The 57,671-nt window shown below is 58.3% G+C and carries 45 protein-coding genes, 1 pseudogene and 1 riboswitch (2 of these 47 cut by a window edge); of the genes and pseudogenes, 28 read left to right on the plus strand and 18 right to left on the minus strand.

Annotation, left to right across the window (positions count from 1 at the left end; genetic code table 11):
- A protein-coding gene (lptD, locus tag MFP24_RS16290; protein WP_249231290.1) for an LPS assembly protein LptD crosses the window boundary here: on the minus strand, positions 1–1,963 show its 5' portion. The gene continues 431 nt to the left of window position 1, outside the view; the window shows 1,963 of its 2,394 coding nt (coding positions 1–1,963); it begins with the start codon at positions 1,961–1,963; the stop codon falls past the left edge of the window.
- Positions 1,964–2,113: 150 nt separating this feature from the next.
- Here lptD and djlA point away from each other — a divergent pair, with 150 nt between their 5' ends.
- Complete coding sequence (gene djlA, locus MFP24_RS16295) at positions 2,114–2,983, plus strand: co-chaperone DjlA (RefSeq protein WP_249231289.1); 870 nt, start codon at positions 2,114–2,116, stop codon at positions 2,981–2,983.
- 54 nt (positions 2,984–3,037) lie between these two features.
- On the opposite strand, the gene rluA is transcribed toward djlA, so the two are convergent.
- From rluA to MFP24_RS16315, 4 genes are all read right to left on the minus strand, one after another.
- Positions 3,038–3,691 carry a bifunctional tRNA pseudouridine(32) synthase/23S rRNA pseudouridine(746) synthase RluA gene (rluA, locus tag MFP24_RS16300; RefSeq protein WP_249231288.1) on the minus strand — a complete coding sequence of 218 codons (654 nt, stop codon included), beginning with the start codon at positions 3,689–3,691 and terminating at the stop codon, positions 3,038–3,040.
- Between the two features lie 20 nt (positions 3,692–3,711).
- On the minus strand, positions 3,712–6,615 hold the full coding sequence (gene rapA, locus MFP24_RS16305; protein ID WP_249231287.1) for an RNA polymerase-associated protein RapA: 2,904 nt from the start codon (positions 6,613–6,615) through the stop codon (positions 3,712–3,714).
- A 174-nt stretch (positions 6,616–6,789) separates the two neighbouring features.
- Positions 6,790–9,156 (minus strand): DNA polymerase II, encoded by a 2,367-nt coding sequence (locus MFP24_RS16310; RefSeq protein ID WP_249231286.1) that lies wholly within the window; start codon positions 9,154–9,156, stop codon positions 6,790–6,792.
- Between the two features lie 133 nt (positions 9,157–9,289).
- Complete coding sequence (locus MFP24_RS16315; RefSeq protein WP_407062015.1) at positions 9,290–10,867, minus strand: sensor domain-containing diguanylate cyclase; 1,578 nt, start codon at positions 10,865–10,867, stop codon at positions 9,290–9,292.
- A 585-nt stretch (positions 10,868–11,452) separates the two neighbouring features.
- Between MFP24_RS16315 and MFP24_RS16320 the strand changes: the two genes are divergently transcribed.
- The 6 genes from MFP24_RS16320 to MFP24_RS16345 all read left to right on the plus strand — a co-directional run bounded on the left by MFP24_RS16320 (position 11,453) and on the right by MFP24_RS16345 (position 16,982).
- A complete protein-coding gene (locus MFP24_RS16320) occupies positions 11,453–12,589 on the plus strand; it encodes an ABC transporter substrate-binding protein (RefSeq protein ID WP_249231283.1) in 1,137 nt (378 codons plus the stop codon).
- Between the two features lie 128 nt (positions 12,590–12,717).
- Positions 12,718–13,617 carry a branched-chain amino acid ABC transporter permease gene (locus MFP24_RS16325; RefSeq protein WP_249231282.1) on the plus strand — a complete coding sequence of 300 codons (900 nt, stop codon included), beginning with the start codon at positions 12,718–12,720 and terminating at the stop codon, positions 13,615–13,617.
- Positions 13,618–13,676: 59 nt separating this feature from the next.
- A complete protein-coding gene (locus MFP24_RS16330) occupies positions 13,677–14,660 on the plus strand; it encodes a branched-chain amino acid ABC transporter permease (RefSeq protein WP_249231467.1) in 984 nt (327 codons plus the stop codon).
- A complete protein-coding gene (locus tag MFP24_RS16335) occupies positions 14,650–15,429 on the plus strand; it encodes an ABC transporter ATP-binding protein (protein WP_249231281.1) in 780 nt (259 codons plus the stop codon). Before MFP24_RS16330 ends, MFP24_RS16335 begins: the two co-directional genes overlap by 11 nt.
- The gene (locus MFP24_RS16340) at positions 15,422–16,117 is read left to right on the plus strand and encodes an ABC transporter ATP-binding protein (RefSeq protein WP_249231280.1); all 696 of its coding nucleotides are present in this window, start codon (positions 15,422–15,424) and stop codon (positions 16,115–16,117) included. The genes MFP24_RS16335 and MFP24_RS16340 overlap by 8 nt, the downstream gene beginning before the upstream one ends.
- A gap of 94 nt (positions 16,118–16,211) precedes the next feature.
- A complete protein-coding gene (locus MFP24_RS16345) occupies positions 16,212–16,982 on the plus strand; it encodes a DedA family protein (protein ID WP_249231279.1) in 771 nt (256 codons plus the stop codon).
- 63 nt (positions 16,983–17,045) lie between these two features.
- On the opposite strand, the gene ilvN (MFP24_RS16350) is transcribed toward MFP24_RS16345, so the two are convergent.
- The 8 genes and pseudogenes from ilvN (MFP24_RS16350) to sgrR all read right to left on the minus strand — a co-directional run bounded on the left by ilvN (MFP24_RS16350) (position 17,046) and on the right by sgrR (position 28,195).
- Positions 17,046–17,339, minus strand: coding sequence for an acetolactate synthase small subunit (gene ilvN / locus MFP24_RS16350; RefSeq protein ID WP_249231278.1), 294 nt, complete (start codon positions 17,337–17,339; stop codon positions 17,046–17,048).
- A 4-nt stretch (positions 17,340–17,343) separates the two neighbouring features.
- Positions 17,344–19,008 carry an acetolactate synthase large subunit gene (gene ilvB / locus MFP24_RS16355; RefSeq protein ID WP_249231276.1) on the minus strand — a complete coding sequence of 555 codons (1,665 nt, stop codon included), beginning with the start codon at positions 19,006–19,008 and terminating at the stop codon, positions 17,344–17,346.
- A 114-nt stretch (positions 19,009–19,122) separates the two neighbouring features.
- Entirely contained in the window at positions 19,123–19,224 is a 102-nt protein-coding gene (gene ivbL, locus MFP24_RS16360) for an ilvB operon leader peptide IvbL (protein WP_249231274.1), read from the minus strand.
- A gap of 286 nt (positions 19,225–19,510) precedes the next feature.
- Positions 19,511–22,112, minus strand: a pseudogene (gene adhE / locus MFP24_RS16365) (bifunctional acetaldehyde-CoA/alcohol dehydrogenase); the annotation flags it as partial.
- A gap of 929 nt (positions 22,113–23,041) precedes the next feature.
- Positions 23,042–23,689, minus strand: coding sequence for a thiamine ABC transporter ATP-binding protein ThiQ (gene thiQ, locus MFP24_RS16370; RefSeq protein ID WP_249231272.1), 648 nt, complete (start codon positions 23,687–23,689; stop codon positions 23,042–23,044).
- Positions 23,673–25,283, minus strand: coding sequence for a thiamine/thiamine pyrophosphate ABC transporter permease ThiP (thiP, locus tag MFP24_RS16375; RefSeq protein WP_249231270.1), 1,611 nt, complete (start codon positions 25,281–25,283; stop codon positions 23,673–23,675). Before thiP ends, thiQ begins: the two co-directional genes overlap by 17 nt.
- Positions 25,259–26,212 carry a thiamine ABC transporter substrate binding subunit gene (thiB, locus tag MFP24_RS16380; RefSeq protein WP_407062018.1) on the minus strand — a complete coding sequence of 318 codons (954 nt, stop codon included), beginning with the start codon at positions 26,210–26,212 and terminating at the stop codon, positions 25,259–25,261. The genes thiP and thiB overlap by 25 nt, the downstream gene beginning before the upstream one ends.
- A 142-nt stretch (positions 26,213–26,354) precedes the next feature.
- A riboswitch (TPP riboswitch) is annotated at positions 26,355–26,495 on the minus strand.
- Positions 26,496–26,536: 41 nt separating this feature from the next.
- Positions 26,537–28,195, minus strand: coding sequence for an HTH-type transcriptional regulator SgrR (gene sgrR / locus MFP24_RS16385; protein WP_249231269.1), 1,659 nt, complete (start codon positions 28,193–28,195; stop codon positions 26,537–26,539).
- A 90-nt stretch (positions 28,196–28,285) separates the two neighbouring features.
- Here sgrR and sgrT point away from each other — a divergent pair, with 90 nt between their 5' ends.
- A complete protein-coding gene (gene sgrT / locus MFP24_RS16390; RefSeq protein ID WP_249231268.1) occupies positions 28,286–28,450 on the plus strand; it encodes a glucose uptake inhibitor SgrT in 165 nt (54 codons plus the stop codon).
- Between the two features lie 196 nt (positions 28,451–28,646).
- On the opposite strand, the gene leuD is transcribed toward sgrT, so the two are convergent.
- The 4 genes from leuD to leuA are packed head-to-tail and all read right to left on the minus strand — an operon-like array spanning position 28,647 to position 33,337.
- Positions 28,647–29,249 (minus strand): 3-isopropylmalate dehydratase small subunit, encoded by a 603-nt coding sequence (gene leuD, locus MFP24_RS16395; protein WP_136166091.1) that lies wholly within the window; start codon positions 29,247–29,249, stop codon positions 28,647–28,649.
- A 13-nt stretch (positions 29,250–29,262) separates the two neighbouring features.
- The gene (leuC, locus tag MFP24_RS16400; protein WP_249231267.1) at positions 29,263–30,663 is read right to left on the minus strand and encodes a 3-isopropylmalate dehydratase large subunit; all 1,401 of its coding nucleotides are present in this window, start codon (positions 30,661–30,663) and stop codon (positions 29,263–29,265) included.
- A gap of 2 nt (positions 30,664–30,665) precedes the next feature.
- Positions 30,666–31,757, minus strand: coding sequence for a 3-isopropylmalate dehydrogenase (leuB, locus tag MFP24_RS16405; protein ID WP_249231266.1), 1,092 nt, complete (start codon positions 31,755–31,757; stop codon positions 30,666–30,668).
- Complete coding sequence (gene leuA / locus MFP24_RS16410) at positions 31,757–33,337, minus strand: 2-isopropylmalate synthase (protein ID WP_249231265.1); 1,581 nt, start codon at positions 33,335–33,337, stop codon at positions 31,757–31,759. Before leuA ends, leuB begins: the two co-directional genes overlap by 1 nt.
- Before the next feature lie 556 nt (positions 33,338–33,893).
- Here leuA and MFP24_RS16415 point away from each other — a divergent pair.
- From MFP24_RS16415 to def, 6 genes are all read left to right on the plus strand, one after another.
- Positions 33,894–35,699, plus strand: a complete 1,806-nt coding sequence (locus MFP24_RS16415; RefSeq protein ID WP_249231264.1) for an AMP-dependent synthetase/ligase — start codon at positions 33,894–33,896, stop codon at positions 35,697–35,699.
- A 79-nt stretch (positions 35,700–35,778) separates the two neighbouring features.
- Positions 35,779–37,497, plus strand: a complete 1,719-nt coding sequence (gene ilvI / locus MFP24_RS16420) for an acetolactate synthase 3 large subunit (protein ID WP_249231263.1) — start codon at positions 35,779–35,781, stop codon at positions 37,495–37,497.
- Positions 37,498–37,499: 2 nt separating this feature from the next.
- Entirely contained in the window at positions 37,500–37,991 is a 492-nt protein-coding gene (gene ilvN / locus MFP24_RS16425; protein ID WP_249231465.1) for an acetolactate synthase small subunit, read from the plus strand.
- Positions 37,992–38,185: 194 nt separating this feature from the next.
- Positions 38,186–39,190 carry a catabolite repressor/activator gene (gene cra, locus MFP24_RS16430; protein ID WP_249231261.1) on the plus strand — a complete coding sequence of 335 codons (1,005 nt, stop codon included), beginning with the start codon at positions 38,186–38,188 and terminating at the stop codon, positions 39,188–39,190.
- Between the two features lie 97 nt (positions 39,191–39,287).
- Positions 39,288–40,493 carry a DUF2075 domain-containing protein gene (locus tag MFP24_RS16435; protein WP_249231260.1) on the plus strand — a complete coding sequence of 402 codons (1,206 nt, stop codon included), beginning with the start codon at positions 39,288–39,290 and terminating at the stop codon, positions 40,491–40,493.
- A 21-nt stretch (positions 40,494–40,514) separates the two neighbouring features.
- Positions 40,515–41,036 carry a peptide deformylase gene (gene def, locus MFP24_RS16440; RefSeq protein WP_249231258.1) on the plus strand — a complete coding sequence of 174 codons (522 nt, stop codon included), beginning with the start codon at positions 40,515–40,517 and terminating at the stop codon, positions 41,034–41,036.
- Positions 41,037–41,057: 21 nt separating this feature from the next.
- Here def and MFP24_RS16445 read toward each other — a convergent pair whose 3' ends face one another.
- On the minus strand, positions 41,058–41,501 hold the full coding sequence (locus MFP24_RS16445) for an L-alanine exporter AlaE (RefSeq protein WP_136166099.1): 444 nt from the start codon (positions 41,499–41,501) through the stop codon (positions 41,058–41,060).
- 885 nt (positions 41,502–42,386) lie between these two features.
- Here MFP24_RS16445 and mraZ point away from each other — a divergent pair.
- The 14 genes from mraZ to ftsA all read left to right on the plus strand — a co-directional run.
- On the plus strand, positions 42,387–42,845 hold the full coding sequence (mraZ, locus tag MFP24_RS16450) for a division/cell wall cluster transcriptional repressor MraZ (protein ID WP_249231257.1): 459 nt from the start codon (positions 42,387–42,389) through the stop codon (positions 42,843–42,845).
- Between the two features lie 2 nt (positions 42,846–42,847).
- A complete protein-coding gene (rsmH, locus tag MFP24_RS16455) occupies positions 42,848–43,789 on the plus strand; it encodes a 16S rRNA (cytosine(1402)-N(4))-methyltransferase RsmH (protein ID WP_249231256.1) in 942 nt (313 codons plus the stop codon).
- On the plus strand, positions 43,786–44,106 hold the full coding sequence (gene ftsL, locus MFP24_RS16460) for a cell division protein FtsL (protein ID WP_009111436.1): 321 nt from the start codon (positions 43,786–43,788) through the stop codon (positions 44,104–44,106). Before rsmH ends, ftsL begins: the two co-directional genes overlap by 4 nt.
- 23 nt (positions 44,107–44,129) lie before the next feature.
- Complete coding sequence (locus MFP24_RS16465; protein WP_407062014.1) at positions 44,130–45,893, plus strand: peptidoglycan glycosyltransferase FtsI; 1,764 nt, start codon at positions 44,130–44,132, stop codon at positions 45,891–45,893.
- A complete protein-coding gene (gene murE / locus MFP24_RS16470) occupies positions 45,880–47,367 on the plus strand; it encodes a UDP-N-acetylmuramoyl-L-alanyl-D-glutamate--2,6-diaminopimelate ligase (RefSeq protein ID WP_249231255.1) in 1,488 nt (495 codons plus the stop codon). The genes MFP24_RS16465 and murE overlap by 14 nt, the downstream gene beginning before the upstream one ends.
- The gene (gene murF / locus MFP24_RS16475; RefSeq protein WP_249231254.1) at positions 47,364–48,725 is read left to right on the plus strand and encodes a UDP-N-acetylmuramoyl-tripeptide--D-alanyl-D-alanine ligase; all 1,362 of its coding nucleotides are present in this window, start codon (positions 47,364–47,366) and stop codon (positions 48,723–48,725) included. The genes murE and murF overlap by 4 nt, the downstream gene beginning before the upstream one ends.
- Positions 48,719–49,801, plus strand: coding sequence for a phospho-N-acetylmuramoyl-pentapeptide-transferase (gene mraY / locus MFP24_RS16480; RefSeq protein ID WP_249231253.1), 1,083 nt, complete (start codon positions 48,719–48,721; stop codon positions 49,799–49,801). The genes murF and mraY overlap by 7 nt, the downstream gene beginning before the upstream one ends.
- Before the next feature lie 3 nt (positions 49,802–49,804).
- Positions 49,805–51,121: a UDP-N-acetylmuramoyl-L-alanine--D-glutamate ligase gene (gene murD, locus MFP24_RS16485; RefSeq protein ID WP_249231251.1), complete on the plus strand. Its 1,317-nt coding sequence runs from the start codon at positions 49,805–49,807 to the stop codon at positions 51,119–51,121.
- Entirely contained in the window at positions 51,121–52,323 is a 1,203-nt protein-coding gene (gene ftsW, locus MFP24_RS16490) for a cell division protein FtsW (protein ID WP_249231250.1), read from the plus strand. The genes murD and ftsW overlap by 1 nt, the downstream gene beginning before the upstream one ends.
- Positions 52,320–53,399: an undecaprenyldiphospho-muramoylpentapeptide beta-N-acetylglucosaminyltransferase gene (murG, locus tag MFP24_RS16495; RefSeq protein WP_249231249.1), complete on the plus strand. Its 1,080-nt coding sequence runs from the start codon at positions 52,320–52,322 to the stop codon at positions 53,397–53,399. The genes ftsW and murG overlap by 4 nt, the downstream gene beginning before the upstream one ends.
- A gap of 66 nt (positions 53,400–53,465) precedes the next feature.
- On the plus strand, positions 53,466–54,926 hold the full coding sequence (gene murC, locus MFP24_RS16500; RefSeq protein ID WP_249231248.1) for a UDP-N-acetylmuramate--L-alanine ligase: 1,461 nt from the start codon (positions 53,466–53,468) through the stop codon (positions 54,924–54,926).
- 8 nt (positions 54,927–54,934) lie between these two features.
- On the plus strand, positions 54,935–55,855 hold the full coding sequence (locus MFP24_RS16505) for a D-alanine--D-alanine ligase (protein ID WP_249231247.1): 921 nt from the start codon (positions 54,935–54,937) through the stop codon (positions 55,853–55,855).
- A gap of 1 nt (position 55,856) precedes the next feature.
- Positions 55,857–56,723, plus strand: coding sequence for a cell division protein FtsQ (ftsQ, locus tag MFP24_RS16510; protein ID WP_249231246.1), 867 nt, complete (start codon positions 55,857–55,859; stop codon positions 56,721–56,723).
- Positions 56,720–57,671: the 5' portion of a cell division protein FtsA gene (ftsA, locus tag MFP24_RS16515; RefSeq protein ID WP_249231245.1), read on the plus strand. The gene runs 305 nt beyond the window's last position; only the first 952 of its 1,257 coding nucleotides appear in the window; its start codon is at positions 56,720–56,722; its stop codon lies off the right edge, out of view. Before ftsQ ends, ftsA begins: the two co-directional genes overlap by 4 nt.

Raw genomic sequence — 57,671 nt, forward strand, 5'->3', positions numbered from 1 at the left:
CCAGCGCCACTTCGTTGCGGCGGGCGTCGTACTGCAATCCGCCCCGCATGCCCCAGTTGTCGTCAACCTTCAGATAGGCGTCGCCGGCCCATACCATGCTGCCGTTATCATCGCTTTGATCGAGCGACATATTGCTATCGCCGGTGCGCGGACGATCAAAGTAATAGATTTGACCCACGGAGGCATTAAAACGTTCAACCAGTTCGTCATCATAAATACGCGATGTCACCCCGGTCGCCAACTGGTTGGCCGAAGCGATACGGTCCAGGCCGCTGTAGCTGCGGTCGCGGAACAGCCCGGAGTAGTCGGCCTGCAGCAGCGTTGAATCATAGGTATGGATGTCGCTTTGGTCGCGATAAGGCACATACAGGTACTGCGCCCGCGGCTCCAGCGTTTGGGTATACCCCTGCGACCAGTTCATCTCGCGCTCGAAAACCATCTTGCCGTCTATCTTGTACTGCGGCATCACGCGGTTTACCGAGTCTTTCAGATTATACTTTGAACTGTCGCTGACCGTCGGGTCGGCGCGGTAGCGATCGAGATTGTCCTGCTGGTAATGCGTCGCCAGCAGCTTGGCTTCGGTGTTCAGGCTGCCCCAGCGGTTGGTCAGCGGCAGGCTCAGCGCCGGTGCGATATGCAGACGCGTGGCTTCCGGCCGTTTATCGTTCACGTTGGTGAATTTTACCGCCTGACCGTAAAGATGCAGATCGACCGGGCCGATATCATTCTGATAGTAATTGATATCGAGCTGCGGTTCGGCGCGGTAGACGTCCCGGCTGTTGGCGGTGGAAAATACCTGGAACTGTTTGGTGGAGAGCGTGGTATCCCAGTTTTGATTGGCGTAGCCCACGCTGAGTTTTTGTGAGACGTAGCCGTCGGTGGTGGAGCCGTATTCGGAGTCCAGATCGGTGAAATAGCGATCGTCGCTGACTTTGGTATAGTCGGTGTCGAAACGCCAGACCTGATCCATCACGCCGTTGTGCTGCCAGTGAAACAGCCAGCGGGGGTCGTTATCGTCCCGCGGCGCGTCTTTGGCGTATTCGTCGTCGCTGGGCAGCCAGTCGAACTGAATGGTGCCGGCGCCGGGGGCGGTCAGATAACGGAATTCGTTCTGCCACTGCATGCCGCGTTTGGTTTGCAGATGCGGCGTGATGGTAGCGTCAAAATTGGGCGCGATATTCCAGTAATAAGGCGTCAGCAGCTCAAAGCCGTTGCTGCTGCCGAATTTGGCATTGGGGATCAGGAAACCCGAGCGCCGCTTGTCGCCGATGGGCAGTTGCAGGTAAGGGCTGTAGAAAACCGGTACGCCGCCAATCATAAAGCGCGCGTTCCAGATTTCGGCAACCTGCTCTTCGCGGTCCTGAATCACTTCCGAACCGACGACGCTCCAGCTATTATCTCCCGGCAGGCAGGAGGTAAAGGTGCCGTTTTCCAGAATGGTGTAGCGATTACCGTCGCGCACTTTCATTTTGTCGGCGCTGCCGCGTCCCTGACGGCCGACCATCTGATAGTCGCCCTCATACACGTCGGTATCTTTGGTATTGAGGTTCGACCAGGCCTTGGGGCCTTTCAGAACGACCTGGTTATCGTCGTAATGCACGTTGCCGGTGGCGGTAATGGTACGCGTGGGCGCGCCGTCCTGAGCGGCGGATGCTATCTGGTTGAGCTCCACCTGCTCGGCGGTCAGTACGCTGTTGCCCTGCTCGATATTGACGTTGCCGCTGAACAGGGCGCTGTCAGGGTAGTTGGCGGCGGTTTTGTCGGCCTGAATATTTACCGGCAAATCATTGGGATCGCCGGTGACCAGCGGCCTATTGTACGTAGGTACGCCAAGCATGCACTGTTCGGCGAGATCGGCCAGCGTTTGCTGGCTGTATAGCGCCGACCAAATCAGGGTGGCCAGCAGGGTTGGGAAACTTTTTTTCATACGCGGTATCAGGTGTTCCGTCATCAGAGGCATCATGCCGGCAAACGGTCAGAGACTATATCACTCGTCAGCGTTGCGCCAGTGTTAAATCCCCACTGTTTAATACGCGCTGCCGTTAGGTGCAAAGATAAATGACGGGTATGATAAAGCAATTTTTAGCCGGCGGCATGAGGATTTGAGGAGTATATGCGGTATTGGGGAAAGTTGCTGGGGCTTGTGCTGGGAATTATCTCCAGCGGCGGCATCTGGGGAATCATCACGGGACTGCTGATGGGGCACTGGTTTGACCGGGCCCGGGCATCGCGTCGCCGTGACTTTTTCTCCGCCCAGTCCACGCGCCAGTCGCTGTTTTTTCTCACCACCTTCCAGGCGATGGGCCACCTTACCAAATCCAAGGGACGGGTAACGGAAGCGGATATCCAGATCGCCACCAGGGTGATGGATCGCCTTGAGCTGTTCGGCGAGGCGCGCGCCGCGGCGCAGCAGGCTTTTCGCGAAGGCAAGGCCAGCCATTTCCCGCTGCGGCTTAAGCTGCGCAAACTGCGCGATGCCTGCCTGGGGCGTTTTGATCTGATTAAGATGTTTCTGGAAATTCAACTGCAGGTGGCGTTTGCCGATGGCGTGCTGCATCCGAATGAAAGACGTTTGCTGTATGTTATCGCCGATGAACTGGGCGTGACCCGCGAGCAGTTCGACTTTTTTCTGCGCAATATGGAAAGTTCGGCTTACCACGCCAGGCACGGCGACGGCAGACAGAGCGGCAAGTCCCACCAGCGCCGCGGCCAGTCGTCCGGCGGCCATTCTTACGGCGGGCAGCGGCCGCCGGTCTCCCCGCGCGGACCCACGCTGGAAAGCGCCTGCCGTACGCTGGGCGTACGGCGCAACGATGATGCGGCGACGATTAAGCGCGCCTATCGTAAGCTGATGAGCGAGCACCACCCGGATAAATTGGTGGCGAAGGGGCTATCGCCGAGGATGATGGATATGGCCAAGCGCAAGGCGCAGGATATTCAGGCCGCCTATGAACTGCTGAAAAGCGCCGATCAAGTAAAGTAACGCCGTCTCCTTTCCCCCGCCTTTATCGCTCTCTCCTCCTGTCTGCTACCGTCCCTAAAAGTCCGCCTCACAGCGAAAGTGCATCGGCGCGTTGAATTGCGGGTGGGTGATGCACAGCTCCTGGGCGTGAAGCAGCAGACGGGGCGCCAGCGCCTTGGCGGCGGGATGGGCGTAAAAGCCGTCGCCCAGAATCGGGTGGCCCAACGCCAGCAGATGGACGCGCAGCTGGTGAGAGCGCCCGGTGATCGGCATCAGCCTGACGCGGGTGGTGCCGTCGCCGTCGCGCGACAAAACCTGGTATTCGGTTTGCGCGGCTTTTCCCTGCTCAAAACAGACTTTCTGTTTGGGCCGGTTCGGCCAGTCGCAAATCAGCGGCAGGTCGATCAATCCCTCGTCCCGCTCCATTATCCCCCAGACGCGGGCGATATAGGACTTTTTGGGCTCGCGTTCGCGGAACTGGCGCTTTAACTCACGCTCGGCCGCTTTGGTCAGCGCTACAACCATTACCCCGCTGGTGGCCATATCCAGACGATGGACGGACTGGGCGTCGGGGTAGTCGGCCTGAATGCGGCTCATCACGCTGTCCTTGTGTTCCGGCGCGCGGCCGGGAACGGAGAGCAAGCCGCTGGGCTTGTTCACCGCCATGATGTGCCGATCCTGATACAGGATATGCAGCCAGGGATCGGCGGGGGGATTATAGGCTTCCATCGATAACGCCTCTCTCCCGGCTACTGGTGGGTGACCACCACCAGGCGAATGGCGTCCAGACGCCAGTTTGCCTGATGAAGGTTACGCAACACCTGCTCGCGCTGATTTTCCAGCGCGCTCAATTCATCGTCGCGAATATTCGGGTTGACGGCCTTGAGCGCTTCCAGACGTTCCAGCTCGCGGCGCAACTGCAGGTCGGCCTGCTGCTGGGCATCGGCGATCAACCGGCGCGCCTGTTCTTCCACCAGCGCTTCCGCCTGCTTGAGCATGGCGTGCACGTCCGCCTGGACGGCGTTCACCAGCTTGCTCGAGGTATGGCGGTTGACGGCGCTGAGCTGGCGGTTAAAGCTTTCAAACTCCACCTGTCCGGCCAGGTCGGCGCCTTTGCGGTCCATCAGCAGGCGCACCGGCGTCGGCGGCAGGAAGCGCGTCAACTGTAAATGTTTCGGCGCCTGCGCCTCCACCACGTAGACCAGCTCCGCCAGCAGCGTGCCGACCGGCAGCGCCTTGTTCTTCAACAGCGACACGGCGCAGCTGCCGGTATCGCCGGAGAGGATCAAATCAAGCCCGTTGCGGATCAGCGGATGCTCCCAGCTGATAAACTGCGCGTCTTCGCGCGACAGCGCCTGTTCGCGATCGAAGGTGATGGTGCAGCCGTCCTGCGGCAGGCCGGGGAAGTCGGGCACCAGCATATGGTCGGACGGCGTCAGAATAATCAGGTTATCGCTGCGATCTTCCTGATTGATGCCCACGATATCAAACAGATTAAGCGCAAAGGTGACCAGATTAACGTCGTTATCCTGTTCGGCGATGCCCTGCGCCAGCCTCTGCGCCTGTTCGCCGCCGTTGGAGTGCATTTCCAGCAGGCGGTCGCGCCCTTGCTCAAGCTGCTGTTTAAACTGTTCGTGCTGCTGGCGGCAGAGGCGGATAAACTCATCCAGACCCTGCTGTTCGCCCGGCGCGGTCAGTCGTTCAATCAGCTGCGCATAATGGGCGTCATAGATGGTGCGGCCCGTCGGGCAGGTGTGCTCGAAAGCGTCCAGCCCTTCGTGATACCAGCGCACCAGCAGCGCCTGGGCGGTATTTTCCAGATACGGGATCAGGATCTGGATCTGCTGCGTCTGGCCGATGCGATCCAACCGCCCGATGCGCTGTTCCAGCAGATCGGGGTTGAACGGCAGATCGAACATGACCAGCTGGCTGGCGAACTGGAAGTTGCGGCCTTCGGAACCGATCTCCGAGCAGATCAGCACCTGCGCGCCTTCTTCCTCGGAGGCGAAATAGGCGGCCGCCCGGTCGCGCTCAAGAATGGACAGCCCTTCGTGGAAAACGGCGGCGCGAATGGCTTCGCGGGTGCGCAGCACCTGTTCCAGCTGCAGCGCGGTGGCGGCCTGCGCGCAGATCACCAGCACTTTTTCGTGGCGGTTGGCGGTCAGGTAATTGAGCAGCCACTCAACGCGCGGATCGAAATTCCACCAGGTGGCGTCGTTCCCTTCCAACTGCTGATAAATCTGCTCCGGGTAGAGCATATCGCGCGCGCGGGCTTCGGGCGCTTTGTTGGCGCCCATAATGGCGGACACTTTGATCGCCGTCTGATACTGGGCCGGCAGCGGCAGGCGGATTTGATGCAGAATACGCTGCGGGAAGCCTTTCACCCCCTGACGGGTATTACGGAACAGCACGCGGCTGGTGCCGTGGCGATCCATCAGCATGGCGATCAGTTCCTGCCGCGCGCGCGCGTTGTCTTCGCTGTCGCTGTTAATCGCTTTCAGCAGCGGTTCGATATCCTGCTCGCCGAGCAGTTCGCTCAGTACGTTAAGCTCGGGCGTTTTGGCTTTTTCTCCCGCCAGCAGCAGCGTTACCGCATCGGCCACCGGGCGGTATTGCCGCTGTTCGGCGACGAACTCCCGATAGTCGTGGAAGCGATTCGGATCGAGCAGGCGCAGACGGGCGAAATGGCTTTGCTGGCCCAGCTGTTCCGGCGTGGCGGTAAGCAGCAGCACCGCCGGAATATTGGCGGCCAGGCGTTCGACCGCCTGATATTCGGGGCTGGGGGCCTCTTCGCTCCAGGAGAGGTGATGCGCCTCATCCACCACCAGCAGGCCCCAGTCGGCATTGACCAGCTGTTCGAAACGCTGCGCATTGCGCCGCACGAAGTCCAGCGAACAGATGACCAGTTGCTCGGTTTCAAAGGGGTTGCCGCTGTCCAGCTTCGCTTCCGCGTAGCGTTCATCGTCAAATAGCGAGAACAGCAGGTTGAAGCGGCGCAGCATCTCCACCAGCCATTGGTGCTGCAGGGTTTCCGGCACCACGATCAGCACCCGCTCGGCGCGGCCGGCCAGCAGTTGCTGGTGGATGATCATCCCGGCCTCGATGGTTTTCCCCAGGCCGACCTCATCCGCCAGCAGGACGCGCGGCGCGTGGCGCTGGCCGACTTCGTAGGCGATATGCAGCTGATGCGGGATCAGGCTGGCGCGCATGCCGCGCAGGCCGCCCCACTGCTGCAGCGCCTGTTCGTGCTGATGTTTACGCGCGCGGTAGCGCAGGGCGAAGCGATCCATACGGTCGATCTGGCCGGCGAACAGGCGATCCTGCGGTTTGTTGAACGTCAGCTTGCTATCCAGCATGATTTCGCGCAGTTCGGCCGGGGCCTCGTTATCCAGCCGCTGGCCGCGGTACACCAGCAGCCCGTTCTCATCGCCAATGCTGTCTACTTTCAACTGCCAGCCTTCGTGGCTGGTGACGATATCGCCGGGGTTGAACATCACCCGGGTGATGGGCGCATCGCTTCTGGAATAGAGTCGGTTTTCATCGCTGGCAGGGAAAAGCAGGGTGACCATGCGGTTGTCGACCGCAATCACCGTACCCAATCCAAGTTCGCTTTCCGTATCGCTGATCCAGCGCTGACCAAGTGTAAAAGGCATAAATTCTTAGCTCGATTTTTGTCTGTGTCGGTATAGAGTCGGGTTCTATTTCGCCATGCGCATCCGGCACGAAGAAGATAATGGCGTTGTCGATGTCAATTGAGAAAGGGCGTTATGGTAATGGAAGGCGACGCGTTCGTCACCTGCTCAAAAGCCCGCGGCGGACGCCGATGATTAAAATAACCCCATCTGACCGGTAATCAAGGTAGTGAAATCGTCGTGCAGAAAGGGAAGAATGGCATCCGCCACCGGCTGTAGCTGGCGCTCGACGTAGTGCTGATAGTCGAGCGGCGAATGCCGGGTTTCCAGCGGTTCAGGCCCGCTGGTGGTGATGACGTAGCTAATCCAGCCGCCGTTTTGGTATTGCAGCGGCCGCCCCTGCCGGCGATTGTAGTCGTCGGCGATTTTGGCCGCCCGCGCATGGGGCGGCACGTTGCGCTGATAGTCGTCGAGCCGGCGGCGCAGCCGTTTACGGTAAACCAGCTGCGCATCGAATTCGCCGTTCAGGGTTTTCGCCACATAGTCCCGCAGCCATTGCTGATAAGGCCGTTGCTGAAAGATAAGCAGATAAAGCTGCTGTTGAAAATGCTGCGCCAGCGGCGTCCAGTCGGTGCGCACCGTTTCCAGTCCCTTAAAAATCATTTTTTCGCCCTGGGGCGTATCAATCATCCCGGCGTAGCGCTTTTTACTGCCCTGTTCGGCGCCGCGGATGGTGGGCATCAGAAAACGGCGGAAGTGGGTTTCAAACTCCAGCTCCAGCGCGCTGGTCAGCCCGTGGGTTTGCTGCAGATGCGTGCGCCACCACTGGTTGACCTGCCGCACCAGCGTATCGCCGATGCGGGCCGCCTCTTCCTGCGAATGGGCGCGTTTCAGCCAGACAAAAGTTGAGTCGGTATCGCCGTAGATCACCTGATAACCCTGTTGTTCGATCAGTTCGCGCGTTTTGCGCATGATTTCATGGCCGCGCAGGGTGATGGAAGAGGCCAGCCGGGGATCGAAAAAGCGGCAGCCGCTGGCGCCCAGCACGCCGTAGAAGGCGTTCATGATGATCTTCAGCGCCTGCGACAGCGGTTTGTTGCCGGTGCGCTTGGCGGCCTCGCGCCCTTGCCAGATATGCTCGACGATGGCCGGCAGGCAGTGCTGCCGGCGGGAAAACCAGGCGCCGAGAAAACCGGCGACGGCGTGCCGTTCGTCCGGGTGCTGCATTCCCACCGCCAGACCCACCGGGTCGATCAGGAAGGTGCGGATAATCGACGGATACAGGCTTTTGTAATCCAGCACCAGCACCGAATCGTATAAGCCGGGGCGGGAATCCATCACGAATCCGCCGGGGCTGGCTTGCGGCGCGACCTCTCCCAGGTTCGGCGCCGCATAGCCCATGCGATGCATGCGCGGCAGGTAGAGGTGGGTAAAGGCGGCGACGGAGCCGCCGCTGCGATCGGCGGCCAGGCCGGTCACGTTGGCGCGCTCCAGTAGAAAACGCATCAGTTCCGTTTTGGCGAAAATACGGGTGACCAGTTCGCAGTCCTGCAGGTTATAGCGGGCGAGGGCCGGTTTATCTTCGGCGAAGCGGCGGTCGATCTCGTCCATGCGCTGATAGGGGGTATCAATGGCTTTACCCTCGCCCAGCAGCGTCTGCGCGACGAATTCCAGGCTGAAGGAAGCGAAATTCCAGGTGGCGGACTTAAGCGCCTCGATGCCGTCAATAATCAGCCGGCCCGCGGCGCCGGCAAAAAAATGCCCCGGCTTGAAGCCGTGCTCGCGCCATTCCAGTTCACCGCCGTTGCGGCCCAGCAGCAGCGGGATACGGTAGCGCTCGGCGTGTTTTTGCAATACCCGCAGGTCGAACTGCACCAGATTCCAGCCGATAATGGCGTCAGGATCGTGCCGCTGTAGCCACTGGTTCAGCTTTTCCAGCAGCTGCGGGCGGCTGGCGACATATTCCAGCGTAAAATCATCGGCGTCCGCGGCGAGTCCGTTGGCCGGGCCGAGCATATAAACCTGGCGTTGACCGCAGCCTTGCAGGCCGATGCAGTACAGCTCGCCGTGGCGGTTGGTTTCGATATCCAGCGAAACCAGCTTGAGATCGGGGCGGTAATCGGGATTGGGCTTCATCCGCGCCTGGGTCAGCAGGCCGGGCGACGCGCTCTCGCCGCTCAGCCAGACGGAGGCGGTAATAAAGCGCTCCATCAGAAAACGGTCGGGCGGGCGGATATCCGCCTCATAGACCTGAACCCCGTCTTCGCGCAGCAGCCTTTCCAGCCGCAGCACCTGGCGGTATTGCTGGCAATAGAGCCCCAGCAGGGGCTGATGATGGAAATCCTGCAGCGCCAGCGGCCGTAGCTGCCAGCCTCTCTCTTTGGCTAATAGGCGGCCGGCCTGGTCCTGTTGCGCGGCGGGGATAAAAGCGACGGCCTGCTGCGCGGGCAGGCGGGCCAGCAGCGGACCGTCGTCGGTGGCGAGCCAGAACTCCACCTGGGCGCCGGCGGGGGCGTCATGCCAGTGGCGGGTGAGAATAAAGCCCTGACGAGTCTCGGTCACTAAGGCTGCCTTTTCGTTGGTTGCCGGGGGAGAAAGAGGATTAAGTATGGTTATTTATACAGGTGATGTCCAGCGGTTTGCCGACATCGCCCGTTGAACGGCAGGGGGCATTAAAGCCGTCATCCCGGCGGGCTTAGCGGGCGTCCGCGGCGGCGATCACCCGGTTGCGGCCCTGCTGTTTGGCTTTATACAACGCCTCGTCCGCCATTTTAAACGCCCGCTCCATGGTGATGTCCTGATGGTGCGGCACCCACAGCGATACCCCCAGCGAGATGGTGATATGGCCGACCGTCGGAATATCGGCTTGCTGCACCCTGTTGCGCAGGCGTTCCGCAATCTCCAGCGCGATTTTCATCGTGGCTTCCGGCAATAAAATCAGAAACTCCTCTCCTCCGCTGCGGCATAAAATATCGCTGTCGCGCGAACCGTTGCGGATAAGCTGCGCAAGATAGCCGATCACGCTATCGCCGACATCATGGCCATAGGTGTCGTTAACGCGTTTGAAGCTGTCGATATCCAGCGCGATAATGGCGAAGCTTTTCTGGCCGATCTGCCAGTAACGCAGAATGCTTTCCATTCCCCGGCGGTTGAACAGCCCGGTCATGGGGTCGGTTTGCGCTTCATAGCTCAGCTTGCCGATCTTTTTCTGTAGCAGATCGATGCCGATTAGCATCGCCTGTTTGAGCTGCGTGGCCTCAAAATACCAGGAGCGAATTTTCCTGATGTCGTCGGAAACGTTCAGCGCGTCCATTTTATTGGCGCTGCGCGCCAGCAGCCACAGCGGCTGGGCAATAAGCCGGGCCAGCAGCCAAACGCCGAATAGGGTCAGCAAGGCGAATGGCAGAGTATGCCGCAACACATTCATCATCAGGCTATCCAGCGGCTTTAAGGTTTCACTCGTTGGGCGCTGCACCAGCACTTCCCACCGGTTGGCGGGAACCATGGCGTATCCGACCAGCATTTCTTTACCCTGTTTATCCCCCATCTTGCGGCTGCCGTTGCTCTCCCTGTGGCTATCCATTATCGGGCTGGTGTGGACGACGACGCCGATCTGCCGGGGGTCTTTGTGGTACAGAATTTTTCTAAAGTGGTCGGTCACATAGATATAAGAACCGTCCTGATAATAGTGCTGGTCAAGCAATGCGTTGAGAATACTGGGTTTTTCCAGGTGAATGGAGCCGCCGATAAACCCCTGGTAGCGCCCGTCGCGGCTAAATATCGGTGCGGAGACAAGGACGATCAGGTTATTGACCACGGAGTCATAAGGCGAACTGATCAGCTGATCCCTTTCCTGCAGGGCCTGCCTTACGCCGGCCGTAGTGACCTTTTTTCCTATCCATTGAAACGTATCGGGAAAGGCCGCCTTGACCACGCCGTGTTCATCGACAATGGAGACGGTGTTGAAACTGCGACTCTGTAACCCGATACGTCTGGTTTCCCGGTTCAGGCGGTCGCCGTCATCCACGTGGTCCGCTATCTCGCCGGCGCTGTAAGCCAATTGCTGCAGCGATGTTTTGAAGAAAGTATCGGTGGTGGCCGCCAGCTTGGCCGCGTAAACGCGATTGGCTTCCAACGTGTTATCGATCAGCAACTGACGCTGCACCCGGTAACTGGCGTAAAAACTGTTAATCAACATAATCAGCGCACTGGTAACGGCCAGCAGTAAGATTAATCGTCGTAATCCGATGTGATGGAAGCGTTTTAACAACATATTGGGCAGACTGGCGAGGTGGTAAAAATGGACGCTATCATAAGTGCTGGTATATGGCCTGTAAATTCTGGTTAGTATAGTCATCTTGGGCGAAGGAATGATAAATTTTTCGCCAACGCCTGACGCAAAAAACTTTCCTCCCCTGCTGCTGTAGCATAAAAAGTGGGAAATAGCATATTAAAAGGAATAATCACTATGGCATCTGTTTGCCGTCACGCCGGAGCAGAGCATAAATAGTAGATGACAATCATCGGGATACAATATTGCCGACTCGCCCTGAGGAGCTGATTTACATATAGAATCTTGCTGTTAACCACGGCGCACTTTTTAAAAGCAACGACGAAACAAATTGGTGCATTTCCCTTTATGCCTTTTCCGTCCCGCCGTTTTTCCTACCGTAATAAATCCATTTTTTTGTTATTTATTAATATGTTAATTGCTATTTTATCGTTCTGGCACATTTATTGCTGATTTCAGTTCCGCCAGCAGAATATATCCCTGCGGCAATTTTCAGACTCTCACAGTCAGGCGTACGGCTTTATTCCATTACTGGGATGTGCATCTCTCATTATCAAAGAGGCGATCATGAATAATAATTTTGTCAGAATAACGGTAGCAGCCGCATTTGTTTCCTCCGTTCTCTGCGCCAATGGCGCGCTGGCGGCCGAAGTGAAAATCGGCGTGGTCCTGCCTTTAAGCGGACCGCTTAGCGGCTTTGGGCAACCCTCGCAAAAAGGCGTTGAGCTGATTAATAGCCTGGAGCCGACGCTGAAAAACGGCGATACCATTAAACTGGTCATCATTGATGACAAAAGCGACAAGGTGGAAGCGGCCAACGCCATGCAGCGTCTGGTTTCCAGCGATAAAGTCGACGCGGTGATCGGGGAGGTCACCTCGACCAATACGATGGCGATGACCAAAATGGCCGAAGACACCAAAACTCCGCTGGTCTCCCCGACCGCCACCAACGACCGGGTGACCCGCAACCGCCAGTACGTCAGCCGCGTATGTTTTTCCGATAGCTTCCAGGGCGTGGTCGGCGCCAATCTGGCATCGCGCGATTTGGGGGCGAAAACCGCCGCCATCATGTTCGACAGCAGCAACGACTATTCCGTCGGTCTGGCAAAATCCTTCCGCACCCAGTTTCTGAAAAACGGCGGCACCATTCCCGTCGAAGTACAGGTGCCGGGCGGCAGTAAGGACTTCAAAGCCCAGCTCTCCACCATCAAGTCTAAAAACGTCGATATGATCTATATGCCGATCTATTACACCGAAGCGGCGCTGATCGCGGTGCAGGCCAAACAGCTGGGGCTGAAAGCGCCGGTGGTCGGCGGCGACGGTCTGGCGGCTGACCAGATCTTCTTCACTCTGGGGCAGGATGCGGTGGAAGGCTATATGGCCACCGACTACTACTCGCCGGACGCCAAAGAGCAGACGCCGGAAGGGGAGAAATTTATCAAGGCCTGGGAAGCGAAATATAAAGAGCCGACCCATACCTGGGGCGCGATGACCGCAGATGCTTACAAAATGATCGTCAACGGCATGAACCAGTGCAGCGACCCCAAAGACCGGGTTTGCGTCAATGAAAAAATCCGCGCCACCAATAATTTTACCGGCGTGACCGGCACGCTGACGCTGAAAGACGGCGATGCAATCCGTAGCGCCGTCATCAATGAAGTCAAAGACGGAAAAATGGTCTTTAAAACGGTGGTTAATCCTTAATTATCCCTGGCATTTTTTAAGCTGCGGCGACCTCCTTTACGCGACCCCTTTCAGGGGGGCGTAAAGCCGCGTTCCACGCCGCAGCGTGAAGTTTACTGGCTAAATAAAGGCTAATAAGGATTGAATTTATGGATGCGGCCATTTTCTTTCAGCAAGTGGTTAACGGCATGAGCCTGGGCAGTATGTATGCGCTGATTGCTATTGGGTACACCATGGTTTACGGCGTATTACGACTGATCAACTTCGCTCATGCCGATATCATGATGGTGGGGGCATTCCTTGCCCTGTTCGGTTCCACCACCTTTGAGCTGCCTTTCGGGGCCGCTATTTTATTCGCCATTCTCTTTTCGGCCCTGCTGGGGGTGTGCATCGACCAGATCGCCTACCGCCCGCTGCGGCAGGCTTCCAAAATATCCATGCTGATTACCGCCATCGGCGTGAGTTTCTTTTTGGAGAATCTGTTTAATGTGCTGTTCGGCGGCAGTCCGCGCTTCTTCGCCGCGCCGGAATTTTTTAATCGAACCGTTTCCTTCGGCGGCATCATTATCACCAACGTCGCCTGGCTGGTGCCGCTGGTCACGCTGGTATTGTTGGGCTGCATTCTGTTTATCCTCTACCGCACCCGGCAGGGGATGGCGATCCGCGCGGTGGCCTTTGATGTCAATACCGTCCGCCTGATGGGGGTGGACGCCAACCATATCATCGCCTTTGTCTTCGCGTTGGGCAGTTCGCTGGCGGCGCTGGGCGGAATTTTTTACGCCACCAGCTACCCGACCATCGATCCGTTAATGGGGGTATTAATCGGCCTGAAGGCGTTTGCCGCCGCCGTACTGGGCGGGATCGGCAGCGTAACCGGGGCGGTGATCGGCGGCTTTATTCTGGGCTTTACCGAAGTGGTCGCCGTGGCGATATTTCCGGAACTGGGCGGATATAAAGACGCCTTTGCATTTATGTTTTTGATTTTGGTCCTGTTATTCAGACCGGTCGGCATTATGGGTGATGAAAGACTGGAAAGGAGCCGTTTCTGATGAGAATGCCAACCAATTCCTTTTCGCTGTTAAGCGGTTACGCCGGGTTATTTGCGATTATGCTGCTGGCGCTGTTTGCGTTGCAGCATCTGTTTGACGATTACGTGCTGCGCATTGTGTGTAATATTTTTATTTTTATGATCCTGGCGGTGAGCTACAACCTGATTAACGGCGTTACCGGTCAGCTATCCTTGGAGCCCAACGGCTTCGTCGCCGTCGGCGCCTATATTACCGCCATCCTGTTGCTCAGCGCGGAAACCAAGCTGGATATGTATGAGATGGCTTCCCCCAGCGCGCTGGTGCTGGCGTTGCATACCTCCTTTTTGCCCGCGCTGATTATCAGCGGCATCTGCGCCTCGCTGCTGGCGGTATGCCTGGCGTTTCCGGTTTTCCGGGTGCGCGGCGACTATCTGGCGATTGTCACCCTGGGGTTTGGTTTTATCATTAAAATCCTGGCGATTAATAATCCGCAAATCACCAACGGCGCCATAGGTCTGAACGAAATCCCCCAGGCCGGCAATATGCTGTACTGGTGCGGCTTTATCGCCCTGATCGCGGTGCTGCTTATTTTACAGATCGTCTATTCCAAATACGGGCGGGCGATGAAGGCGGTGCGCGACGATGAGGACGCGGCGATCGCCATGGGGATTAATACTTTTAAAATCAAAACCTGCGCCTTTGCCACCAGCGCTTTTCTGGAAGGGATCGGCGGCGGTCTGCTGGCTTCGCTGCTGACGATTATTTCTCCCGATCTGTTTGATTTTATGCTGACCTTCCAACTGCTGATCATCATTGTTCTGGGCGGACTGGGCAGCACCACCGGCGCCATTCTGGGCACCATTGTGGTGGTGGGCAGCGGCGAGTGGCTGCGCTTCCTTGACCAGCCGTTGAACCTGTTCGGCGAAAATCTGGGAACTTATCCCGGTTTGCGGATGGTGGTGTTTTCATTGGTACTGCTGATCATTATGCTTTTCGCCCGCGAAGGGCTGCTGGGTAAGCAGGAAATCTGGGAAGTGAGCAGGAGGCGCCGCCATGGAAAATAAACCCATTCTCAGCGTTGATAACGTCATTATGCAGTTCGGCGGACTACGGGCTATCGATGGCGTCGGCTTTACGCTTAATCCGGCGGAAATCTTTGGCCTGATCGGCCCCAACGGCGCCGGGAAAACCACGCTGTTTAACGTGATCACCGCCAACTATAAACCGACCTCGGGAACGGTGATGCTGGGTAGTGAAAAAATTACCGGCCTGAAACCGAATCAGGTGGTCAATCGCGGCATTGCCCGCACCTTTCAGAATATTCGTTTGTTCAATTCCATGACGGTGCTGGAGAACGTATTAATCGGTTTTGATCGCGCCATTCACTACTCTTTTATTGAGGCGGCGCTGCATATGGGGCGCTTTTTCGCGGCGGAAAAACGGGCCAAAGCGCAGGCGATGGAGATTCTCGACTACATCGGCATCGCGCAGCATGCGAATTCTCTGGCCACCAACCTGAGTTACGGCAATCAGCGTAAGGTGGAGATCGCCAGGGCATTGGCCACGTCGCCCGCGCTACTGCTGCTGGACGAACCGGCGGCCGGCATGAATCCCAGGGAAACCAACGAGCTGGCGCAGCTGATTTTTAAAATGCGCGAGGATTACCAACTAACGGTTTTGCTGATTGAGCACGATATGTCTTTCGTCAACACCCTGTGTGAACGGGTGCTGGTGCTGGACTACGGCAAACCGCTGTTCAGCGGCACCACTCATGAGGCCATTAACAATAAAGAGGTGATAGCTGCGTATCTCGGAGAGGTCGATTATGCTTAAAGCCGCTGATCTACAGGTATTTTATGGGCTGATTCAGGGATTGAAAGGGATCGACATCGAGGTGAACAACAGCGAGATCGTTACCCTGATCGGCAGCAACGGCGCGGGGAAAACCTCCACGCTGAACGGCATTATCAATCTGGTGAAATCGACCGGGCAGGTGAATTTCCTCAATGAGGATATCTCCCACAGCCTGACGCATCAGATTGTGCGCAAAGGGCTGGCGCTGGTGCCGGAAGGGCGCAAGGTGTTCACCAACCTGACCATCGAAGAAAACCTGCGTATGGGGGCGTACAACAATCCGCTTAATTTCAACCATCTGAAAGATAAAATGTACCAGCTGTTCCCGCGGCTGAAAGAGCGCCGCAGCCAGCTGGCCGGCACCATGAGCGGCGGGGAGCAGCAGATGCTGGCGATTGCCAGGGCGCTGATGAGCGAGCCGGTGCTGCTGATGCTGGACGAACCCAGCCTGGGGCTGGCGCCCAAGATAGTGGGCGAAATGTTCGGCATCATCAAGCAGTTGCAGAAGGATAATATCACCATCCTGCTGGTGGAGCAGAACGCCACCGCCGCGCTGAAGATAGCCGATCGCGCCTATGTGCTGGAGAACGGCAAGATCGTGCTGCAAGGCCAGGCGCAGGCGATTCTGGCCAATCCCGACGTGAAAAAGATGTATCTGGGGGGGTAGATTTCCCTCTGGCGTAAATATTGAAAATGACCGGTTGACGGCATCAGCCAAGATCCACACAATCCCTTTTTTATCACCAACGAGTTGGGATTTTATGGAAGCATGGCTGGATCATCTGGTGACGCAGTCATTAGCCTATGTACTGCTCGCCGTCATGCTGGTCGCCTTTCTGGAATCTCTGGCGCTGGTCGGCCTGCTGTTGCCGGGAACGGTGATGATGGCGACGCTGGGAGCGTTGATCGGCAGCGGCAAGGTGGGGCTGTATCCGGCGTGGGGCGCGGGGATTGTCGGCTGCCTGCTGGGCGACTGGATCTCTTATTTTATCGGCCGGGGTTTTAAGGGGTCGCTGCATCGCTGGTCTTTCCTGAAAAAACACCAGACCATGTTGCGCAAAACGGAATATGCGCTGCATCAACATCATATCGCCACCGTGCTGATCGGGCGCTTCGTCGGCCCGACCCGCCCGCTAATCCCGTTGGTCGCCGGGATGCTGGAACTCTCGCCCTATAAATTCGCCTTGCCGAATATTATCGGTTGCCTGTTATGGCCGCCGATCTATTTTTTACCCGGCATATTGGCGGGCGTCGCCATTGATATTCCCGCCGCCGCCAACGGCGCCGGTTTTAAATGGCTGCTGCTGGCGACGGTGTTACTGCTGTGGAGCGCGGCGTGGCTGAGCTGGCGCTGGTGGCGGGGAGATAAACGTAAAAAGCGCGACGGGCTCAGCCAGTGGCTGCCAGTAAACCGTTTACGCTGGGTAACGCCGCTGGCGCTGCTGGCGGCGGGCGCGGTTCTGACGATGCTGCTGCAGCATCCGTTAATGCCCGTCTATCGCCACCTGCTGTGGCAGGTGCTGAATGGGTAAATCGCCGCCTCTCGCGCAATGGGATGCCGGCGGGATAGTCATTGCGCGAGGGCGGTCGGGCGATCAGCGATAAAATTCCGCCACCTGATCAAAGATACGCATTTCATCGCCGTGGCGGCGCACCTGCAGCACGTCCTCCAGCTTTTCCACCTGGCTCACCATCTGTTGCAGCCGCTGGTCGTCCTGCACCAGCAGCCAGATGCGGCTTTCGTCGCCCCCCGCCAGCGGCATACACAAAATCCCTTCGACGTTAAACGCCCGGCGGGCAAACAGGCCGCATACGTGAGACATCACGCCGGGGTGGTTGCGAACCGATAGCTCTAGCGTCACCTGTTTTGAGGCTGATTGAGTTGGCATGGTATTAATCTCCAATCATATCGATGTTGGCGGCGCCCGGCGGCACCATCGGATAAACTTTTTCATTGGCGTCGATCGACACGTGGATCAGGGCCGGTCCCGGCTGGTTCAGCGCCTCGGCCAGAGCGGCGCGGGGATCCGCCGCCGCATTCAGATCGCAGGTGGCGAAACCGAAGCCCGCGGCGATGGCCAGAAAGTTGGTGCGGTAGCGGTAGTCCGCCGCAAAGATACGCTGCTGGAAAAACAGCTCCTGTTGCTGGTGAACCAGGCCAAGGGACTGATTGTTCAGCAGAATGATTTTGACGTTCAGCCCCTCTTCCGCGGCGGTGGCCATTTCCTGAATATTCATCATCAGACTGCCGTCGCCGGAAAAGCACGCCACGGTGCGCCCGGGCTCGGCCAGCGCGGCGCCAATCGCGGCGGGCAGGCCGAAGCCCATGGTCCCCAGCCCGCCGGAAGTCAGCCACTGTCGCGGCCTGCGCAGCGGATAGGACTGGGCGACCCACATCTGATGCTGCCCGACGTCGGTGGTGATAATCGCCTCGTCGCTCAGCGCCTGCGCGGCGGCCCGTATCAGCCCGTAATGGCTCAATGGGTCATCCATTCCCGGCATGTTGACCGGAAACTCGCGTTGCAGCTCGCTGACGGTCGCGCGCCAGACGTCGCGCCGCTGGGGGACGACCAGCGGCAGCAACCGGTCCAGCGCCTGCGCGACATCCGCATGCAGGGCAACGTGCGGCTGTCTGATTTTACCCAGTTCAGCCTCATCGATATCAATGTGAACGATGCCGGCCTGCGGGCAAAACTGTTCCGCCTTGCCGATCGCCCGGTCGTCAAAGCGGGCGCCCAGCACAATCAGCAAATCCGCCTGTTGCAGGATCAGATTGGTTGAGCGCGCGGCGTGCATCCCCAGCATGCCCAGCGACAGCGGATGATCGGCCGGCATGGCGCCCAGCGCCATCAGCGTCATGGTGGTGGGTAAACCGGCGCGTTCCGCCAGTTGCACGGCCTGCCGATGGGCGGACGCGCTGATGATCCCGCCGCCAAGGTAGAGAATCGGGCGCTGGGCGGCGTTAATCAGCGCAGCGGCCTGTTCGATTTTTTGCCCGTCGAGCGCCGGCGGCGCCGGGGGCGGGACTATCGCCGGCAGTTCATCCAGCTCGATTTCCGCGGTTTGCACGTCTTTGGGAACATCAATCCACACCGGACCGGGACGACCGGACTGGGCGATGCGAAAGGCGTCGGGAATGACGCGCGGCAGATCCCGGATATCTCTCACCAGATAGTTATGTTTGGTGACCGGAATGGAGATGCCGTAGGTGTCCACTTCCTGAAAGGCATCGGTGCCGATCATGCCGGAAGGCACCTGTCCGGTGATGCAGACCAGCGGAATCGAATCGAGTTTGGCATCGGCGATGGCGGTCAGCAGATTGGTGGCTCCCGGCCCGCTGGAGGCGAGACAGACGGCGGCCCGCCCGCTGGCCCGCGCCATGCCCTGGGCCATAAAGCCGGCGCCCTGTTCATGGCGCGCCAGCACGTGGCGGATGGTTGTGCTCTGGCCGAGCGCATCGTATAACGGCAGGGCAGCGCCGCCGGGAATGCCTGCCACCGTGGTGATGCCCTGCCGTTCGAGCAGCCGGACAATCAATTGGGCGCCTGTATAACGCATGATCATATCCTTTATCAGGGCCGGCGCGGTGGCGGAGCGGGGAGGGTGGAAACAAGAAACCCCGCTCGGCTTGCGCCGGCGGGGTTTGGGAATCTTGCTTTGATTCGGAACCCGTTACGGCGCGCTGCCGACGACCACCACGACCACGCGCACGACGACGACCGCGTCAACGTGCGCGGTGCTTAGTAGTGCTGAAGTGGAAGAAGCGTGTCTCATGGGATTCCTGTTAATGGTATGCAACCGCTTTATATAAACACGACTGATAAAAAAGACACAATACCCACAGGGGAAAAACATCAAAAATCCGCGAGTGGATCACATTTGGTGGTTTTCGGCCTGATAACTGCCTGTTCTTGCGGGGGGCCGTCAAACAGGGGCTTATGCGCCGTTGCGCATAAGCCCGCAGAGAGGTGGGTAGAGATTAGCTATCAGCCTTTCGCTTTCCCCTTTTTACCGCCGTTGGTGGTCGCTTTGGATTCCGCGGCCTGCCTGGGCGTATCGCTGTAGGCACGACCGTAGTAGGTATCCAGCAGAATCTGCTTCAGTTCGGAGATCAGCGGATAGCGCGGGTTGGCGCCGGTGCACTGGTCGTCGAACGCGTCCTCGGACAGTTTATCCACCTTGGCCAGAAAAGCCTCTTCCTGCACGCCGAAGTCGCGAATGCTGGCCGGAACGTCCAGCGCCGCTTTGGCTTCCTCCAGCCAGGCCAGCAGTTTGTCGATTTTCTGTCCCACATCGTCGCCGGGAGCGCTGAGCGCCAGATGATCGGCGATTTCCGCATAGCGTTTGCGCGCCTGCGGGTAGCCGTATTGGCTGAACGTCGCCTGTTTGGTCGGTTTATCGGTGGCGTTATAGCGAATCACATTGCAGATCAGCATGGCGTTGGCCAGACCGTGCGGAATATGGAATTCGGAACCCAGCTTATGCGCCATGGAATGGCACACGCCGAGGAAGGCGTTGGCAAAGGCGATACCGGCGATGGTCGCCGCGCTGTGTACTTTTTCGCGCGCCACCGGGTTTTTCGCCCCTTCCTGATAGCTGGTAACCAGATTGCCGTGCAGCAGTTTCAGCGCCTGCAGTGCCTGTCCGTCGCTGAATTCATTGGCCAGCACCGACACATAGGCTTCCGTGGCGTGGGTGACCGCATCCAGACCGCCGAAGGCGCACAGCGATTTCGGCATGGTCATCACCAGGTCGGCGTCGACGATCGCCATATCCGGGGTTAACGCATAGTCCGCCAGCGGATATTTCTGGCCCGTCGCATCGTCGGTCACCACGGCGAACGGCGTCACTTCGGACCCGGTGCCGGAGGTGGTGGGCACGCAGATCATCCGCGCCTTCACCCCCATTTTCGGGAAGGTATGGATGCGTTTGCGGATATCCATAAAGCGCAGCGCCAGGTCGTCGAAACGGGTTTCCGGGTGTTCATACATCACCCACATCAGTTTGGCCGCATCCATCGGCGAACCGCCGCCCAGCGCGATGATCACATCCGGCCCGAAGGCGTTCACCTGCTCTGTTCCCTTGCGAACAACGCTCAGCGTCGGGTCGGCCTCCACCTCGAAGAATACTTCGGTCGCGATGCCGTGCTGTTTCAGACGCGATATCACCTGATCGGCATAGCCGTTGTTGAACAGGAAACGGTCGGTGACGATAAATACGCGTTTCGCACCGTCTTGTACGACCTCTGACAGGGCGACGGGAAGCGAACCGCGCCGGAAATAGATGGATTTGGGAAGTTTATGCCACAACATATTTTCCGCTCGCTTGGCTACGGTTTTTATATTGAGAAGGTGTTTGGGACCCACGTTTTCCGAGACGGAGTTGCCGCCCCAGGAGCCGCAGCCCAGCGTCAGCGAAGGCACCAGCTTGAAGTTGTACAGATCGCCGATGCCGCCGTAAGAGGTCGGCGTATTGATCAGCACCCGGGAGGTTTTCATCCTTTCACCGAAATAGAGCACGCGGTGGGCATGGTTATCCTGGTCGGTGTACAGGCAACTGGTGTGGCCGATGCCTTCCATATTGAGCAGTTTTTCCGCGATATCGACCGCTTCGCTGAAATTCTGCGCCCGGTACAGCGCCAGCGTGGGGGAGAGTTTCTCATGGGCGAAAGGTTCGGTCTCATCGGCTTTGCTGACTTCGCCAATCAGCACCTTGGTATCCGGCGGGACGCTGATGCCCGCCATTTCGGCAATTTTTACCGCCGACTGGCCGACGATGGCGGCATTCAGCCCGCCGTTCTTTCTCAGGATTTCGCCTACCGCCGCGAGCTCGCTGCCCTGCAGGATATAGCCGCCCTGGGCGCTAAACGTCGCGCGCACGTCGTCGTAAATGCTCTTGACGACGATGGCGGACTGCTCGGACGAACAGATCATGCCGTTATCGAAGGTTTTCGACATCAGAATGGAGGCGACGAACCGTTTGACGTCGGCGCTTTCATCCACCACCACCGGCGTGTTTCCGGGGCCGACGCCCAGGGCCGGTTTTCCTGAGCTGTAGGCTGCTTTTACCATTCCCGGACCGCCGGTGGCGAGGATCAGATTGATATCCGGGTGATGCATCAACTGGTTGGTCAGGTCAATGGAGGGTTCGGCAATCCAGCCGATGATATCCTCCGGAGCGCCGGCGGCGACCGCGGCCTGCAGCACGATCTCGAGCGCCCTGTTGGTGGAGTTTTTCGCCCGCGGGTGCGGCGAGAAAATAATGCCATTGCGCGTTTTCAGGCTGATCAGCGCCTTGAAAATCGCGGTGGAGGTCGGGTTGGTGGTGGGAACGATACCGCAGATCAGACCGACAGGCGCGGCGATGGTGATGGTGCCGTAGGCGTCATCTTCCGACAGGATGCCGCAGGTCTTCTCATTTTTATAGGCGTTGTAAATGTATTCGGATGCGAAGTGGTTCTTGGTTACTTTATCCTCCACCACGCCCATACCTGATTCCTCCACCGCCATTTTCGCCAGCGGAATGCGATAGGAGGCGGCGACGAGCGCGGCGGCATGGAAGATGTTATCTACCTGTTCCTGCGTATAATCGGCGTAGATGCGTTGGGCCTTTTTTACCCGGGCAACCAAGGAGTCAAGATCATCAATTTGTGTTACGGCCATGGTGGTCTCCAATTGAGCAATATATTTGCCAGGGGCTTTCCCTGAGTAAGACGGCAATAGCCCACGAGGCTGGTAACGACACATCGTGCGCGCTTGCCAGGGCTTTTGCTTCCACCTCCGCGGCATGCGTTACACAAACCGATGCCGAGAGTAAATATATTCCGTATCAAATTGGTGACTTTGATTGAGATTGATAACAAATCCCCGGCGGGGGTTGTTAACGCCTTTCTTTTTATCCTGGGTGGAAATTAATAATAGCCTGCTTATTATTTCACATTTGCATTATTAATCGGTATAACGCCAGGATATAATAATCGGTATAACGCCAGGATATAAAAAATCGGGATATCTTTTATTATCAATCTCGATCAAAGTATTTGTTGTGCTCGTGTTAAATTAGGTTATTTAATTGTTGCTTAATGTCACCTCCTGCCCTTTTCTTTATTAATTGCAGTCTGCAAATTGATCGAGTTCTCTCTTGAAAACATTGGTAAATATGTTGGATGTAATGAATTTTCCCGGAGGCTTTCAGTAATATAAAAATAGTATGAATAATAAAACAGAACAGAAATAATGGGTTGTCTGGTTTATGCGTTTTTAGAAAAAGCCGGTAAAATAACCAACTAAATCAAAAACATTGCTATTTCTACCCATAAGAATGGCGATGTTATTATTATGTTGCGTGGCTGTTGTTATAGAGTGATTGCCACGTTGCTCTATGATTGATATCAAGTAGCATATTTTATTTTTTAGCGCGTTTCACGCATCAGTTTAAAGTTTTTCCCAGAATAACCGGGTAGATCACAATATGGTGTGAAGAAGCGTTCATTTACGTCGGAAAATAGCCATTTTTGTTCCCTTTTATTAACATTTCCTTTTGTGTAATGGCGTTAGTTTTAACCAAAACGGTAAATGACGTTATCGCCGCTTTATTTGAGCTGCCGGTTGTCGATAATGCGCCCTTCAGACACGGTGACTGCCCGACTGGCGATATATTGCGCATCATCCAGATTGTGCGACACCATCAGCAGCGTCAGGCGGCGTTCATCGCAGACCTGTTCCACCAGTTGCAGCATCTCCAGGCGCAATGCGGGATCGAGTGCGGAGAAGGGTTCATCCAGCAGCAAAATAGGCTGATGGCGCACCAGACAGCGGGCCAGCGCCGCACGCTGCCGCTGGCCGCCGGAAACCTGCGAGGGCAGGCGCGGGAATAGCTCGCTTAACCCGACCTGCCGCGCAATATGCCGCAGCGTTTCGCGCTGTTCGGCATTGAGCCGCAAACCGGGATTCAGCCCCAGGGCGATATTTTGCTCGATGGTCAGGTGCGGAAAGAGGTTGTTTTCCTGAAACAGGATGGAGACCGGACGCTTGGCGGGCGGGGTATGGCGATGGTCTTCCCCGTTCAGACGCAGTTCGCCGCCGTCAGCCGGCAGAAAACCGGCGATCAGGTTCAGTAGGGTGCTTTTCCCCGCGCCGCTGGGGCCGAGAACGGCAATGCGTTCTCCCGGCCGCACGTGGAGGTCGAAGCGCATGGGCATCTGTTGGTAGAGATAGGTCAGTTTATCGAGAAAGATCATCGCGATCCGCCAGTTTTTCAATCAGGGTGAACAGCATAAAGCACAGCAGCATCAGCAACAGCGCGGTAACGGCGCCGTCGGCGCTGCGATAGGCTCCAATCTGCTGATAAAGGTAAAAGGGCAGGGTGCGGAACTGCTCATTGCCGAACAGGGCGATAACGCCGAAATCGCCGATCGACAGCACGCTGGCAAACGCCAGCGCCTGAGCCAGCGGCTGTTTCAGCGCCTTCAATTCAATAATTTTCAACCGCCGCCAGCCGCGGATATCCAGCGACAGGCAGAGTTGATTATAGCGTTCGGCGATATCCACCATCGGGTTTTCCAGCACCTTGAGCGCATAGGGGATGGCCATCAGCGCGTTGGTCAGCACCACCAGGCCATAAGGGGATTGCGGCAATCCCAGCGTATTGTTCAGCAGCAGGAAAAAACCGGTCGCCAGCACGATACCGGGCATGGCGAGGATCAGCATGCCGCTCAGATTCATCAACTGGCCGGACAGCGGCCGGCGGCGCAGCTTGAGCTCCCGGCTGCTCCATAGCAGCATCATGGTCAGGATGACGCAGATAACGCCGGCGGCCAGGGCGATACGCAGCGACGTGAACAGCGTTTGCCACAGCGCGGGCTGTTGCAATACGCTGAGCAGGGAGCGGTTGACGCCGTCCACCGCCACCGCCAGCAGCGGCGGCACGATCAACAGCAGCGCCGCGCCGATCAGCAGGCTATCGCATACCCGGCTGAACAGGCTGTCCTGCGGGTTGCGCCACGCCAACTGCCGGGTACTGCCCACCGGCAGCATGCGGCCTAATCGTTGGCTCAGCAGCACCAGCCCAAGGCAGCAGGTCATCTGAATCAGCGCCAGCAGCGCGGCGCGCGACGGATCGTAATCAAAGCTCAGCGCCTGATAAATCGCCAGTTCGATGGTGGTGGCCCGCGGTCCTCCCCCCAGCGACAGCACGGTGGCGAAGCTGGCGAAGCAGAGCATAAAGATAAGCGCGGCGGTGGGCGGGATCTGCCGGCGCAGCCAGGGCCATTCGACAATGCGGAAATGCTGCCAGCCGTTCATGCCCAACTGGGCCGCCAACTGGCGCTGTTCCGTGGCGATGCCCTCCAGCGACTGCAACAGCAGACGGGTCGCCAGCGGCAGGTTGAAGAAAATATGCGCCAGCAGAATGCCTTGCAGTCCGTAAGGGGAGAAACGGTAGGGAAGACCCGCCGCCTCCAGCAGGTGCGCCAGCCAGCCCTGGCGGCCGTAGACGCTCAGCAGGCCGAAAACCGCCACCAGCACCGGCAGCACCAGGGTCATGGCGCACAGCCGCAATAGCCAGCGATGGCCGGGGAAACGCCGGCGATAAAGCGCTCTGGCGAGGAAGATCGCCGGCAGGGTGGAGAGCAGGGCGGATAAAAATGCCTGCCAGAAGGTGAAGCGGATAACATGCCACAGATAGCTGTCGCGCCATAGCGTCCGCCACTGGTTTTCCGGCGCCTGTAGCCACAGCGCGCCGAAAGCCAGCAGCGCCACCGAGATCAGCAGCGTGGCGGCCAGTCCGCCCGGCCACAGGCTGCCCGCGGTCAGCGGCTGACGGCGCGTTGCCATGCCTGGATCCAGTTATTCCGCTGTTCCGCCACCTGCTGCGCGCTGTATTGTAAGGCTTTTTCCGGTACGACAAGGGAGGCGAAGCCGGCGGGCAGCTCGGTGTCGGTCACCGGATACATCCAGTTGGCGGTGGGGATAGCCTGCTGGAATGCCGGCGTCAGGATGAACTGCATAAAACGTTTCGCCAGCGCCGGGTTCTTGCTGGACGCCAGCTGTCCGGCGACTTCGATTTGCAAATAGTGCCCTTCGCTGAAGTTTGCCGCGGCGTAGCTGTCTTTTTTCTCTTCAATGATGTGATAGGCCGGGGAGGTGGTGTAGCTGAGCACCAGATCGGCCTCGCCTTTCAGAAATAGGCCGTAGGCTTCGCTCCAGCCTTTGGTGACGGTAACCGTTTTTTTCGCCAGCTTTTGCCACGCCTGCGGCGCCTGTTCGCCGTACACCTGCTGCATCCATAACAGCAGCCCCAGTCCGGGAGTGCTGGTGCGGGGATCCTGATAAATCACTTTCCACGGCTCGCTGCTGTCGACCAGTTCATGCAGGCTCCTGGGGGGATTTTTCAGCTTATCCTTGTTGTAGACAAAGGCGAAATAGCCGTAGTCATAGGGCACGAAGGTGGCGTTGTTCCAGCCGCCGGGAACCTTTACGGCCGCGGCGGTATCCAGTTGGTGCCGGCTAAATAGCCCGGTCTGTTCCGCCGCCTGCAGCAGGTTATTATCCAGCCCCAGAATGATATCCGCTTTGCTGTTTTTCCCCTCCATGCGCAGGCGGTTCAGCAGCGAGGCGCCATCTTCCAGCGCCACAAAATTCAGTTCGCACTCACACTCTTTTTCAAAGGCGGTTTTGATCACCGGGCCGGGGCCCCATTCGGACGCGAAGGAGTCGTAGGTGTAGACCGTGAGCGCCGGTTTGGCGAACGCCGGCGCCGACATCAGCAGCAGGCAGGGAAGGATTGTTTTCCACAGGGAAAGCGGGCGTTTCAGCGGCCCGGGTTTTAACCCGTTTTGTTTTAATAGCGATGTAATCAACACTTTGCACTCCTGTCGTTATAGGGTGGCAAAGGTCTTTGAGTCAGCGATGAACACTCTCAAATCCCTTCGCCGGTATTAACCGGATCAGGTTCGACGGGTATTTTCTCAGCGAAAAACGCATTAGAGACAGTTGATAAAGCCTGATATCAGGGACAAAGCCGTTTTCGCACCCCGTTGAGAACGGCCTATTGTAAAGGCTTGGCGAGGGCAGGGAAAGCCGGGGCGTCAGTTTTCCGGCGGGGCGAACCAGGCGGATTTGAAATCGAACCACCCCAGGGTATTCATGCGGATGCCGCGCATACTGCGCTGTCCTTGCAGTTGCAGCCAGTTGTGAAACAGCGGATGCAACTGGCCGCTACGCACCAGTTTTTCGCTCCATTCCGCCATCGGCAGCGCTTTGCTGCGCCACAGGACGGCGTCCTGATGCAGATCTTCCTCCAGACAATGCTGCATCAGCGGCTGCTCGTAAAGCATGGCGAACAGCGAGAATTCCAGGGGTAGATAGCAGTTGGCGCTGCACAGCCAGATATCGCTCTGCGCTTCCCCCTGATACCAATCCTCGTAGGTCACCGTATGGATGGTAAGTTTAACGCCGTGTGTTTTAAGCACTTTCTTTATTATTTCACCGATCATCTGATATTCAGGATGATCATGATAGAAGGTCAGGGTGAGCTCTCTCAGTTCCGCCGGTTTTTCCTGCGCTTCGTCATGCTGCCGGTAATGCCAACGGGGCAGCAAGCTATAGGCCGGCGACCAGTCGCGCTGATGCGCGTTATCCGCGTGGCCGAGCAGGGCGATCGGGTTGCATATCTGGCACAGCCAGCGGCGCACCTGCGGCTGGCCGGCGAGCGGCGAACGCTTATCGAACAGCAGGAAATAGCACCCCTCTTCCATACGGCTTTCCAGCTCATCGTGGGATGAATCATCCGATTCCAGGTGCAGGGAGCAGGGATACACCTCGGTGGCGTCGGGCAACACCCAGATATTGACCTCGTCGATCAGCGCCCGATAGCCGAAGTAGTCATCAAACGCTTTTATTTTCAGCTGATTATTATTGTTGCGCGTCACGGAGTAAGGGCCGGTTCCGATAGGCTGTCGAGCAAAATCAGGCAGGGTGCGCCACTCCTCCGGCAGGATCATGGCCGGCACGCTGCCCAGCAGCCAGGGCAGCCAGTCGTCGGGGCTGCTCAGCCGGACGTCAATCACGAACGGCATCGGAGAGGTCACGCTAGCGATATGGGAGAATAAGGGCAGCGTATTGAGCCGGGTGAGCGAGGCGATCACGTCTTGCATGGCGAGCTCCCGCCCGTGATGAAAACGAATCGACGGACGCAGATAAAACCGCCAGTGCTGCGGGGACAACATTTGCCAGTGGTGCGCCAGATCGGGTTTAAGTTCCCCGTTTTCCTCATTTATATTGGTCAGGCCGCTGAAAATCTGCCGGGCGATATGCATTTCCGAGCGCCGCAGGGCGGAACCGGGCAGCAGATTGCGCAGCGGGCGATAGTAAAGAATGCGCAGAATATGTTTGCCCTGGCGGAAACTGCGGCCCAGATGCGCCAGCAGCATTTGCCGCACGGTGTTTTTATCCCCCACCAGCTGCACCAGCTGATCGATGCGGTCCTGCTCCAGCAGGTCCTCGGCCCGCTGCTGTTGCAGCGCCAGCCCGGTGTAGATAAAGGTCAGCTGCGAGCGTTTGCCCCGTCCCGCTTCCGCCTGCCAGATAATCCAGCCCTGTTGCTGCATGGCGCCCAGCAGCGAGCGGATATGGCGGCGTGAACAGCTCAGAACGCTCGCCAGCTCTTGCAGCGTGGTGGCGGTGGTTTGCCCCTGAAAGCGCTGCCACAGGCGCACGAACTGTTGTTGCAGACGGGATGAAGTCATAAAAGGGGAACTCCTGGCCTTAAAGTCATCAATTTATCTTTCCCTATATTACGTTGATACTTTCCCATAATGAAAGCGCGGAGGTGGCTTATGACAATCCCGATGCTGTACCGGTTCTATCAGATCTATCTCACAACGTGCCGGGCGAAATGGCTGTGCTGGCTCTCCGCCCGACAGCGGATAGCGTTATTGCAGCAGGCGACGCAGTGGCAAATAGCGGAAATGTCGGAAGAAGAGTATCGCCACTGGATATAGTCGCAGAGAACGATAAAAGAATAATTCTGAGTAATGGTGCACTTCACCAGCCAGCGAAACCTTCCGCTGGCTTTTTTTATGGTACGCCGTAACTGGCGCACCATAAAAAAGAGGTACCCGACGGAGGAACCTCCTGATGATCATCGATCGTGCGTTATTACCGGCGAACTCGCGCCACCGGTAAGTGCGGACGACATCAATGCAGGAACGACGGCTGCTTCCGCTCGTAGTCGGCGATGGCCGCATCGTGCTGCAATGTCAGCCCGATGCTGTCCAGCCCGTTAAGCATGCAGTGGCGGCGGAAGCCGTCGATTTCGAACGGATAGCTGTTGCCGCCGGCCACTACGGTCTGGTTTTCCAGATCGACGGTAAAGGTAATGCCTTCCTCGCCGTCGACCAGTTTGAACAGCGTGTCCACATCCGCTTCGCTCAGCGTCACCGGCAGCAGCTGGTTGTTGAACGCGTTGCCGTAGAAAATATCGGCGAAGCTCGGGGCGATCACCACTTTGAAGCCGTAGTCGGTCAGCGCCCAGGGCGCATGTTCGCGCGACGAGCCGCAGCCGAAGTTTTCACGGGCCAGCAGGATGCTGGCGCCTTTATAGCGCGGTTTATTCAGCACGAAATCAGGATTGGGCTGCTGGCCGGACTCGTCCAGAAAGCGCCAGTCATTGAACAGGTGCTGACCGAAACCGGTGCGCGTCACCTTTTGCAGAAACTGCTTGGGAATGATTGCGTCGGTATCAACGTTAGCGGCATCCAGAGGAACCACCAGACCGGTATGTTGGGTAAATTTAGTCATGTCGGCGTCTCTCTTAATTCAACTCGCGGATATCGGCGAAGCGGCCGGTGACGGCGGCGGCGGCGGCCATCGCCGGGCTCACCAGGTGCGTGCGTCCGGCGCGTCCCTGACGGCCTTCGAAGTTGCGGTTGCTGGTGGAGGCGCAGCGCTCGCCGGGGTTCAGGCGGTCGTTGTTCATGGCCAGACACATGGAGCAACCGGGCAGGCGCCACTCAAAGCCGGCTTCGATAAACACTTTATCCAGCCCTTCCAGTTCGGCCATGGCTTTCACCGGGCCGGAGCCGGGCACCACGATAGCCTGCACGCCGTTGGCGACCTTGCGCCCTTTGGCGACTTCCGCCGCCGCGCGCAGGTCTTCAATGCGCGAGTTGGTGCAGGAGCCGATAAACACTTTGTCGATCGCCACCTCGGTCAGTTTGATGCCGGGCTGCAAATCCATATAGGCCAGCGCCTTGGCCGCCGACGCGCGCTCCACCGGATCGCTGAAGGATTCCGGCGACGGAATCACCTGATTGACGGCAATCACCTGGCCGGGGTTGGTGCCCCAGGTTACCTGCGGGGCGATGTCGGCGGCATCCAGCGTGACGATGCTGTCGAAGCGGGCGTCGTCGTCGGACTTCAGCGTACTCCAGTAAGCGACGGCGGCGTCCCAGTCGGCGCCTTTCGGCGCGAACTGACGCCCTTTCAGATAGGCGAAAGTGGTTTCGTCCGGCGCCACCAGACCGGCCTTGGCGCCCATCTCGATCGCCATATTGCACAGCGTCATACGGCCTTCCATGCTCAGCGCCCGGATGGCCTTGCCGCAGAATTCCACCACGTGGCCGGTGCCGCCGGCGCTGCCGGTTTTACCGATAATCGCCAGCACGATATCTTTGGCGGTGATGCCGGGCGCGGCATCGCCGGTGACTTCGATCTTCATGGTTTTGGCGCGGCCCTGCTTCAGGGTCTGGGTGGCCAGCACGTGCTCCACTTCCGAGGTGCCGATACCGAAGGCCAGCGAGCCGAACGCGCCGTGCGTCGCGGTGTGGGAGTCGCCGCAGACGATGGTCATGCCCGGCAGCGTCATACCCTGTTCCGGACCGATAACGTGAACGATCCCCTGGTACGGGTGGTTCAGGTCATACAGCTGCACGCCGAATTCGGCGCAGTTCTTGATCAGCTCCTGCATCTGGATACGCGCCATTTCGCCGCTGGCGTTGATATCCTTCGTCTGGGTGGAGACGTTGTGATCCATGGTGGCGAAGGTTTTACCCGGCTGACGAAGCTTGCGTCCTTTGGCGCGCAGACCATCGAAAGCTTGCGGCGAGGTGACTTCGTGCACCAGATGGCGATCGATATACAGCAGGGGCGTTTCATTCGGCGCTTCGCGCACCACGTGCGCATCGAATAATTTCTGATATAACGTCTTGCACATGGTTATGCCCCTTGCGCCACAAACCGGGCAATGGCATCGCCCATCTCACTGGTGCCGACGGCTCTACCGTCGCTGGCCAGATCGGCGGTGCGATAGCCTTCGGCCAGGGCGGTATTCACGGCTTTTTCAATCGCGCCGGCCGCGTCGTCGGCGCCCAGGCTGTAACGCAGCAGCAGCGCCAGCGATAAAATCTGCGCCACCGGGTTGGCGATGTTTTTACCGGCGATATCCGGCGCGGATCCGCCGGCGGGTTCGTACAGGCCGAAACCCTGTTCGTTCAGGCTGGCGGACGGCAGCATGCCCATCGAACCGGTGATCATGGCGCACTCGTCGGACAGGATGTCGCCGAACAGGTTGGAGCACAGCAGCACGTCGAACTGGGAGGGATCTTTAATCAGCTGCATCGTGGCGTTGTCGATATACAGATGGGACAGCTTCACATCCGGATATTCCTTGGCGATTTCAGTGACGATTTCACGCCACAGGATGGAGCTTTGCAGCACGTTGGCCTTATCGATGGAGGTTACCACGCCGCGCCGTTTGCGTGCCGATTGAAAGGCAATATGGGCGATGCGCTCAATCTCGAAACGGTGATACACCTCGGTATCGAAGGCGCGCTCGTACTGGCCGCTGCCTTCGCGGCCTTTCGGCTGGCCGAAATAGATGCCGCCGGTCAGTTCACGCACGCACAGGATATCGAAGCCTTTGGCCGCAATATCGCCGCGCAGCGGGCAGAACGCTTCCAGCCCCTGATACAGACGCGCCGGGCGCAGGTTGCTGAACAGGCGGAAATGCTTGCGCAGCGGCAGCAATGCGCCGCGCTCGGGCTGTTCGGACGGCGGCAGATGCTCCCATTTCGGTCCGCCGACCGAACCGAACAGGATCGCGTCGGCCTGCTCGCAGCCGGCGATGGTCGCCTGCGGCAGCGGCGTACCCTGACGGTCGATGGCGATGCCGCCCACGTCGTATTCGCTGGTGGTGATCCCTATGCCGAAGCGCTGACGCACCGCGTCCAATACTTTGTGCGCCTGCGCCATTACTTCCGGCCCGATGCCGTCTCCGGGTAAGACGGCGATATGGTAACTCTTTGTCATCACACTGTTTCCTGACTATTTTGTTGTTTGCTGTTGTGCTGTTGCAGACGCTGAATTTCTTTTTCTACCTGCTGAGCGCGTTTAATGTTGTTCAGAACGTTAACCATTGCCTGCGCGGAGGATTCAACGATATCCGTCGCCAGACCGACGCCGTGGAAACGGCGTCCCTGATAATCCGCCACGATATCAACCTGACCCAGCGCATCGCGCCCTTGCCCTTTGGCGGTCAGCTGATATTTAACCAGTGAAATCTGGTAGCCGGTAATACGGTTAATCGCCTGATAGACGGCGTCGACCGGGCCGTTGCCGGTGGCGGCCTCGGACTGGGTTTCATCGCCGCAGATCAGTTTGACCGAGGCGGTCGCCATCACGCTGGAGCCCGATTGTACGCTGAAATAGTCCAGACGATAAAACTCGGCCTCTTCCTGCTTATTATTGATAAAGGCCAGCGCTTCCAGATCGTAATCGAATACCTGGCCTTTTTTGTCCGCCAGTTTCAGGAACTCGGCGTACAAATTATCCAGATTATAATCGCTCTCCTGATAACCCATCTCTTCCATGCGGTGCTTGACGGCCGCACGGCCGGAGCGGGAAGTCAGATTCAACTGGACCTCTTTCAGGCCGATGGATTCCGGCGTCATGATTTCATAGTTTTCGCGATTTTTCAGCACGCCGTCCTGGTGAATGCCGGAAGAGTGGGCGAAAGCGTTGGCGCCAACCACGGCTTTGTTGGCCGGGATCGGCATATTGCAAATCTGGCTGACCAACTGGCTGGTGCGGTAGATTTCCTGATGATTGATGCCGGTATGGACGTTGAGAATATCATGACGGGTTTTGATCGCCATAATCACTTCTTCCAGCGCGCAGTTGCCGGCGCGTTCGCCGATGCCGTTCAGCGTGCCTTCTACCTGACGCGCGCCGGCGTTGACCGCCGCCATGGCGTTGCCCACCGCCAGACCGAGATCGTCATGGGTGTGAACGGAGATAATGGCTTTATCGATGTTGGGAACGCGCTGGTACAGGGAAGAGATGATATTGCTGAATTCGTGGGGCAGGGTATAGCCGACGGTGTCCGGAATATTGATGGTGCGGGCGCCGGCGTTGATGGCGGCCTCCACCACGCGACACAGATCGGCGATTGGCGTACGGCCGGCGTCTTCGCAGGAGAATTCCACGTCGTCGGTGTAGTTGCGTGCGTGTTTGATCATATAAATCGCCCGCTCGATAACCTCGTCCAGCGTACTGCGCAGTTTGGTGGCGATATGCATCGGCGAGGTGGCGATAAAGGTGTGGATGCGGAAGGCATCGGCCACGCGCAGCGCCTCGGCGGCCACGTCAATATCTTTTTCAACGCAGCGGGTGAGGCCGCAAACCCGGCTGTTTTTAACGTTGCGGGCAATGGTTTGCACGGATTCGAAGTCGCCAGGGGAAGAGACCGGGAAGCCCACTTCCATTACGTCAATGCCCATACGTTCCAGGGCCAACGCAATCTGCAGTTTCTCTTTTACACTCAGACTGGCCTGCAGCGCCTGTTCACCGTCACGTAATGTCGTATCAAAAATAATGACTTGCTGGCTCATCGATTGGTTTCCTTATCGTATTTACTTAGCGCCCGGCGGGTTATATTGAGGCCGGGATTGCCCGCCATAAAAAAACCCGCGCATCGGCGCGGGTTTTTATTTGGTGGCGTGAAATCTGTTCTAAATTCTGCCCACCGGCATACCGCGCAATGTAGATGCGTTTAGTAGTAGGCCTAGTAGGAAAGCGAAGTTGAACATGAAGTCTCGTCATCTGAAATTCGTAAAGTGCTCTATTGGTACTTGATTAGCAGGGTTATGTCAACCTTTGATTTGGTGTGACCCGCGTCAAGTAAACCACCTGCGGCCCGCTGCCGACGTTAGAAAGATCGTTGCGGTTTTATTCTTTAACGGTAGACTGCGTCCCAAATAATTTATACCCGTCATACTTCAAGCTGCATGTGCGTTGGCTGCGCTCAGTCACCCGAATCACTTACCTGAGTAAGCTCATCGGGACGCCTTCCCTTGCCGCCTTCCTGCAACTCGAATTATTTAGGGTATACAACACTGTACGCTGAAATTTTCAGGCTAACTTTCCTCTGTGGGCAGTCTTTTGCAAATGAATGAGCATTTACGGCAATACCATGTAGTACACCGGATACAGCAGCAGGTTGAACATTGTTCAGGTCGCATCGCGTTGCGGGAATGGACGCCGGACGGCGAACGGCGGCTTACCTGGGCCCAGGCGGGGCAGCGCATACGGCGAATCGCCAGCGCCCTGCTGGCGCAGGGGCTGGACGTGCAGGAGCGCGCGGCGATTTTCTCGCATAATTCGCTTAACTGGTCGCTGGCCGATCTGGCGATGCTGCACCTGCGGGCCGTCAGCGTGCCGATCTACGCCACCAACACCGCCGCGCAGGCGGCGTTTATCATTAACGACGCCGATATCCGCACCATTTTCGTCGGCGGTCAGGCGCAGTTGGACGCCCTGCTGGCGCTGCGGGAAACCTGTCCGCAATTACGCAATATCATTGTGATGGACGACGGCGTGGATTTACGCGGCTGCGATATTGCCGTAACGCTGCGCGAATTCGAAGCGCAGGCGGTGGACGCGTTCTGGCGCGATGAGCTGCAAAGACGCATTGACGGCCGCGATCTCGACGATCTGTTTACCCTGATTTATACCTCCGGCACCACGGGAGAACCGAAAGGGGTGATGCTGGACTACGCCAATATGGCGACGCAGCTCAAGCTGCACGACCGGCGTTTGCGCGTGTCGGAGGCGGATGTTTCCCTGTGCTTTCTGCCGTTGTCGCACGTGTTTGAACGGGCCTGGAGCTTCTTTATCATGCACAGCGGCGCGCAAAACGTGTATCTCAGCGACACCAATCTGGTGCGCGCCGCCATGCAGGCGGTTAAACCGACCATGATGTGCGCGGTGCCCCGCTTTTACGAAAAGGTGTACAGCGCGATTTATGAAAAAGCGGCGCAGGCGCCCTGGTATCGCCAGCGCTTATTCCACTGGGCCGTCGCCCAGGGGCGGCGGGTCTTTCTGCTGCGTCGCGCCGGCAAACACCCCGGCGCGTGGCGTCGCCTGATGCATCGCTACGCCGACCGTCTGGTGCTGGGGAAATTACGCCAGCTATTGGGCGGGCAGGTCAGGTTCCTGCCCGCCGCCGGCGCCCGGCTGGACGACAATATCATTCTGTTTTTCCAGTCGATGGGCATCCGCATCGTCTATGGCTATGGCATGACGGAAACCTGCGCCACGGTCTCCTGCTGGGAGGAAGAGAACTTCCGCCTGGGGTCGATCGGCACGCCCTTGCCGGAAATTGAGGTGCGCATCGGTGCGGATAATGAAATTCAGGTGCGCGGCGCCACGGTGATGCGCGGTTATTTCCATCGTCCGCAGGAAACGGCGGACGCCTTTACGGCGGACGGCTGGCTGAAAACCGGCGATGCCGGCGAACTGGATGCGCAAGGCAATCTGTTTATTACCGAACGCCTGAAAGATCTGATGAAAACCTCCGGCGGCAAATACATTGCTCCGCAACACCTGGAGGGCACGCTGGGGCAGGATCGCTTTATCGAACAGGTGGCGGTGATCGCCGATGCGCGCAAATACGTGTCGGCGCTGATTGTTCCCTGTTTCGAAGCGCTGGAAGAGCATGCCCGCTCGATCAATCTGAAATATCACGATCGTCTGGAACTGCTGCGCCACAGCCATATTATCGAGCTGTTCGAGCAACGCCTGCGCGAGATACAGAAAGAGCTGTCCCGCGTCGAACAGGTGAAAAAATTCACCCTGTTGCCGGCGCCGTTTTCGATGGAGGAGGGCGAACTGACGCCGACGTTGAAGCTGCGCCGCAAGGTGATTCATCAGCGCTATCAGTTGGAAATCGACGCCATGTATTCTGAATCATGACGGTTGCCGTTGCCTGAGTTATCATCTCACGTTATTTTGAGTCGTTATATTTAAAAACCCTATGTTAAGAGGCAAACCCATGGAGATGTTGTCAGGCGCCGAGATGGTGGTCCGATCGTTAATCGATCAGGGCGTAAAACATGTATTCGGCTATCCCGGCGGTGCGGTGCTGGATATTTACGACGCCTTGCATACGGTTGGCGGTATTGAACATATTTTGGTGCGCCACGAACAGGGCGCGGTGCATATGGCCGATGGCTATGCGCGCGCCACCGGCGAGGTCGGCGTGGTGCTGGTGACCTCCGGTCCCGGCGCGACCAACGCCATTACCGGTATCGCCACCGCCTATATGGATTCGATTCCCATGGTGGTGCTTTCCGGCCAGGTGGCGACATCGCTGATTGGCTACGACGCCTTTCAGGAGTGCGATATGGTGGGGATTTCCCGGCCTATCGTAAAGCACAGCTTTCTGGTCAAACAGGCGGAAGATGTGCCGACGGTGCTGAAAAAAGCCTTTTATCTGGCGTCCAGCGGCCGTCCCGGTCCGGTGGTGGTGGATTTGCCGAAAGACGTGATGAATCCGGCCAATAAGCAGCCTTATATGTATCCCGACCATGTCAGCATGCGTTCGTACAATCCGACGGTTCAGGGACATAAAGGACAGATCCGCCGCGCGCTGCAAACGTTGCTGGCGGCGGAAAAGCCGATTATTTACAGCGGCGGCGGGGTGATCAACTCCGGCTGCCATCAGGAACTGCTGACGCTGGCGGAAAAACTCAACCTGCCGGTGGCCAGCTCGCTGATGGGACTGGGCGGCTTCCCCGGCACGCATCGTCAAAGCCTGGGCATGCTCGGGATGCACGGCACCTACGAAGCCAATATGGCGATGCATAACGCCGACGTGATTTTCGCCGTCGGCGTACGCTTTGACGATCGCACCACCAATAATCTGGCCAAGTACTGCCCGAACGCCACGGTGTTGCATATTGATATCGATCCGGCTTCGATCTCCAAAACGGTAAACGCCGATGTTCCCATCGTCGGCGACGCCCGCCAGGTATTAACCCTGATGCTGGAACTGCTGGCGCAGGATGAGGCGCAGCAGCGGTTCGACGCGCTGCGCGACTGGTGGCGGAACATCGAGCAGTGGCGCGCCCGCCACTGCCTGAAGTACAACGCGGACGGCGAGGCGATCAAGCCGCAGGCGGTAATTGAAACGCTATATCGGCTGACGGGCGGTAATGCCTATGTCGCCTCGGACGTGGGCCAGCATCAGATGTTCGCCGCCCTTTACTATCCTTTCGATTTGCCGCGCCGCTGGGTCAACTCCGGCGGTTTGGGCACCATGGGATTCGGCCTGCCCGCCGCGCTGGGGATTAAGCTGGCGCTGCCGCAGGAAACGGTTATCTGCGTCACCGGCGACGGCAGCATTCAGATGAATATTCAGGAACTCTCCACCGCGCTGCAGTATGACCTGCCGATAGTGGTGGTTAACCTGAACAACCGTTTCCTCGGCATGGTGAAACAGTGGCAGGATATGATCTACTCCGGCCGCCACTCCAGTTCCTATATGGAGTCCCTGCCGGATTTCGTCAAGCTGGCGGAGGCTTATGGGCATATCGGCATCGCCATTGATACCCCTGACGAACTGGAAAGCAAGCTGGCGCAGGCGCTGGCGCAGAAAAACCGTCTGGTGTTCGTGGATGTCAAAATCGACAGCGGCGAGCACGTTTACCCGATGCAGATCCGCGGCGGCGGGATGGATGAGATGTGGCTAAGCAAAACGGAGAGGACCTGATCATGCGGCGGATTTTATCGGTATTACTTGAAAATGAATCCGGCGCACTGTCACGCGTCGTCGGCCTGTTCTCGCAGCGCGGCTACAATATTGAAAGCCTGACGGTGGCGCCGACCGACGATCCCACGCTGTCGCGCATGACCATTCAAACCGAGGGCGATGAAAAAGCGCTGGAGCAGATAGAGAAGCAGCTGCATAAGCTGGTGGATGTGCTGCGCGTCAGCGAGCTGGGACAGGGCTCCCACGTCGAGCGCGAAATCATGCTGGTGAAACTGCAGGCGACGGGCTACGGCCGTGAAGAAGTCAAACGCTGCGCCGAGATTTTTCGCGGGCAGATTGTGGATGTCACCTCCTCGCTTTATACCGTCCAGTTGGCCGGCACCAGCGATAAGCTGGATGCGTTCCTCAACGCCGTACGTGAAGTGGCGGAGATTGTGGAAGTGGCGCGCTCCGGGATCGTTGGCGTATCCCGCGGCGATAAGATCATGCGTTAGGGGGATGTAGCGCGGATTTTTGCCGTAACCGGCCCGATAAGCGCATCGGGCCGGTTCATTTTTTCCTTCTATAACTTATAAATGACAAAAGCAGTTGCCGTTCAGTTGCTTCTGCGGTTAGATCTACGCCATATCCATGATGAGCTTATGGTCATCGCTCTATTTTATTTATCCGGCTTACGAAGGGGTAACCAGTGAAACTGGATGAAATTGCGCGTCTTGCGGGTGTTTCACGCACTACTGCCAGTTATGTGATCAATGGAAAAGCAAAACAGTATCGCGTCAGCGATAAAACCGTTGAGAAAGTGATGGCGGTGGTCAGAGAGCATAACTATCATCCCAACGCCGTCGCCGCCGGATTACGTGCCGGACGCACCCGTTCCATTGGTCTGGTGATCCCCGATCTGGAGAATACCAGCTATACGCGGATTGCCAATTATCTGGAGCGTCAGGCGCGGCAGCGCGGATATCAGCTGTTGATCGCCTGTTCCGAAGATCAGCCGGATAACGAAATGCGCTGCATCGAACACCTGCTGCAACGCCAGGTCGATGCGATCATCGTGTCGACGGCGCTGCCGCCGGAGCACCCGTTCTATCAGCGCTGGGTGAATAACAGCCTGCCGATTATCGCGCTGGATCGGGCGTTGGATCGCGAACATTTCACCAGCGTGGTCGGCGCCGATCTCGAAGATGCCGAAATGCTGGCGCAGGAACTGAGGAAAATTCCGGCCGAATCCGTTCTTTACCTCGGGGCGCTGCCTGAGCTTTCCGTCAGTTTCCTGCGTGAACAGGGTTTTCGCCAGGCCTGGGCCGAGGATGCGCGGGAAGTGCATTATCTGTATGCCAATAGCTATGAGCGTACCGCGGCGGCGGCGGCGTTTGCCCAGTACCTTGACGATCATCCGATGCCGAAGGCGCTGTTCACCACGGCTTTTCCGCTGTTGCAGGGGGTGATGGACGTTACGCTGCGCCAGAGCGGGCGTTTGCCGAATAATCTGGCCATCGCCACCTTTGGCGATAACGAATTGCTGGATTTTCTGGAGTGTCCGGTATTGTCCGTCGCTCAGCGTCATCGTGAAGTGGCGGAACGGGTGCTGGAACTGGTATTGGCCAGTCTGGACGAGCCGAAAAAGCCGAAGCCGGGGCTTAACCGCATTCGCCGCAACCTTTATCGCCGCGGCTCCCTTAGCCGCCGTTAACATCGCTCCCCGGCGCGCCATATGAGCGCAACGTATGGCGCCCGCCGACGATGAAAAACGAGTCGCGTTTGAACCTTTCATAAATCAGTCAGTTAACATGTCAGAAATTAATCAGGCCAGTTTTAAGCTCGCGCCGGGAAAAGCGCTTTCCGCCGAGCAGGAGGCGTTAAAGCGCGGCGTCGAGGATTTCCTGAACCGGCATCGGCATGACCAGCATGCGCTCTTCGTTATCCATGGCGAAGCCGGAACGGGCAAAAGCGTTTTATTGAATACCCTGTTTGGCGAGATACAAACCCAGGCCCGCCTGCGGCCGCGGCACCCGCTTTACGGCAGCGAGAACTATCTGCTCGTTAATCACCCCGAGATGCTGAAAGCCTATAAAAATGCCGCCGATAACCAGCCCGCGCTGAGAAAAAAAGATTATGAGCGGCCCACCACCTTTATCAACCGGATGCATAAACGCGGTGCGATAGCCGACATCGTGCTGGTTGACGAGGCGCATCTGCTGCTCACCCGGCGCGATAGCTATAACCACTTTTTCCAGGATAATCATCTGGAAGAGATTATTCGTCTGGCGCGCATCGTGGTACTGGTTTTCGATGAACAGCAGGTGTTGAAATTCAAGAGCCTGTGGCGGGAAAGCGATCTGTCGCGCATGCTGGCCCGCTGGCCGCATGAGGTTTACGCGCTGCGGCGGCAGTTCCGCATGCGCGCGGATGCGGCGAGCCTGCGCTGGATCCGCGCTTTTTGCCAGCGCCGACTGCTGCCGCTGCCGGCGGCGGAAGAGGCTTTCGAGATCGGGATATTCGATGATGCCCAGGCGATGTACGAATTGGTAAAAGAAAAAAACGCCGCCAGCGGCCTGTCGCGCATGTTGTCGACGTATGATTATCCCTATCGGCTGGACGGGCAGGACTATTTTATCGAAGAGGGGCGGTTCCGCTTACGCTGGGACCGCGCAAAACCCAATGAGCGTCTGCCCTGGGCCGAGCGCGAAGACACCATTGACGAGGTGGGATCGGTTTACACCGTGCAGGGGTTCGATCTGAACTACGTCGGCCTGATTCTGGGGCCGTCGGTGGCGTGGGACGCGCAGCGTGAGGAGATCGTGCTCGATGCGGCCAGATACGAAGATAGCGCGGCTTTTCAGGGACAATCGCGCATTGAAAATAGCGCCGGGATGAAAGAGCGTATCATGCTCAACGCCATCAATGTGCTGATGACCCGCGCCATCCACGGCCTCTATATTTACGCCCACGATCGCGGGCTGCGTAACCAACTGATGTCGCTGGCGCGAAAATAGATAGTAACGGGGAAGATAACCATGGATGTAACTGAAGTGCTTTGGATCGACGATCCGCGGATGAACCAGCGTTCCCGCAACGTCGATATTATTGATGATGAGGTTAAGGCGCTGGTCGCGCGCATGTTCGCCGTGATTGACGCCATGAAGGATTCGGGGCTTGCCGCCATCCAATTGGGCGTTCCGCTGCGCATCGTCGTCATAGACATGGCGGACGAAAAGGGAGAACGCCAGCGGCTGGCGTTGATTAACCCGCAGATAACCCACTCTTCGTCGGAGAAAACGTCACATCTGGAGCTGTGCTCTTCTATTCCTGGCCATCCCATGCCGGCGGAACGGGCGCAGCGGGTCAAGGTGGCATTTATCGATCTGGACGGCGCCGCGCGGGAGATCGACGCCGGCGGCGAGTTTGCCGTATGCCTGCAACATGAAATCGATCATCTGGACGGGCTGTCGCTGCTCGACAACCTGTCCGATCTGAAACGTAGCCGCCTCAAGACGCAGCTTGCCAAACTGCGCCGCAAAACGGTTTCCCATCGGTGACGCCTTTGCCGGGGAAGCCGGTTACCCGGTGACGGCGACCCGGAATAACCGGCGGCAGTATTCCAGAAAATAGCCGTATATCACGCCCATCACCATGGAGACGACCGCATTGCTGGCTACGGCGGTCAGCATCTGCGACGAATCCGCCCCGATGGTCCACAGAATGGCGATATAAACCGGCGACTGAAAACTGACGTACGCCAGCAGATCGGCCAGGTTGCGCAGCAGAAAGTGTTGCGGGCCATGGCGTCGGGCGAAGCCGAGCACGCGATCGCGGTAAATGCCGTAGGGCCAGGCAACGACGATATTGACCGGGATAGACAGCAACCGTGAAGATAAAGACTGTTCAAAGCTCATGCCGGAAAGTCCGATCTCAATCACCATGCCGGTAATAAAGCAATAAACCACCAGGGCGAAGGTATCCGCCGTGGCGCTGCGTAATCTTGAGGCCGGGGAAAAGAACATCTCCACTCACTCCATTTTCAGATGGCGAACAAAAATCAGAGTAACGGGTTAATCATGGCTTTTTGTTTTGCTTTTTAAATTGTGAGTAGTGTACATCACTGCATTGTTGCTTAATAAGTAGCTAAAAATATTTATTTTTGACCTCTTGGTCAGGTTTTTCGCTACTTTATCTCTGGTTCGCTGCCGTTTTGCTTTTTTATCGCGTAAATAGTAATAAAGTAATTTAAAAACAACAGGTTATTTTAATCTGGCGCCAGCGTGTCATTCAACGGGAAATAGCGGCGTAAGACGAGAAAATGAGCGTTAAAAATAACTGGATATATCTCCATGCTTTTTAATCAACGGCGGTGAATAGGCTGAGACTTTATTTATTGCGCGGTACTTTAACTGGGAATTTTTCTTTTTGGCGGCGGATTTGTGGCGCGGAAAACGTAAATTAAAGTAAATCGGGCGCTGAATAAAGACGCGGGGATATTGAGGATAAAAATGTGACGTTGAGCAAATGCCGGCAATCGCAGTATAATAGCGCCTGATTAGTGAAAGCCTTGTTATGCAAGGCTTACGGCAAGTTAAGATTATTCTGGAAACATTTATATTTAGTATCAGCCTGTGACAATAAAAATAATCGACCAAGGGAAATCCAGCGCCATTTCGGTAGCCAATATTATTTCGGGAGTGAAATTCTCTTAAATTTTCATGACCTTAATCTTTATTAATTCTCCGCCTTTATTTTTTTCACCTTCCTGCCGGCCCAAATCCACGCAGAAATAATTCCAAAGCACGCCAGCTCTGGCTTGACAAGGTTTTAATACCCTCCGTACACTCTTCATCGTGGGGATTTGTGGGATAAAGTGGTAAAAAAGGTTATGGAGGGGTAACTCAGGCATGTTTCGTGGGGCAACGCTGGTTAATCTCGACAGCAAGGGGCGGCTTGCCGTACCTACCCGTTATCGGGAAACGCTGAACGAGGAATCGCAAGGTCAAATGGTTTGCACCATTGATCTTCATCAGCCGTGCCTGCTGCTTTATCCCTTGCCTGAATGGGAAATCATTGAACAGAAGCTGTCGCGCCTGTCGAGCATGAACCCCGCGGAGCGCCGCGTTCAGCGCCTGTTGCTGGGGCACGCCAGCGAATGTCAGATGGATAACGCCGGACGGTTATTGATCGCCGGTACGTTGCGGCAGCACGCAGGCCTTACAAAAGAAGTGATGCTGGTCGGGCAGTTCAACAAGTTTGAACTGTGGGATGAACAGACTTGGTATCAACAGGTCAGGGAAGATATCGACGCAGAACAATCGACTCAGGAACCATTGTCTGAGCGGTTGCAGGACTTATCGCTATAGTCATGCCGGAAAATTATAAACACACCACCGTGCTGCTGGACGAGGCCGTTAACGGCCTGAATATTCGCAGCAACGGAACCTATATAGACGGCACTTTTGGCCGTGGCGGCCACTCTCGCCTCATTCTTTCCCAATTGGGACCGGAAGGACGCCTGCTGGCGATCGATCGCGATCCGCTGGCCATTGAAGCCGCCGGCGCGATAGACGATCCCCGGTTTTCCATTATTCACGGCCCGTTTTCCGCGCTGGCCGACTACATGGCCGAGCGCGACCTTACCGGTCGTATTGACGGCGTATTGCTGGATCTGGGCGTATCCTCGCCGCAGCTCGACGATCCCGAACGCGGTTTTTCCTTTATGCGCGACGGTCCGCTGGATATGCGCATGGATCCGACTCGCGGCCTTTCCGCCGCCGAGTGGCTGCTGAAAGCGGAAGCGGAAGATATTGCCTGGGTGCTGAAAACCTTCGGTGAAGAGCGTTTCGCCAAACGTATCGCCCGCGCCATCGTCGAGCGTAACCGCACCGAACCGCTGACGCGCACCAAAGAGCTGGCCGAGTTGATCGCCGCCGCCAGTCCGATTCGCGAAAAGCATAAACACCCGGCGACGCGCAGTTTCCAGGCCATCCGCATTTATATCAATAGCGAGCTGGAAGAGATTGAACAGGCGCTGAACGGCGCGTTGAGCGTACTGGCTCCGCACGGTCGCCTGTCGGTCATCAGCTTTCACTCGCTGGAAGACAGGATCGTCAAACGCTTTATCCGTCATCAGAGCCGTGGTCCGCAGGTGCCGGCAGGTATGCCGTTGACGGAAGAACAGCTGCGCAGCCAGGGCGGACAAACCCTGAAGCCGGTGGGGAAGATGATGCCGTCGGCTGAAGAGGTCGCCGCCAATCCCCGCGCCCGCAGTTCGGTGCTGCGCTTTGCCGAGAGGCTGCCGGCATGATCGGCCATGAGCGTCACGGCCTGGTCGGCGTCATCGGCGAGGATCTGCTGCGTAACGGCAAGATCCCGCTGTTGCTGATGGCGGCGGTGCTGGTTTCCGCGGTGCTGGTGGTGACGACGGCGCACAAAACGCGTTTGTTGACCGCGGAACGCGAACGGCTATTGCTGGAGCGTGACGCGCTGGATATTGAGTGGCGCAACCTGATTCTGGAAGAAAATTCGTTAGGGGATCATAGCCGCGTTGAGCGGATCGCGACGGAAAAACTGCAAATGGGGCATGTCGATCCGTCACAGGAAAATATTGTGGTTAAGCAATGAACTAAGCAGGCATCCAATACAGCATGAAAGCAGCCCGTACAGGAAGGTTAAAACGCCAGGAAGATCAAGCCAGCTTTGTCAGCTGGCGTTTTGCGTTGCTCTGTAGCTGTATTCTGCTGGCGATGATCGGTCTGATGGCGCGGGCGGCCTACCTTCAGGTGATTAACCCCGATAAACTGGTGCGTGAAGGGGATATGCGCTCCCTGCGCGTGCAGGAGGTGCCGACGGCGCGCGGCATGATCAGCGATCGCGCCGGTCGTCCGTTGGCGGTAAGCGTACCGGTTAACGCGGTGTGGGCCGATCCGCAACAGGTGAACGAACAGGGCGGCATCACGCTGGATACGCGCTGGAAAGCGCTGTCAGACGCGCTCGAAGTCCCGCTCGATCAGCTGGCGGCGAAGATTAACGCCAACCCGAAAGGGCGCTTTGTCTATCTGGCGCGGCAGGTTAACCCGGCCATTGGCGAATATATCCATAAACTGAAGCTGCCCGGTATTAACCTGCGTCAGGAGTCCCGCCGCTATTATCCTTCCGGCCAGGTCACGGCCCATCTGATCGGCTTTACCAATATTGACGGACAGGGTATCGAAGGGGTTGAAAAAAGCTTTGACCGCTGGCTGACCGGCCAGCCGGGCGAACGAACCGTGCGTAAAGATCGGTTTGGCCGGGTGATCGAAGATATCTCCTCCGTTGACAGTCAGGCGGCGCATAATCTGGCGCTGAGCATCGATGAGCGTTTGCAGGCGCTGGTCTATCGCGAACTGAGCAATGCGGTGGCGTTTAACAAAGCCGAATCGGGCACCGCGGTGCTGGTTGACGTCGGCACCGGCGAAGTGCTGGCGATGGCCAACAGCCCGTCCTACAACCCTAATAATCTGGCCGGCACCGCCAAAGATATTATGCGCAACCGCGCCATTACCGATATTTTCGAACCCGGCTCCACCGTGAAGCCGATGGTGGTGATGACGGCGCTGCAACGCGGGGTGATAAAAGAGAACAGCGTCCTCAATACCCTGCCTTATTACGTTAACGGTCACGAAATCAAAGACGTGGCGCGCTACAACGAATTGACCCTAACCGGGGTCCTGCAGAAATCGAGTAACGTCGGCGTTTCCAAGCTGGCGTTGGCGATGCCCTCCTCGGCGTTAGTGGATACTTACTCGCGCATGGGGTTGGGAAAGGCGACCAATTTGGGGTTGGTCGGAGAAAGCAGTGGCTTATATCCTCAAAAACAACGGTGGTCTGACATAGAGAGGGCCACCTTCTCTTTTGGCTACGGGCTGATGGTAACGCCGTTACAGTTAGCGCGAGTCTACGCCACGATCGGCAGCTTTGGCGTTTATCGCCCGCTGTCGATTACCAAAGTCGATCCGCCGGTCGCCGGCGAACGCGTGTTCCCGGAAGCGCTGGTGCGCACCGTGGTGCATATGATGGAAAGCGTGGCGCTGCCCGGCGGCGGCGGCACCAAGGCGGCGATTAAAGGCTACCGGATCGCGATTAAAACCGGCACGGCGAAAAAAGTCGGTCCGGACGGCAAATACATCAACAAATATATCGCCTATACGGCGGGCGTCGCGCCCGCCAGTAACCCGCGCTTTGCTCTGGTCGTGGTCATCAACGATCCGCAGGCCGGGAAATATTACGGCGGTGCGGTTTCAGCACCGATATTCGGCGCCATCATGGGGGGGGTATTACGGACGATGAACATAGAACCAGACGCCTTGCCCATCGGCGATAAAAACGAGTTTGTAATTAACCGAGAAGAGGCTCCAGGTGGCAGATCGTAATTTGCGCGAGTTATTAGCGCCGTGGGTGCAGGATGCCCCGGCCTGTGCGCTGCGGGAAATGACATTAGACAGCCGCGTTGCGGCTGCCGGGGATCTGTTTGTGGCGATTGTCGGCCACCAAACGGACGGACGGCGCTATATCCCGCAGGCCATTGCGCAAGGCGTCGCCGCGATTATCGCCGAAGCCGAAGGCGAGGCCGCTGATGGGGACGTGCGTGAAATGCACGGCATTCCCGTGGTTTACCTGAGCAATCTGCATCAGCGTCTTTCCGCTCTGGCGGGACGTTTCTATCGGCAGCCGGCGGAAAAATTGCAGCTGGTCGGCGTGACAGGAACCAATGGTAAAACCACCACGGCGCAGCTGCTGGCGCAGTGGAGCCAGGCGTTGGGCGAAACCAGCGCGGTAATGGGCACGGTGGGAAACGGCCTGCTGGGGCACGTCGCGCCGACCGGCAATACCACCGGATCGGCGGTGGAGGTACAGCAGGTGCTGAGGCAACTGGTCGATCAGGGCGCGACGTTTGCGGCAATGGAGGTCTCTTCCCACGGTCTAGTGCAACACCGCGTCTCCGCGCTGCCGTTCGCCGCGGCGGTATTCACCAATCTGAGCCGCGACCATCTGGATTACCACGGCGATATGGAACGCTATGAGGCCGCGAAATGGTCGCTGTTCGCCGACCACCGGGTGGGGCAGACGATCATCAATGCGGATGACGACGTCGGCCGCCGCTGGCTCGACAAACTGCCGGACGCCGTCGCCGTCACCATGGAAAACAATCTGGTTCCGGGCTGCCGCGGCCGCTGGCTGAAGGCCACCGGCGTCGATTATCACGACCGCGGCGCCACCATTCGTTTCGACTCAAGCTGGGGCAATGGCGAAATCGCCAGCCGCCTGATGGGGGCCTTTAACGTCAGCAATACCTTGCTGGCGCTGGCGACGCTGCTTTCCCTGGGGTATTCGCTGGATCGGCTGATTAGCGCCGGCGCGCATCTGCAACCGGTGTGCGGCAGGATGGAGGTGTTCAGCGCCCCCGGCAAACCGACGGTGGTGGTGGATTACGCCCACACCCCGGACGCGCTGGAAAAAGCGCTGGAAGCGGCGCGGCTGCACTGCGCGGGGCAACTGTGGTGCGTCTTCGGCTGCGGCGGCGATCGCGATAAAGGTAAGCGCCCGCTTATGGGGGGCATCGCGGAACAGCTGGCCGACAGAGTGGTGGTGACCGACGATAACCCGCGCAGCGAAGAGCCGCGCGCCATCGTAAAGGATATTTTAACCGGGCTGCTGGATGCCGGACGCGTCCAGGTCATTTCCGGCCGCGCCGAGGCCGTCACCAGCGCCATTATGCAGGCGAAAGAGAACGACGTGGTGCTGGTGGCCGGTAAAGGCCACGAGGATTACCAACTGGTCGGCAATCAGCGGCTGGATTATTCGGACCGCATTACCGTCGCCCGCCTGTTGGGGGTTATCGCATGATGCGCGTTTCCCTACAGCAGATAGCCTCGATTCTGGGCGCCCAACCGATCGGCGGCAGCGTCGAAATCGACGATGTCGCCACGGATACGCGCAAGCTGCGGGCCGGCTGCCTGTTTGTCGCGCTGCGCGGCGAGAAATTCGATGGGCATGACTATGCCGCGGATGCACTGAAAAACGGCGCGTCGGCTCTGCTGGTAAGTAAGCGCTTACCAGTTAATGCGCCGCAGCTGCTGGTGGAAGATACCCGTCTGGCCCTGGGCAAGCTGGCCGGCTGGGTAAGGCAGCAGTCCAATGCCCGCGTGGTGGCGCTGACCGGCTCTTCCGGCAAGACCTCGGTCAAGGAGATGACCGCCGCCATTCTGCGTCAGTGCGGTAATGTGCTGTATACCGCCGGCAACTTTAATAACGATATCGGCGTGCCGCTGACGCTGCTGCGCCTGACGCCGGAGCATCAGTTCGCGGTGATTGAACTGGGGGCCAACCATATCGGCGAGATTGCTTACACCACCGATCTGGTGCGTCCGGAAAGCGCGCTGGTCAATAACCTCGCCGCCGCCCATCTGGAGGGCTTCGGCTCGCTGGCGGGGGTGGCGCAGGCGAAAGGCGAGATTTTTGCCGGCCTGCCGGCCGACGGCGTGGCGATTATCAATGCGGACAGCAATGACTTTCCGCACTGGCAGGTGACGCTGACCCATAAAACCGTATGGCGTTTTTCACCGCAGGCCGCCGGGGATGTCGATTTTTTTGCCAGCGATATCAAGGTACTGGCGCAGGGTACGCGGTTCAGCCTGCATACGCCGTTCGGGGCAATTGAGGTGACGCTGCCCCTGCCGGGGCGCCACAACGTGGCCAACGCGCTGGCCGCCGCCGCGCTGGCCACGTCCGTCGGCGCCACGCTGGCGGCGGTGAAAGCCGGTTTGGCGCAGCTTCAGGCGGTGCCGGGCAGGCTATTCCCGATTGTGCTGGCGCCGGGAAAATTGCTGCTGGACGACAGCTACAACGCCAATGTCGGCTCGATGACCGCGGCGGCGCAGGTTCTCGCTGAAATGCCGGGATACCGCGTGATGGTGGTCGGCGACATGGGGGAACTGGGCGACGAGGCGCGGGAGTGCCACCGTCAGGTCGGCCAGGCCGTTCGCGCCGCGGGCATCGATAAAGTCTTGAGCGTGGGGACGTTAAGCGAATTGATCGGCCGCGCCGGCGGCGCTGGCGAACATTTTCAGGATAAGGGCGCGCTGGTTTCGCGCCTGGGCGCGCTGATAGCCGAACATAAAACAATAAGCATATTGGTTAAGGGGTCACGGAGCACCGCGATGGAGCAGGTAGTACGTGCATTACAGGAGAATGCAACATGTTAGTGTGGCTGGCCGAGCATCTGGTCAAGTTTTATTCCGGCTTCAACGTCTTTTCCTATTTGACGTTTCGCGCCATCGTCAGCCTGCTGACCGCGCTGGTGATTTCCCTATGGATGGGGCCGCATTTGATTGCCTGGCTGCAACGTTTGCAGATCGGCCAGGTGGTTCGCAGTGAAGGGCCGGAGTCGCATTTCAGCAAGCGGGGAACGCCGACGATGGGGGGCGTGATGATTCTGGCGTCGATCATTATTTCGGTGCTGATGTGGGTCAACCTATCCAACCCCTATGTCTGGTGCGTGCTGGCGGTGCTGCTGGGCTACGGCGTGGTCGGCTTTATCGACGATTACCGCAAGGTGGTGCGTAAAGACACCAAGGGGCTGATCGCGCGCTGGAAATATTTCTGGCAGTCGCTGATTGCCCTGGTGGTGGCCTTCGTCATGTATGCGATTGGTAAAGACACGCCGGCCACCCAACTGGTGGTGCCGTTTTTTAAAGACATCATGCCGCAGCTGGGGCTGCTCTACATTGTGCTGGCGTACTTTGTGATTGTCGGGACCAGCAACGCGGTGAACCTGACCGACGGTCTGGACGGACTGGCGATCATGCCGACGGTATTTGTCGCCGCCGGATTCGCCCTGGTCGCCTGGGCGACGGGGAATATGAATTTTGCCGGTTATCTGCATATTCCCTATATCCGCCATGCCAGCGAACTGGTGGTGGTCTGTACCGCTATCGTGGGCGCCGGACTGGGCTTTTTGTGGTTTAACACCTATCCGGCCCAGGTGTTTATGGGGGATGTGGGTTCGCTGGCGCTGGGCGGCGCGCTGGGCACCATCGCGGTGCTGCTGCGTCAGGAGTTTTTGCTGGTGATTATGGGCGGCGTATTCGTGGTGGAGACGCTGTCGGTCATTTTACAGGTTGGGTCCTTTAAGCTGCGCGGCCAGCGTATTTTCCGCATGGCGCCGATTCATCACCACTATGAACTTAAAGGATGGCCGGAACCGCGGGTGATCGTGCGTTTCTGGATTATTTCGCTGATGCTGGTGCTGATTGGCCTGGCAACGCTGAAGGTACGGTAAAATATGGCGGACTATCAGGGTAAAAAAGTGGTCATTATCGGGTTGGGGCTGACCGGGCTCTCCTGTGTTGATTTCTTCCTCGCGCGCGGCGTGGTGCCGCGCGTGGTGGATACCCGTATCAGTCCGCCGGGGTTGGATAAGCTGCCGGAAAACGTCGAGCGCCATCTCGGCGATCTCAACGAAACCTGGCTGATGGACGCGGATCTCATCGTCGCCAGCCCGGGCATCGCCCTGGCGACGCCGATACTGAGCGATGCCGCCGAGGCGGGCATTGAGATCGTCGGCGACATCGAGCTGTTTTGCCGTGAAGCGCAGGCGCCCATCGTGGCGATCACCGGTTCCAACGGCAAAAGCACGGTAACCACGCTGGTGGGCGACATGGCGCGGGCCGCCGGGTGGCAGGTGGGGGTGGGCGGCAATATCGGCCTGCCCGCGCTGCGTCTGCTTGAGCATGAATGCCAGCTCTATGTGCTGGAACTGTCGAGTTTCCAACTGGAGACCACCAGCAGTCTGCACGCGGCGGCGGCGACCATTCTGAACGTGACCGAAGACCACACCAACCGCTATCCGTTTGGCTTGCAGCAGTATCGCGCCGCCAAGTTGCGCATTTACGAAAACGCCGGCGTGTGCGTGGTTAACGCCGATGACGCGCTGACCATGCCGATTCGCGGCGCGGATGAGCGCTGCGTGAGCTTCGGCGTCGACGTCGGCGATTACCACCTGAATCGGCAGCAAGGGGAAACCTGGCTGCGGATTAAAGGCGAACGGGTGTTGAACACCCGCGAGATTAAACTGGTGGGGCAGCACAACTACACCAATGCGCTGGCCTCCCTGGCATTGGCGGACGCCGTGGGTATTCCGCGTTCGTCGGCCTTGACGGCCCTGACCGCCTTTACCGGGCTGGCGCATCGTTTCCAACTGGTCTGGGAGCGCAACGGCGTGCGCTGGATCAATGATTCCAAGGCCACCAACGTCGGCAGCACCGAAGCGGCGTTAAGCGGCCTGAAGGTGGACGGCACTCTGCATCTGCTATTGGGCGGAGACGGCAAATCCGCCGATTTCTCGCCCTTGCTGCGCTATTTTCAGGGCGACGACATCCGGCTTTACTGTTTTGGCCGCGACGGCGAACAGCTGGCGGCGCTGTGTCCGGATATCGCCGAACGGACGGAAACCATGGAGCAATCCATGCAGTTGATCGCGGGACGCGTCGCGCCAGGAGACATGGTATTGCTGTCGCCGGCCTGCGCCAGCCTCGATCAGTTCCGCAGTTTTGAACAACGGGGCGACGAGTTCGCCCGTCTGGCGGAGGAACTGGGCTGATGCGCTTCTCCGGGCTGGCGGTTGTCGAACGTATAAAAAACTGGGTCATGGGGACGCGGGAAAGCGATACGCAGAGCGTGGTTCTGTATGACCGCACGCTGGTATGGCTGACGTTCGGGCTGGCGGTGATCGGTTTTGTGATGGTGACCTCCGCCTCGATGCCGATTGGACAGCGTCTGGCCAGCGACCCCTTTCTGTTCGCCAAGCGCGATGCGCTGTATCTGGGGTTGGCTCTGGCGCTGTCTCTGGTGACGTTGCGCGTTCCCATGGAAATTTGGCAGCGTTACAGCCCGGTGCTGCTGTTGGCCTCCATGCTGCTGCTGCTGGTGGTGCTGGCGGTCGGCAGCTCGGTTAACGGCGCGTCGCGCTGGATATCGCTGGGGCCGTTGCGCATTCAGCCGGCGGAGTTATCCAAGCTGACGCTGTTCTGCTATCTGTCCAGCTATATGGTGCGCAAAGTGGAAGAAGTGCGGAATAACTTCTGGGGCTTTTGCAAACCGATGGGGGTGATGGTGGTGCTGGCGGTGCTGTTGCTGGCGCAGCCGGACCTCGGAACGGTGGTGGTGCTGTTTATCACCACCCTGGCGATGCTGTTTCTGGCGGGGGCGAAGCTATGGCAGTTTCTGGCCATTATCGGCTGCGGTATTTTTGCCGTTTGCCTGCTGATTATCGCCGAACCCTACCGTATGCGGCGCGTCACCTCGTTCTGGAATCCGTGGGAGGATCCGTTCGGCAGCGGTTATCAGCTCACCCAATCCCTGATGGCGTTCGGCCGGGGGGAACTGTGGGGGCAGGGGCTGGGAAATTCGGTGCAGAAACTGGAATATCTGCCGGAGGCGCACACCGACTTTATTTTCTCCATTTTAGGTGAAGAGCTCGGCTATATCGGTGTGGTTTTGGCGCTGTTAATGATATTCTTCGTCGCTTTTCGCGCGATGTCCATCGGGCGGCGCGCGCTGGAGATCAACCAGCGTTTTTCCGGTTTTCTCGCCTGCTCGATCGGCGTCTGGTTCAGCTTTCAGACGCTGGTCAACGTCGGGGCCGCGTCGGGGATGTTGCCGACCAAGGGGTTGACGTTGCCGTTAATCAGCTACGGTGGTTCCAGTCTGATCATCATGTCGACGGCCATCGTTATGCTGTTACGTATTGATTTTGAAACGCGCCTGACCAAAGCGCAGGCGTTTACAAGGAGTGCCCGATGAGTGGCGAAGGCAAGCGTTTGATGGTGATGGCGGGCGGAACGGGAGGACATGTGTTTCCCGGTCTTGCCGTGGCGCATCATCTGATGGCGCAGGGCTGGCAGGTGCGCTGGTTAGGCACCGCGGATCGCATGGAAGCGGATTTAGTGCCGCAGCACGGTATCGAGATCGATTTTATCCGTATCTCCGGGCTGCGCGGCAAGGGGCTGCGCGCCCAGCTGGCCGCGCCGCTGCGTATATTCCAGGCGGTGCGGCAGGTGCGGGCGATAATACGCCGTTACCGGCCGGACGTGGTGCTGGGGATGGGCGGCTATGTTTCCGGCCCCGGCGGCCTGGCCGCGTGGCTGTGCGGCGTACCCGTGGTGCTGCATGAGCAAAACGGCATTGCCGGGCTGACCAACCGCTGGCTGTCGCATATCGCCAAAAAAGTATTACAGGCTTTTCCGGGCGCTTTTGTGAAAGCCGACGTGGTCGGCAACCCGGTGAGGGCGGACGTGCTGGCATTGCCCGCCCCCGCGCTTCGTCTGGCCGGCCGCAGCGGCCCGGTTCGGGTGCTGGTGCTGGGCGGCAGCCAGGGGGCGCGAGTCCTCAATCAGACGCTGCCGGGCGTTGCCGCGACCTTGGGCGACGGCGTGACAATCTGGCATCAGGTGGGTAAAGGCGCGCTGGCGGACGTTGAGCAGGCCTATCGGCAGGTCGGGCGGACGCAGCACAAGATCGTTGAATTTATTGATGACATGGCGCAAGCCTACGCTTGGGCCGACGTGGTGGTCTGCCGTTCCGGCGCGCTGACGGTCAGTGAAATCGCCGCCGCCGGTTTGCCGGCGCTGTTTGTCCCTTTCCAGCATAAGGACCGGCAGCAGTATTGGAACGCCCTGTCGCTGGAAAGAGCGGGGGCGGCGAAGATTATCGAACAGCCGCGGTTTAACGCGGCGTCGGTAAGTGAAGTTTTAGCGAACTGGGATCGCGCCACGCTGCTGGCGATGGCGGAAAAAGCCCGAGCGGCGGCCGTTCCCGACGCCACGGAGCGTGTGGCGAAGGCGGTAAGCGCCGTAGCGGGCCGTGCGGTCCATAGCTGATTAATTAATACAGTATCGCCGGGCGGCGTTGCCGTTCGGGGATTAAATAAGGTAGCGATAGAAAAAGTGAATACTCAACAACTGGCGAAACTGCGTTCAATCGTGCCCGAGATGCATCGCGTCCGGCACATCCACTTTGTCGGCATCGGCGGTGCCGGCATGGGCGGTATCGCCGAAGTGTTGGCTAATGAAGGGTATCAGATAAGCGGGTCCGATCTGGCGCCGAACGCCGTCACCCAGCAGTTGAGCGAACTGGGAGCGCAGATCTATTTTCACCACCGGGCGGAAAACGTGCTGAACGCCAGCGTGGTGGTGGTCTCCAGCGCCATTTCCGCCGATAACCCGGAGATTGTGGCGGCGCACGAGGCGCGTATTCCTGTGATCCGCCGTGCGGAAATGCTGGCCGAGCTGATGCGCTTCCGTCACGGCATCGCGGTGGCGGGAACGCACGGTAAAACCACCACCACGGCCATGGTCGCCAGCATCTACGCCGAAGCGGGGCTGGACCCGACGTTTGTCAACGGCGGGTTGGTGAAGGCGGCGGGCACCCATGCGCGTCTGGGTTCCAGCCGCTACCTGATCGCGGAAGCGGACGAAAGCGACGCCTCGTTCCTGCATCTGCAGCCGATGGTGGCGATCGTGACCAATATCGAAGCCGATCACATGGATACCTATCATGGCGATTTTGAAAACCTGAAGCAGACCTTTATCAGCTTCTTGCACAATTTGCCGTTTTACGGCCGGGCGGTGATGTGTGTGGACGATGCGGTGATCCGCGAGCTGCTGCCGCGGGTCGGGCGCCATATCACCACCTACGGCTTTAGCGACGACGCCGACGTGCGCGTCGCCGACTATCGGCAGACCGGCGCGCAGGGGCACTTTACCCTGGCGCGCCAGGATAAGCCGCTGCTGCAGGTGACGCTGAACGCGCCGGGGCGTCACAACGCGCTGAACGCCGCCGCCGCGGTGGCGGTGGCGATGGACGAGGGGATTGACGACGAGGCGATCCTGCGCGCGCTGGAGCGCTTTGAAGGCACCGGCAGACGGTTTGATTTTCTGGGTGAATACCCGCTGGAGCGGGTAAACGGACAAAGCGGCAGCGCCATGCTGGTGGATGATTACGGTCACCATCCGACCGAAGTCGACGCGACCATCAAGGCGGCGCGCGCGGGCTGGCCGGACCGGCGCCTGGTGATGGTGTTTCAGCCGCACCGCTATACGCGTACCCGAGACCTGTACGATGACTTTACTCATGTGCTGTCGCAGGTGGACGTTTTACTGATGCTGGAGGTGTATTCGGCGGGCGAGTCGCCGATCCCAGGCGCGGATAGCCGCACTTTGTGCCGCACCATCCGCGGGCGCGGTAAGATTGATCCGATTTTGGTGACCGATGTGGATACCTTGCCGGAACTGTTGTCACAGGCGCTGCGCGGCGGAGATCTGGTTTTGGTTCAGGGCGCCGGCAATATCGGCAAGCTGGCGCGGAAACTGGCTGATTCCCGGCTGCAGCCCCAGATAAGCGAGTGAGGAACATTATGACTGAGAAAGTTGCCGTATTGCTTGGTGGCACCTCTGCCGAACGTGAAGTGTCGCTGCTTTCAGGCCAGGCGGTGCTGCAGGGCCTGAAAGAAGCGGGCATCAATGCCCATGCCGTGGATACGCGCGAGTTTCCGGTGACGCGGCTAAAGGATGAGGGGTTCACCAAAGTCTTTATCGCGTTGCACGGCCGCGGCGGCGAAGACGGCACCCTGCAGGGACTGCTGGAGTTTTTACAGCTGCCCTATACCGGCAGCGGGGTGATGGCGTCCGCGCTGACGATGGACAAACTGCGCACCAAACTGGTGTGGCAGGCGCTGGGATTGCCGGTGTCGCCGTATATCGCCCTGAACCGGCAGCAGTTCGCCGCGCTTGCGGAGGATGAGCTGCTGGAAAAATTCGCCCATTTGGGCACGCCGCTGATTGTGAAGCCAAGCCGCGAAGGCTCCAGCGTCGGCATGAGCAAGGTGAATCAGGTAGCGGAACTGCCTGCCGCGCTGGAAGAGGCGTTTCGTCATGACGACGAGGTGCTGGTGGAAAAATGGCTCAGCGGCCCGGAGTACACGGTCGCCATCCTTGGCGACGAGGTGCTGCCGTCGATTCGCATCCAGGCCGCGGGCACGTTTTACGACTATGAAGCGAAGTATCTGTCGGATGATACGCAGTACTTTTGCCCAAGCGGCCTGTCGGCGGAAAAAGAGCGGGAACTGGCCGCGCTGTCGCTGGCGGCCTACCGCGCGCTGGATTGCGGCGGCTGGGGCAGGGTGGATCTGATGATGGACGGCGACGGGGCCTTTTATCTGCTGGAGGTCAATACCTCTCCGGGGATGACCAGCCACAGTCTGGTGCCGATGGCGGCAAGGCAACAGGGGCTGAGTTTCTCACAGCTGGTTGCCAGGGTGCTGGAGCTGGCCGGCTGATATGTCGCAGGCAGCGCTGAATACGCGCGCACGGGAGCCCGAAGCGAAAGGGGCCCGTCGCAGCAACGGAGGCCAACTGGCGGGGATGATTTTCCTGCTGATGGTGATGGGGACGATCGTCTGGGGAGGATGGATGGTCGTCGGCTGGATGAAGGACGCCAGCCGCCTGCCGTTGTCCAGAATGGTGGTGACGGGCGAAAGGCAGTACACCACCAACGACGATATCCGTCAGGCGATTTTGTCGCTGGGGTCGCCGGGAACCTTTATGACGCAGGATGTGAACGTCATCCAGCAGCAGATTGAACGTCTGCCGTGGATCAAACAGGCCAGCGTGCGCAAGCAGTGGCCGGACGAATTAAAGATTCATCTGGTTGAATATGTTCCGGTGGCGCGTTGGAATGATCTGCTAATGGTCGACGGCGCGGGGAATGCTTTCAGCGTCCCGGCCGAGCGGGTCGGCAACCGCAAAATGCCGTTATTGTACGGCCCGGACGGGAGTGAAATCGATGTTCTGGAGGGTTACCGGACCATGAATCAGGTGCTGGCGGCTGGAAAGTTCAACCTGAAAACGGTGGCGATGAGCGCGCGTCACTCATGGCAGTTGGGGTTGGATGATGATACCCGTATCGAACTGGGACGGGACGATCGGGCCAAGCGGCTGGCGCGTTTTATCGAGCTTTATCCGCTGTTGCAGCGCCAGGCGCAGAGCGAGAACAAGCGCCTCGGCTATGTGGATCTGCGCTATGACAGCGGCGCGGCGGTAGGCTGGGCGCCGGCCTTGTTTGAACAGCAGGAAGCTGAGCAGCAGCAAGGGATTGATCGGCAACAGAACAGTAATCAGAATCAGGCACAGGCTAAACAACAATGATCAAGTCGACGGACAGAAAACTGGTAGTTGGGCTGGAAATCGGTACGGCGAAGGTGGCCGCACTGGTAGGGGAGGTTCTGCCCGATGGCATGGTCAATATTATCGGCGTGGGCAGCTGCCCGTCGCGCGGTATGGATAAAGGCGGCGTTAACGATCTCGAATCGGTGGTCAAATGCGTGCAGCGCGCGATCGACCAGGCCGAGCTGATGGCGGACTGCCAGATATCCTCCGTCTATCTGGCGCTGTCGGGAAAGCACATCAGTTGCCAGAATGAGATAGGGATGGTGCCTATTTCGGAAGAAGAGGTGACGCAGGAAGACGTGGAAAGCGTGGTGCATACCGCCAAATCGGTACGTGTGCGCGACGAGCATCGCATTCTGCATGTGATCCCGCAGGAGTACGCCATTGATTATCAGGAAGGGATCAAGAATCCGGTGGGGTTATCCGGCGTGCGCATGCAGGCGAAGGTCCACCTGATTACCTGCCATAACGATATGGCGAAGAATATTGTCAAAGCCGTTGAACGCTGCGGCCTGAAGGTGGATCAGCTGATTTTCGCCGGTCTGGCCTCCAGCTACGCCGTTTTGACGGAAGATGAGCGCGAACTGGGCGTTTGCGTGGTGGATATCGGCGGCGGCACCATGGATATCGCGGTTTACACCGGCGGCGCCCTGCGCCATACCAAGGTTATCCCTTACGCGGGCAACGTGGTGACCAGCGATATCGCCTACGCGTTCGGCACGCCGCCTACGGATGCCGAAGCGATCAAGGTGCGCCACGGCTGCGCATTAGGCGCCATCGTCGGCAAAGATGAAAACGTCGAGGTTCCCAGCGTCGGGGGCCGCCCGCCGCGCAGTCTGCAACGGCAGACGCTGGCGGAAGTGATTGAACCGCGTTACACCGAACTATTGAATCTGGTGAACGACGAACTTTTACAGTTGCAGGAGC

This window comes from Brenneria tiliae (assembly GCF_023347575.1).
GTDB lineage: Bacteria > Pseudomonadota > Gammaproteobacteria > Enterobacterales > Enterobacteriaceae > Brenneria > Brenneria corticis.

Bases quoted from the DNA above. Each gene is read 5' to 3' on its own strand.
- rsmH (WP_249231256.1), top strand. From the start codon at position 42,848: ATGCCGGAAAATTATAAACACACCACCGTGCTGCTGGACGAGGCCGTT.
- djlA (WP_249231289.1), top strand. From the start codon at position 2,114: ATGCGGTATTGGGGAAAGTTGCTGGGGCTTGTGCTGGGAATTATCTCC.
- rapA (WP_249231287.1), bottom strand. From the start codon at position 6,615: ATGCCTTTTACACTTGGTCAGCGCTGGATCAGCGATACGGAAAGCGAA.
- MFP24_RS16415 (WP_249231264.1), top strand. From the start codon at position 33,894: ATGAATGAGCATTTACGGCAATACCATGTAGTACACCGGATACAGCAG.
- MFP24_RS16335 (WP_249231281.1), top strand. From the start codon at position 14,650: ATGGAAAATAAACCCATTCTCAGCGTTGATAACGTCATTATGCAGTTC.
- ilvB (WP_249231276.1), bottom strand. From the start codon at position 19,008: ATGCGTTATACAGGCGCCCAATTGATTGTCCGGCTGCTCGAACGGCAG.
- ftsL (WP_009111436.1), top strand. From the start codon at position 43,786: ATGATCGGCCATGAGCGTCACGGCCTGGTCGGCGTCATCGGCGAGGAT.
- murG (WP_249231249.1), top strand. From the start codon at position 52,320: ATGAGTGGCGAAGGCAAGCGTTTGATGGTGATGGCGGGCGGAACGGGA.
- leuC (WP_249231267.1), bottom strand. From the start codon at position 30,663: ATGTGCAAGACGTTATATCAGAAATTATTCGATGCGCACGTGGTGCGC.
- MFP24_RS16325 (WP_249231282.1), top strand. From the start codon at position 12,718: ATGGATGCGGCCATTTTCTTTCAGCAAGTGGTTAACGGCATGAGCCTG.
- murD (WP_249231251.1), top strand. From the start codon at position 49,805: ATGGCGGACTATCAGGGTAAAAAAGTGGTCATTATCGGGTTGGGGCTG.
- ivbL (WP_249231274.1), bottom strand. From the start codon at position 19,224: ATGAGACACGCTTCTTCCACTTCAGCACTACTAAGCACCGCGCACGTT.
- MFP24_RS16340 (WP_249231280.1), top strand. From the start codon at position 15,422: ATGCTTAAAGCCGCTGATCTACAGGTATTTTATGGGCTGATTCAGGGA.
- def (WP_249231258.1), top strand. From the start codon at position 40,515: ATGGATGTAACTGAAGTGCTTTGGATCGACGATCCGCGGATGAACCAG.
- MFP24_RS16505 (WP_249231247.1), top strand. From the start codon at position 54,935: ATGACTGAGAAAGTTGCCGTATTGCTTGGTGGCACCTCTGCCGAACGT.
- ftsW (WP_249231250.1), top strand. From the start codon at position 51,121: ATGCGCTTCTCCGGGCTGGCGGTTGTCGAACGTATAAAAAACTGGGTC.
- thiQ (WP_249231272.1), bottom strand. From the start codon at position 23,689: ATGATCTTTCTCGATAAACTGACCTATCTCTACCAACAGATGCCCATG.
- murF (WP_249231254.1), top strand. From the start codon at position 47,364: ATGATGCGCGTTTCCCTACAGCAGATAGCCTCGATTCTGGGCGCCCAA.
- ftsQ (WP_249231246.1), top strand. From the start codon at position 55,857: ATGTCGCAGGCAGCGCTGAATACGCGCGCACGGGAGCCCGAAGCGAAA.
- ilvN (WP_249231278.1), bottom strand. From the start codon at position 17,339: ATGCCAACTCAATCAGCCTCAAAACAGGTGACGCTAGAGCTATCGGTT.
- MFP24_RS16330 (WP_249231467.1), top strand. From the start codon at position 13,677: ATGCTGCTGGCGCTGTTTGCGTTGCAGCATCTGTTTGACGATTACGTG.
- leuB (WP_249231266.1), bottom strand. From the start codon at position 31,757: ATGACAAAGAGTTACCATATCGCCGTCTTACCCGGAGACGGCATCGGG.
- leuD (WP_136166091.1), bottom strand. From the start codon at position 29,249: ATGACTAAATTTACCCAACATACCGGTCTGGTGGTTCCTCTGGATGCC.
- MFP24_RS16465 (WP_407062014.1), top strand. From the start codon at position 44,130: ATGAAAGCAGCCCGTACAGGAAGGTTAAAACGCCAGGAAGATCAAGCC.
- MFP24_RS16435 (WP_249231260.1), top strand. From the start codon at position 39,288: ATGTCAGAAATTAATCAGGCCAGTTTTAAGCTCGCGCCGGGAAAAGCG.
- thiP (WP_249231270.1), bottom strand. From the start codon at position 25,283: ATGGCAACGCGCCGTCAGCCGCTGACCGCGGGCAGCCTGTGGCCGGGC.
- ilvN (WP_249231465.1), top strand. From the start codon at position 37,500: ATGCGGCGGATTTTATCGGTATTACTTGAAAATGAATCCGGCGCACTG.
- MFP24_RS16315 (WP_407062015.1), bottom strand. From the start codon at position 10,867: ATGTTGTTAAAACGCTTCCATCACATCGGATTACGACGATTAATCTTA.
- ilvI (WP_249231263.1), top strand. From the start codon at position 35,779: ATGGAGATGTTGTCAGGCGCCGAGATGGTGGTCCGATCGTTAATCGAT.
- thiB (WP_407062018.1), bottom strand. From the start codon at position 26,212: ATGTCGGCGCCGGCGTTCGCCAAACCGGCGCTCACGGTCTACACCTAC.
- MFP24_RS16320 (WP_249231283.1), top strand. From the start codon at position 11,453: ATGAATAATAATTTTGTCAGAATAACGGTAGCAGCCGCATTTGTTTCC.
- leuA (WP_249231265.1), bottom strand. From the start codon at position 33,337: ATGAGCCAGCAAGTCATTATTTTTGATACGACATTACGTGACGGTGAA.
- mraY (WP_249231253.1), top strand. From the start codon at position 48,719: ATGTTAGTGTGGCTGGCCGAGCATCTGGTCAAGTTTTATTCCGGCTTC.
- rluA (WP_249231288.1), bottom strand. From the start codon at position 3,691: ATGGAAGCCTATAATCCCCCCGCCGATCCCTGGCTGCATATCCTGTAT.
- MFP24_RS16445 (WP_136166099.1), bottom strand. From the start codon at position 41,501: ATGTTCTTTTCCCCGGCCTCAAGATTACGCAGCGCCACGGCGGATACC.
- sgrR (WP_249231269.1), bottom strand. From the start codon at position 28,195: ATGACTTCATCCCGTCTGCAACAACAGTTCGTGCGCCTGTGGCAGCGC.
- MFP24_RS16345 (WP_249231279.1), top strand. From the start codon at position 16,212: ATGGAAGCATGGCTGGATCATCTGGTGACGCAGTCATTAGCCTATGTA.
- sgrT (WP_249231268.1), top strand. From the start codon at position 28,286: ATGACAATCCCGATGCTGTACCGGTTCTATCAGATCTATCTCACAACG.
- mraZ (WP_249231257.1), top strand. From the start codon at position 42,387: ATGTTTCGTGGGGCAACGCTGGTTAATCTCGACAGCAAGGGGCGGCTT.